At 32.5% G+C, this 57,671-nt stretch carries 46 protein-coding genes and 3 pseudogenes (1 of these 49 running past the window's edge); 33 read left to right on the plus strand and 16 right to left on the minus strand.

All coding sequences use genetic code 11. The annotated features are described in order from the left end of the window. The first annotated feature begins 482 nt into the window (after positions 1-482). The 3 genes from ACK2WN_RS03210 (at position 483) to ACK2WN_RS03220 (ending at position 2,150) form a co-directional block, all read left to right on the plus strand. Entirely contained in the window at positions 483-716 is a 234-nt protein-coding gene (locus tag ACK2WN_RS03210; protein ID WP_416154828.1) for a DUF1653 domain-containing protein, read from the plus strand. 146 nt (positions 717-862) lie between these two features. Further along, entirely contained in the window at positions 863-1,348 is a 486-nt protein-coding gene (locus ACK2WN_RS03215; protein ID WP_416154829.1) for a nucleotidyltransferase domain-containing protein, read from the plus strand. Between the two features lie 28 nt (positions 1,349-1,376). Continuing rightward, on the plus strand, positions 1,377-2,150 hold the full coding sequence (locus ACK2WN_RS03220) for a metallophosphoesterase (RefSeq protein ID WP_416154866.1): 774 nt from the start codon (positions 1,377-1,379) through the stop codon (positions 2,148-2,150). Between the two features lie 105 nt (positions 2,151-2,255). On the opposite strand, the gene dinD is transcribed toward ACK2WN_RS03220, so the two are convergent. Further along, complete coding sequence (gene dinD / locus ACK2WN_RS03225) at positions 2,256-3,092, minus strand: DNA damage-inducible protein D (RefSeq protein ID WP_416154830.1); 837 nt, start codon at positions 3,090-3,092, stop codon at positions 2,256-2,258. Positions 3,093-3,774: 682 nt separating this feature from the next. On the opposite strand from dinD, the gene ACK2WN_RS03230 reads away from it, so the two are divergent. From ACK2WN_RS03230 to ACK2WN_RS03250, 5 genes and pseudogenes are all read left to right on the plus strand, one after another. Continuing rightward, positions 3,775-4,200, plus strand: coding sequence for a hypothetical protein (locus tag ACK2WN_RS03230; RefSeq protein ID WP_416154831.1), 426 nt, complete (start codon positions 3,775-3,777; stop codon positions 4,198-4,200). Positions 4,201-4,642: 442 nt separating this feature from the next. Next, positions 4,643-6,562 (plus strand): annotated as a pseudogene (locus tag ACK2WN_RS03235) (ATP-dependent DNA helicase). A gap of 194 nt (positions 6,563-6,756) precedes the next feature. After that, entirely contained in the window at positions 6,757-8,220 is a 1,464-nt protein-coding gene (locus ACK2WN_RS03240) for a type I restriction-modification system subunit M (RefSeq protein ID WP_416154832.1), read from the plus strand. 4 nt (positions 8,221-8,224) lie between these two features. Next, a complete protein-coding gene (locus ACK2WN_RS03245; RefSeq protein WP_416154833.1) occupies positions 8,225-9,391 on the plus strand; it encodes a restriction endonuclease subunit S in 1,167 nt (388 codons plus the stop codon). A gap of 7 nt (positions 9,392-9,398) precedes the next feature. Next, complete coding sequence (locus ACK2WN_RS03250; RefSeq protein WP_416154834.1) at positions 9,399-12,740, plus strand: DEAD/DEAH box helicase family protein; 3,342 nt, start codon at positions 9,399-9,401, stop codon at positions 12,738-12,740. Between the two features lie 82 nt (positions 12,741-12,822). Here ACK2WN_RS03250 and ACK2WN_RS03255 read toward each other — a convergent pair whose 3' ends face one another. Continuing rightward, complete coding sequence (locus ACK2WN_RS03255) at positions 12,823-13,668, minus strand: DMT family transporter (RefSeq protein WP_416154835.1); 846 nt, start codon at positions 13,666-13,668, stop codon at positions 12,823-12,825. Positions 13,669-13,878: 210 nt separating this feature from the next. Here ACK2WN_RS03255 and ACK2WN_RS03260 point away from each other — a divergent pair, with 210 nt between their 5' ends. The 3 genes from ACK2WN_RS03260 (at position 13,879) to ACK2WN_RS03270 (ending at position 16,838) form a co-directional block, all read left to right on the plus strand. Then, on the plus strand, positions 13,879-14,526 hold the full coding sequence (locus ACK2WN_RS03260) for a DUF1847 domain-containing protein (protein WP_416154836.1): 648 nt from the start codon (positions 13,879-13,881) through the stop codon (positions 14,524-14,526). A gap of 15 nt (positions 14,527-14,541) precedes the next feature. Beyond that, positions 14,542-15,777 (plus strand): MFS transporter, encoded by a 1,236-nt coding sequence (locus ACK2WN_RS03265; protein WP_329999303.1) that lies wholly within the window; start codon positions 14,542-14,544, stop codon positions 15,775-15,777. Between the two features lie 131 nt (positions 15,778-15,908). After that, positions 15,909-16,838 carry a DUF4253 domain-containing protein gene (locus tag ACK2WN_RS03270; protein ID WP_416154837.1) on the plus strand — a complete coding sequence of 310 codons (930 nt, stop codon included), beginning with the start codon at positions 15,909-15,911 and terminating at the stop codon, positions 16,836-16,838. Positions 16,839-17,025: 187 nt separating this feature from the next. Here the strand turns inward: ACK2WN_RS03270 and ACK2WN_RS03275 are convergent, their stop codons facing one another. Next, positions 17,026-17,520 carry a nitroreductase family protein gene (locus ACK2WN_RS03275; protein WP_416154838.1) on the minus strand — a complete coding sequence of 165 codons (495 nt, stop codon included), beginning with the start codon at positions 17,518-17,520 and terminating at the stop codon, positions 17,026-17,028. A 262-nt stretch (positions 17,521-17,782) separates the two neighbouring features. Between ACK2WN_RS03275 and ACK2WN_RS03280 the strand changes: the two genes are divergently transcribed. The 4 genes from ACK2WN_RS03280 (at position 17,783) to ACK2WN_RS03295 (ending at position 24,288) form a co-directional block, all read left to right on the plus strand. Continuing rightward, entirely contained in the window at positions 17,783-19,045 is a 1,263-nt protein-coding gene (locus tag ACK2WN_RS03280; protein ID WP_416154839.1) for a D-alanyl-D-alanine carboxypeptidase family protein, read from the plus strand. A gap of 40 nt (positions 19,046-19,085) precedes the next feature. Continuing rightward, the gene (locus tag ACK2WN_RS03285; RefSeq protein ID WP_416154840.1) at positions 19,086-20,021 is read left to right on the plus strand and encodes a phosphoglycerate dehydrogenase; all 936 of its coding nucleotides are present in this window, start codon (positions 19,086-19,088) and stop codon (positions 20,019-20,021) included. A 701-nt stretch (positions 20,022-20,722) separates the two neighbouring features. Beyond that, positions 20,723-22,558, plus strand: a complete 1,836-nt coding sequence (locus ACK2WN_RS03290) for an NAD(P)-binding protein (RefSeq protein WP_416154841.1) — start codon at positions 20,723-20,725, stop codon at positions 22,556-22,558. Continuing rightward, positions 22,552-24,288 carry an NADH-dependent [FeFe] hydrogenase, group A6 gene (locus tag ACK2WN_RS03295; protein WP_300530194.1) on the plus strand — a complete coding sequence of 579 codons (1,737 nt, stop codon included), beginning with the start codon at positions 22,552-22,554 and terminating at the stop codon, positions 24,286-24,288. Before ACK2WN_RS03290 ends, ACK2WN_RS03295 begins: the two co-directional genes overlap by 7 nt. Before the next feature lie 518 nt (positions 24,289-24,806). On the opposite strand, the gene prdC (ACK2WN_RS03300) is transcribed toward ACK2WN_RS03295, so the two are convergent. The 3 genes from prdC (ACK2WN_RS03300) to ACK2WN_RS03310 all read right to left on the minus strand — a co-directional run bounded on the left by prdC (ACK2WN_RS03300) (position 24,807) and on the right by ACK2WN_RS03310 (position 27,827). Next, complete coding sequence (gene prdC / locus ACK2WN_RS03300) at positions 24,807-26,108, minus strand: proline reductase-associated electron transfer protein PrdC (protein ID WP_300529625.1); 1,302 nt, start codon at positions 26,106-26,108, stop codon at positions 24,807-24,809. Between the two features lie 781 nt (positions 26,109-26,889). Further along, positions 26,890-27,138, minus strand: a complete 249-nt coding sequence (locus ACK2WN_RS03305; protein WP_199647608.1) for a TIGR03905 family TSCPD domain-containing protein — start codon at positions 27,136-27,138, stop codon at positions 26,890-26,892. Between the two features lie 149 nt (positions 27,139-27,287). Beyond that, positions 27,288-27,827, minus strand: coding sequence for a DUF4364 family protein (locus ACK2WN_RS03310; RefSeq protein ID WP_329999821.1), 540 nt, complete (start codon positions 27,825-27,827; stop codon positions 27,288-27,290). A 154-nt stretch (positions 27,828-27,981) separates the two neighbouring features. Between ACK2WN_RS03310 and prdR the strand changes: the two genes are divergently transcribed. The 18 genes and pseudogenes from prdR (at position 27,982) to hpt (ending at position 49,124) form a co-directional block, all read left to right on the plus strand. Next, positions 27,982-29,733, plus strand: a complete 1,752-nt coding sequence (gene prdR / locus ACK2WN_RS03315; protein ID WP_329999823.1) for a sigma-54 dependent transcriptional regulator PrdR — start codon at positions 27,982-27,984, stop codon at positions 29,731-29,733. A gap of 415 nt (positions 29,734-30,148) precedes the next feature. Next, a complete protein-coding gene (gene prdC / locus ACK2WN_RS03320) occupies positions 30,149-31,441 on the plus strand; it encodes a proline reductase-associated electron transfer protein PrdC (protein ID WP_300529632.1) in 1,293 nt (430 codons plus the stop codon). Positions 31,442-31,491: 50 nt separating this feature from the next. Next, positions 31,492-31,911 (plus strand): annotated as a pseudogene (locus tag ACK2WN_RS03325) (sugar transporter); the annotation flags it as partial. A 173-nt stretch (positions 31,912-32,084) separates the two neighbouring features. Then, a complete protein-coding gene (gene prdA / locus ACK2WN_RS03330) occupies positions 32,085-33,992 on the plus strand; it encodes a D-proline reductase (dithiol) proprotein PrdA (RefSeq protein ID WP_416154842.1) in 1,908 nt (635 codons plus the stop codon). Between the two features lie 61 nt (positions 33,993-34,053). Then, a complete protein-coding gene (locus ACK2WN_RS03335) occupies positions 34,054-34,380 on the plus strand; it encodes a CBO2463/CBO2479 domain-containing protein (RefSeq protein ID WP_300529638.1) in 327 nt (108 codons plus the stop codon). A 74-nt stretch (positions 34,381-34,454) separates the two neighbouring features. Then, entirely contained in the window at positions 34,455-35,180 is a 726-nt protein-coding gene (gene prdB / locus ACK2WN_RS03340) for a D-proline reductase (dithiol) protein PrdB (RefSeq protein WP_300529640.1), read from the plus strand. Between the two features lie 93 nt (positions 35,181-35,273). Beyond that, positions 35,274-36,047: a proline reductase cluster protein PrdD gene (gene prdD, locus ACK2WN_RS03345; protein ID WP_300529642.1), complete on the plus strand. Its 774-nt coding sequence runs from the start codon at positions 35,274-35,276 to the stop codon at positions 36,045-36,047. An 18-nt stretch (positions 36,048-36,065) separates the two neighbouring features. Continuing rightward, on the plus strand, positions 36,066-36,536 hold the full coding sequence (locus ACK2WN_RS03350) for a glycine/sarcosine/betaine reductase component B subunit (RefSeq protein WP_300529644.1): 471 nt from the start codon (positions 36,066-36,068) through the stop codon (positions 36,534-36,536). A 383-nt stretch (positions 36,537-36,919) separates the two neighbouring features. Further along, the gene (locus tag ACK2WN_RS03355; RefSeq protein WP_300529646.1) at positions 36,920-37,927 is read left to right on the plus strand and encodes a proline racemase; all 1,008 of its coding nucleotides are present in this window, start codon (positions 36,920-36,922) and stop codon (positions 37,925-37,927) included. A gap of 176 nt (positions 37,928-38,103) precedes the next feature. Continuing rightward, positions 38,104-38,991, plus strand: a complete 888-nt coding sequence (locus ACK2WN_RS03360) for a sulfite exporter TauE/SafE family protein (RefSeq protein ID WP_416154843.1) — start codon at positions 38,104-38,106, stop codon at positions 38,989-38,991. 265 nt (positions 38,992-39,256) lie between these two features. Next, positions 39,257-40,150, plus strand: coding sequence for a sulfite exporter TauE/SafE family protein (locus ACK2WN_RS03365; RefSeq protein ID WP_300529650.1), 894 nt, complete (start codon positions 39,257-39,259; stop codon positions 40,148-40,150). A gap of 550 nt (positions 40,151-40,700) precedes the next feature. Next, a pseudogene (locus ACK2WN_RS03370) lies at positions 40,701-41,375 on the plus strand (sulfite exporter TauE/SafE family protein); the annotation flags it as partial. Between the two features lie 685 nt (positions 41,376-42,060). Then, positions 42,061-42,972, plus strand: coding sequence for a sulfite exporter TauE/SafE family protein (locus tag ACK2WN_RS03375; protein WP_416154844.1), 912 nt, complete (start codon positions 42,061-42,063; stop codon positions 42,970-42,972). A 293-nt stretch (positions 42,973-43,265) separates the two neighbouring features. Beyond that, a complete protein-coding gene (locus ACK2WN_RS03380; protein ID WP_300529654.1) occupies positions 43,266-43,835 on the plus strand; it encodes a class I SAM-dependent methyltransferase in 570 nt (189 codons plus the stop codon). A 120-nt stretch (positions 43,836-43,955) separates the two neighbouring features. After that, a complete protein-coding gene (locus tag ACK2WN_RS03385; RefSeq protein WP_158573265.1) occupies positions 43,956-44,129 on the plus strand; it encodes a hypothetical protein in 174 nt (57 codons plus the stop codon). Between the two features lie 63 nt (positions 44,130-44,192). Further along, complete coding sequence (locus ACK2WN_RS03390; protein WP_416154845.1) at positions 44,193-45,956, plus strand: sigma 54-interacting transcriptional regulator; 1,764 nt, start codon at positions 44,193-44,195, stop codon at positions 45,954-45,956. Positions 45,957-46,647: 691 nt separating this feature from the next. Next, the gene (locus ACK2WN_RS03395) at positions 46,648-47,955 is read left to right on the plus strand and encodes a serine dehydratase subunit alpha family protein (RefSeq protein ID WP_300529658.1); all 1,308 of its coding nucleotides are present in this window, start codon (positions 46,648-46,650) and stop codon (positions 47,953-47,955) included. Between the two features lie 629 nt (positions 47,956-48,584). Continuing rightward, on the plus strand, positions 48,585-49,124 hold the full coding sequence (gene hpt / locus ACK2WN_RS03400) for a hypoxanthine phosphoribosyltransferase (protein ID WP_416154846.1): 540 nt from the start codon (positions 48,585-48,587) through the stop codon (positions 49,122-49,124). Positions 49,125-49,205: 81 nt separating this feature from the next. Here the strand turns inward: hpt and yajC are convergent, their stop codons facing one another. The 10 genes from yajC to ACK2WN_RS03450 form a co-directional block, all read right to left on the minus strand. Next, entirely contained in the window at positions 49,206-49,475 is a 270-nt protein-coding gene (gene yajC, locus ACK2WN_RS03405) for a preprotein translocase subunit YajC (protein ID WP_329999837.1), read from the minus strand. A gap of 20 nt (positions 49,476-49,495) precedes the next feature. Further along, on the minus strand, positions 49,496-50,668 hold the full coding sequence (locus ACK2WN_RS03410; protein ID WP_416154847.1) for a M20 metallopeptidase family protein: 1,173 nt from the start codon (positions 50,666-50,668) through the stop codon (positions 49,496-49,498). 58 nt (positions 50,669-50,726) lie between these two features. Next, the gene (locus ACK2WN_RS03415) at positions 50,727-51,392 is read right to left on the minus strand and encodes a hypothetical protein (RefSeq protein WP_329999841.1); all 666 of its coding nucleotides are present in this window, start codon (positions 51,390-51,392) and stop codon (positions 50,727-50,729) included. Between the two features lie 12 nt (positions 51,393-51,404). Beyond that, on the minus strand, positions 51,405-52,115 hold the full coding sequence (locus tag ACK2WN_RS03420) for a DUF5058 family protein (protein ID WP_416154848.1): 711 nt from the start codon (positions 52,113-52,115) through the stop codon (positions 51,405-51,407). A 182-nt stretch (positions 52,116-52,297) separates the two neighbouring features. After that, entirely contained in the window at positions 52,298-53,047 is a 750-nt protein-coding gene (dapB, locus tag ACK2WN_RS03425) for a 4-hydroxy-tetrahydrodipicolinate reductase (protein ID WP_416154849.1), read from the minus strand. A gap of 90 nt (positions 53,048-53,137) precedes the next feature. Beyond that, complete coding sequence (locus ACK2WN_RS03430) at positions 53,138-53,935, minus strand: lysostaphin resistance A-like protein (RefSeq protein ID WP_416154850.1); 798 nt, start codon at positions 53,933-53,935, stop codon at positions 53,138-53,140. 320 nt (positions 53,936-54,255) lie between these two features. Continuing rightward, the gene (gene dapD / locus ACK2WN_RS03435) at positions 54,256-54,969 is read right to left on the minus strand and encodes a 2,3,4,5-tetrahydropyridine-2,6-dicarboxylate N-acetyltransferase (protein ID WP_300531343.1); all 714 of its coding nucleotides are present in this window, start codon (positions 54,967-54,969) and stop codon (positions 54,256-54,258) included. Positions 54,970-55,072: 103 nt separating this feature from the next. Continuing rightward, on the minus strand, positions 55,073-55,822 hold the full coding sequence (gene dapB / locus ACK2WN_RS03440; protein WP_300531345.1) for a 4-hydroxy-tetrahydrodipicolinate reductase: 750 nt from the start codon (positions 55,820-55,822) through the stop codon (positions 55,073-55,075). A 158-nt stretch (positions 55,823-55,980) separates the two neighbouring features. Beyond that, positions 55,981-56,868, minus strand: coding sequence for a 4-hydroxy-tetrahydrodipicolinate synthase (dapA, locus tag ACK2WN_RS03445; RefSeq protein ID WP_300531347.1), 888 nt, complete (start codon positions 56,866-56,868; stop codon positions 55,981-55,983). A 38-nt stretch (positions 56,869-56,906) separates the two neighbouring features. Further along, on the minus strand, positions 56,907-57,671 hold the 3' portion of the coding sequence (locus ACK2WN_RS03450) for an aspartate-semialdehyde dehydrogenase (RefSeq protein WP_178412745.1). 240 nt of this gene lie beyond the right edge of the window; only the last 765 of its 1,005 coding nucleotides appear in the window; its start codon lies beyond the right edge, outside the window — the gene reads right to left on this strand; its stop codon occupies positions 56,907-56,909.

Consider the following 57,671-nt stretch of genomic DNA (forward strand, 5'->3'; position numbering starts at 1 on the left):
ACTAAAAGAGGATTAATAAGTTGCTTAGATTATTATATGAAATTGAACCGCGGAGTGCCGAACGGCACGCTCCGTGGTGTGAGAGGGGCTACAAGTTAGCCCCTACTTAATTTTATATAAAGGCGAGGTAATGCAAAATTTTTAATGAGAGGCCTTTTTAAGCTTTAGGACATAGGTGCCTTCTTCTCCAGGCTTCGACGTGTGTGTAATTAAAAAGGTTTGTTTAAAATAAAATACACGTCTGCAGATTGTCGAGTGAAGGCATCCTATGACCCAAAGCAAAAGGCTATCTCTCATTTGAAAAATTTTGCATTAACTCGCTTCTTGTATATAAAGCTAAAAAAGGAGATGCTAGAGAAAATATGAGGCATTTCGTTTGTAAGAATTATTTCTTTGGAAGATGGGGGAGTGGGTTTGGTGTATGTTTTTTGAGAAATGGGGTATTATATAATTAGTATATATTTTTGAAAAGGAGATTTATTATGAGAGAAGTTGTGGTTAATAGGTTGTATAGACATTTTAAGGGGAATTTGTATTATGTTAAGGATATTGCTCAGCATACGGAAACTGGTGAGATGATGGTTGTGTACCAGGCTATGTACGGAGAGTATGGGACTTTTGTTAGACCAGTGGATATGTTTTTAGAGGAGATAGATCCTAAGAGAGAGGGAAATGTTACTGGGCAGAAGTATAGATTTGAGCTTTATGAGAAGTAGATGCGTATTTTTATATAAATATGCAATAATTGCGTAAAAATAAAAATAAAAGCATGTAATAATTGCGTATTATATCATATAATAATACGCAAAAGTTGCGTATTTTTATTGCGTATATTATTTTTTTGTTGTAGAATCACTGTGAGGTGATAAATTTGAAACTTAAAAATCTTCGTAAAGAGAAAAAATTAACTCAGGCTAAATGTGCTGAATATCTTGGAATTCCACTCCGAACATATCAGAACTATGAAAATGATGAGTCAAAATCGGGCTCTATTAAATATGCATTTATGTTACAAAAGTTAGAAGAATATGGGGTTATAGATGAGAGCCATGGTGTTTTAAGTATAGAGCAAATTAGAGAAATTTGTACGAGAGTATTTGAAGGTTTGGAGATAGAGTATTGTTATCTTTTTGGCTCTTATGCTAAAGGAACAGCAAATGATAATAGTGATGTAGATCTTATGGTAAAGACTGATATTTCAGGTTTAAAATTCTATGATTTGATAGAAAAATTAAGAGAAGAGTTAAATAAAAAGGTTGATTTACTTAATTTTGAGCAGTTGAATAGTAATCTAGATTTAATAAATGAAATATTAAAGGATGGGATAAAGATATACCAGAATTATTAAGGGAATTAAAGGAGAGTTTTGATTAGTGATGAGATATTATGTTGTTTCAGATGTACATGGATTTTTTAGTGAGATGAAAGCAGCTCTTGAGGAGAAGGGCTTTTTTGAGGATAAGGAGCCACATAAGTTGGTTGTTTGTGGTGATTTGTTTGATAGAGGAACTGAGGCTTTGGAGTTAGAGGAGTTTATTTTGGATTTGATTGCAAGAGATGAAGTTATTCTTATTAGAGGAAATCACGAGGATTTACTTATGGAGCTTTTACATGGTTGGAGCAATAGGAGTTATTTTCAGATGCATCATTCGTCAAATGGTACGTTAGATACAGTTTGCCAGCTTACAAATTTTACTATGGACGAGATTTATTATAATCCTGACGATGTCGCTAGAAAGCTTATCAGAAATGAGTCTATTAGAACAATTATACCGAGAATGGTAGACTATTTTGAGACTGAGAGATATGTTTTTGTTCATGGTTGGGTTCCTTGCACTCAGGTGTACGACAAGGCAAAGTTAATAGGTTATGAGATAGATGAGAATTGGAGAGATGCTAGTATCAAGTCTTGGGAAAAGGCTAGATGGATTAATGGTATGGAAGCTGCACATTATGGTGCTAAGGTTGATGGAAAGACTGTTGTCTGTGGGCATTGGCACTGTTCTTTTGGTCATAGTAAGTATGAGGGAGATGGTGGTGAGTTTGACAATAAGCCGAATTTTGATACGTATTATGCAGATGGAATTATTGCTTTAGATGCTTGTACTACGATTTCTAAGAAAGTTAACTGTATTGTTGTTGAAGATTAAAGAGGATATTTTTATTGAATGTAATTACTTTTATAAAACTAGACCATTTTCCTGACGTCAGGAAAATGGTCTAAGCATTGGAAAAGCTAGATTATAGAAAATAAACTATTTTTTTATTTTCTTTTTTTGCTTCTCTTCTTTTTCGAGTTCTTTTATGCTTTTAGTTGGAGTTGGTAAATCTTCTGGCATTGTTCCACCAAGTTCTTTGATTGTGTTCCTAACCACTTTTCCAACTTCAAAGTGGGTATTATTTGCATTTTCTTTGCCTTTGATTTCTTCTCTTCTTAGTTTATCTTCTGTTTGAGTTGCTCTGAATAGATTGGCTGCAAGCTCTGTGCTTCCCATATGGTCTAATATTTTCTGATTTTTTTCAAGTCCTTTTTTAGTATGTATTCCCTTAGCATCAAGTCCACCATATAAGCCTTTATATCCAAAATTTTGAAAGCGTGCATAATCTATGGCTGTTTTTACACCAGCATCACTAGCAGCATTCACCAAATGTTTATTGTGTTCTTTTAAATCTTTTCTTATAGCAAGTCTTTTTTGTTCCTCTGATAGGGAGTCAAAGTTCTCTTGAAGTTCTTGCTTTCTAGTTTGTATAGAGAAATATGTTTGTCCTAGAGCTACTATGGATTTTCTTGGATCTGAATTTTGAACAATTAAGTAGCAGGCATATCTTGTAAGTTTTATATCTTCAATTTTACGAGTAGCATTATTTGATAAAGTTATATTTTTATTTATGTATATAAAATGATCTATTATATTTAACCCACTATTTAAGCAAGCTTCTTTAGCTTTATCGATAACTTTTGTGAAATTACGCCACTCTCTATACTCAAATATAAGCTGTAAATCTCTTGCATACCAGAACTCTACTCCATTTTCGTCGATTTGTTTAATTTTTTCAAATACGATATCATTGTAATTTTCTATATCATTCATAAATAATTTTATATTCTCCTTTTGTTTTTATTTTGTCTAAAAAGTAGAAAGAAAAATATCAGCCAAAATATACTGAATAATAAAAGTAAATTATTTTAAATTTTAAATCGATATTATCCATAAGATTCTCCTTCCTAAGTAAAGAATAAGCAGAAAAAATTGAATATATTCATATTACAGTTGATTTGAATAATAATAGATTTTAGATTAATAATAAAAAATAAAACTATCTGAATAAAATAAAGTCTAATGTAAATGAAATTTATTGTTTTTTTGAACATTTTCCTGACGTCAGAAAAATGTTCAAGGTATTGAAAATACTAAATTTAAAGAAAAGAAATTTTTAAAATGTATGGATGTTAGATGTATAATAAAATAAAAAATAAGTAAAGTTTAATACAAGTAAATTTTTGCGTTTTTTTGAACATTTTGTTGACGTCAACAAAATGTTCAAGATATTGAAAATACTATATTGTTAGAAAAATAAAAAATGAAAAAAATAGTTTAAATGGATTATATTAAACTTAATATTATAAAGGAATATAATTAAAAAAATATAAAGCTGATAAAATCTGCTAGTATTTGTGTATGAAATGAACTATGTTCAGTAGTTATGGTTGGTGGGTATCGTTGAAAAATAAATTTATCTGCTTTAGAACAACTTAAAGCTGGAAAACTTGACTTGAATAAAGAACCAGAAGAAAATTCAGAGTCTAAACCTAAAGAAGAAACTGAAAAACCAAAAGAAACTGGAGTAGCTGTAGATAATAAGACTGTGTTCCATGGAACATTAAAATACTTATCATATAACGAGGTGTTAGAGTTACAAGGAATAGAAGATCCTAATGCTGGATATGCAGATACTAGTGAAAAATTTGCATTATTAGTATTTGATAATGAGATATATGTTACAGCAGAGAGTGGAAATGGAACAGGTTCATATACAGATAAAGCTAAAATGATAAAACTTCCTAATTTTGCCGATGTAGCAAACTACAATGGTAAAGAAGTGAAGGTTAAGATTACAAGTATGTTCTGGACTTCAGATACGAGTCTACCTTTATCACAGCCATACGCATTAGAGGGAGAATATGAGATAGTTGAATAAAATTTTGAAATTTTAGAGATAGTTTTTGCTATCTCCCTTTTTATTGTTCAAAAGAGGACTAAAAGTTAACTAATACTCATTTCTTACTAAGAAAGAATATTTCTACTTTTGTCAAGGGAGCTTTAGTTTTAAATAAGTTATTATTATAAAGGCAAATATATAATGCATATTATGTATTTGTAGTTACTAATATGAAATAGATTAAGTGTGGAGAATAATATCATGTTAAGAAAAAAGAATAATTTTTTGCAAATAATAAAAAATAAAAAGAATATATGTTCTGTTTTGTGATATAATATATAATTACAAATATATTTATATTAAAATGAAAAAGTATGGAGGAATAATGCTTTATAGTATATTTAAAGAAGAAAACAAAAAAGAAACTTTAATGTCAAAAGAAGAAATAAAAAAATTGAATAATATGATTTGGAAATTATTTATGGAGTATTTACCATTAAAAGGATTTGAGTCTAGGGTAGGACAAGAAAATATGGCTCTAGATATATGCGAGGCAATTGGAGATAATCAGCATATAATGATTGAAGGTGGTGTAGGAATAGGAAAATCATATGCATATTTGGCACCTTTAATAGTATTTAATTCTATAACGAATAAACCAGTTATAATTTCTACTTCGAGTATATTACTTCAAGAACAATTAATTAATGATATAAATAGTGTTAGTAAGATGTTATCAATATATCCAGATGTATATCTTGCGAAAGGAATGAATCATTTTAAATGTCCAAAGAGGGCAAATGAATATTTAAAACAAAAAAATAATGATGATGATTTAGCAATAAAAGAATGGATAAAAAATAGAAATTCAATTGATCGAAGAGAAGCACCTACAGAAATAAATGAAAAAATTTGGAATAAAATAAATATCAAAAGATGTGATTTTATTAATTGTGATATGCATTCAAGATGTAAGTATGCAAAATTAAGAGATGAGCTAAGATATACAAACGGTATAATACTCTGTAATCACGATTTATTAGCAGTAGACTTACAAAATAAAAATAATCATAGAAAAGAAATTTTTTCAAAAGAATGTAGATTAATAGTAATAGATGAGGCACATAATTTAGAGGAAAAAGCTAGAAATTCATTAAAAGAAGAATATTCATATGAGGAAATTATGTCAATTATAGAAAAAACTACAAGATATATAAGAAATTTTAACTATAATGAAAATGTTAAACAAAGTTTAAGAAAAATATACATAAGTATAAGGGAACAAGTAGAAAAACAAGATTTGAAAGGGGAAAATAAAGAGGAAATAGAAAAGTATTATATAAATACAGAATATATAAAAAAAGATATAGAGAAGCTGATTAATCTTTTAGAAAACTTAAACTTTAAAGTTCAAATAAAATATGAATATAAAAATAAGTATAAGTATATGCAAGAGGAAATAATATCAAAATTAGAAAGCCTAATAGAATTTTTTTCTAATATTTTAGATGAAAATAGTAATTATATATTTTGGGCTGAAAAGTTTAATAATAAAAAAATAAAAATTATGAACTGTCCTAAGAATATGAATGAAGAAATTTATAAATTATTCTTTAAACAGAAGAAATTTAGAGTTATATTAACATCAGCAACACTTACCAACACCGATATTGGTGATGAATATAAAAAATATGAATATATAACTAAATCTATAGGATTTCCAAATAAACCAGAGGGATTTTTATCTGAACCTCAGAAATCACCGTATAATTATGATGAAAATGTATTATTTTACTATAGAAATGATATGCCACACCCTAAAAATAGGGAGGAATATATAGAAAAAAGTATAGATATAATAGAAGAATTAATTTATGAGACAGACGGAAGAACTATGGTATTGTTTACAGCTAAAAGTGATATGGAGTCTGTATATGAAAAATTAAAGAATAGAAAAATTAAATATAATATTATAATGCAAAATGAGGGTTCATCACAGGAAAGTATTATAAAAGAATTTAAAAAAGATGAAAATTCAGTACTATTATGAACTGGTGCATATTGGGAAGGAGTTAGTATAGAAGGAAATTCTTTATTTAGCTTAATAATATTTAAATTACCATTTCCTGTTCCAGATCCTATAATAGATTATAAGTCTAATATTTCTTCAAATGCATTGATGGATGTACATGTACCAGAAATGATAATAAAATTGAAGCAAGGTATGGGGAGATTAATAAGATCTGCAAATGATAAGGGCATAATAACAATATTGGATTCAAGAATAAGCGATAATTCAGAGGCAAAATATAAGAATGTAGTGTTAGAATCCATACCGACAAATAAAAAAACAAATAGTATAGAGGATGTTAAAAAATTTGTAAAAGAACAAATTAAATAATATTTTAAAATAAAAAGCTCTTGTGATTGAATAAATTACAAGGGCTTTTATTATTTAAAAGAAAATAACTATTCGTTTACATAGATAAAAGAGAGAAAACATAGTAAAATATAATTATATGAAAAGAAAAACGATTTTAATTTAAAAATTGGAAACAATTAAAAAATCAAAATAAAAAAGAAAGAGGACAAAAAATGATAACAGGCGAGTTAAAAAACAAAGTCGATAAAATATGGGAAACTTTCTGGACGGGAGGAATTACAAATCCACTAGAAGTCATAGAGCAGTTCACATACCTTCTATTCATAAAAGGTCTTGATGAAACAGAAACACTAAACGAGGAAGAAGCCGAAATACTTGGTCTTGATTTTGACAGAGTATTCCCAGAGAACAAGCAGCACCTAAGATGGAGCAAGTTTTCAAATGAGGGAAATCCAGAAAAAATGTACGACATAATGGCGAACGAGGTATTCCCATTCATCAAAAATCTTCATGGTGATGAAGAATCAGCTTATGCAAAATATATGGGAGATGCTATTTTCAAAATACCTACTCCTTTAATGCTTGCGAAAATTGTCGACAGCATAAACAACCTAGAATTAGATAGAGATAAGGACACAAAAGGGGACTTATACGAATACTTACTATCAAAAGTGGCAACTGCAGGAACAAATGGGCAGTTTAGAACGCCAAGACACATAATAGATATGATAGTCAACCTTATGCAGCCAAAAGCAGAGGACATAATAGTCGATCCTGCAATGGGAAGTGCGGGATTTTTGGTGTCAGCACAGCAGTATTTAAGGGACAACAGAGCGGAAATGTTCCTAGATGCAAAACTAAAAAATCACTTCAACAACGACATGTTCTACGGATTTGACATGGATAGAACTATGCTGAGAATAGGTGCGATGAACATGATGTTACATGGGGTGGACAACCCTAACATAGAGTACAAAGACTCGCTATCAGAACAGAATACAGACAAAGAAAAATTCACTCTAGTACTTGCAAATCCACCATTCAAAGGAAGCTTGGACTATGAAGCAGTTAGTGCAGATTTATTAAAAGTCACAAAAACTAAAAAAACAGAACTCCTATTCCTAGCATTATTCTTGAGAGTGCTAAAAATGGGTGGAAGATGTGCGTCAATCGTGCCTGATGGAGTACTTTTCGGAAGCACAAAAGCACACAAAGAGATAAGAAAAGAAATAATCGAAAACCAGAAACTAGAAGCGATAATATCAATGCCGAGTGGAGTATTTAAACCTTATGCTGGGGTTTCGACAGCGATAATGATATTCACTAAAACTAATGCAGGTGGAACTGACAAGGTTTGGTTCTATGATATGAAGGCTGACGGATACTCACTTGACGACAAGAGAACGGAAATAGACGAAAACGACATACCAGACATAGTTGAAAGATTCCACAACCTTGAAAAAGAGGCGGACAGAAAAAGAACTGAGCAGAGTTTCTTTGTAGATGTAGAGGAAATCAGAGAAAATGGATATGACTTGAGTATCAATAAGTACAAGGAAATTGTGTATGAAGAGGTTGAATACGATGCACCGAGCGTGATTTTAGGAAGAGTGAAGGAGCTTGAAGGTGAGATAGCTGCTGGAATTGAAGAATTAGAAAGAATGCTAGGGGTGTAGGAGTATGGAATATATTAAACTGAAAGATATTTGTGAAACGACTCAAGGAACTCAAATACCAAAGTCTAATCAATATGAAACTTTTGGAGATGGACTAATAAGATATTTATACATTGCAGATTTTAAAGATGATAAAGATATAAAATATGTAGAAGATAAATATGACGAAAAAATTGTTTCAGAAGATGATTTAGTAATGGCTAATACAGGATCTCCAGGAGCAGTATTTAAAGGAAAATATGGAGTACTTAGTAATAATTTATTTAAAATTAGCTTTGATAGAACTAAATTAGATAAAGATTTTTTATATTACTATTTAAGCTCTAATAAATTCCAAGAAAATTTACAAATGCGTATGAAAGGTGGAGTTCAAAAGCATTTAGGTCATAAACTTATTGGAGAACAAATAATACCAATTTTAGATATAGAAACTCAAAAGAAAATCGTAGAAGTATTAGATAAAGCACAATCTTTAATTTATAAAAAGAAAGAGCAGATAGATTTATTAGATGAACTAGTAAAATCTAGATTTATTGAAATGTTTGGAGATATACGTACAAATAAAAAAAGATGGGAAGAGGAAGAACTTTCAAATTTATTGATTAATATAGATAGTGGAAAAAGTTTTGTATGTGAAGGGTATGAAAGAAAAGGTGATTATCCAGCTATTTTAAAATTAAGTGCTGTTACATATGGTGTTTACAAGCCTTTAGAAAATAAAGCTTTAATAAATGAAGAGGAATTTATAGATAATATGGAAGTAAAAGAAGGAGATTTATTGTTTACAAGAAAAAATACTCCAGAATTGGTAGGAATGAGTGCTTATGTGTATAAAACAACTCCAAATCTTATGATGCCAGATTTAATTTTTAGATTAAATACTAATGAAAATTGTAATAAAATATATTTATGGAAATTAATTAATAATGAAATGTTTAGAGAGAAAATAAAAATGATTTCTAACGGTTCAGCAAAATCAATGTCTAATATATCAAAACAAAATTTAATGAAATTAAAAATCCCAGTTCCACCAATAGAGCTACAAAATGAATTCGCAGAATTCGTAACTCAAACAGACTCAATCCGTTCAAAAATGGAAGCAAGTCTATCAGAACTAGAAGACAACTTCAACTCACTAATGCAAAAAGCATTCAAACCAGAACTATTCTAAGAGGGGGGTGAAAATTTTGAATAACTTCGACTTTCTACTAAACAACAAAAACTTTTCCGACTTCAGTAATGCATGCATCGAAGCCGAAAAAGCAATGTCGATAAGTCCTGCAAACTGTGCAATCCTATCAAGAAGAGCACTAGAACTAGCAGTAAAATGGCTATATGCAAACGATGATTATTTAAAATTACCATACCAAGACAACCTTAGCTCCCTTATACACAGCAGAAGTTTTTTAGAGCTTGTAGATTTTGAAATGCCGAACCTTCTAAAATACATTGTAAAGCTTGGAAACAACTCAGTTCACACAAATACAATGATTACCAGAGAAGAGGCGATACTTTCTCTTCACAACCTTCATCAGTTTGTAAGCTGGATAGATTATTGTTATTCAGACGAATACACAGCATCGGATTTTGATGAAAAACTTATAGATAAAGAAGAGAACAAGAGAACAAATCCTGAGGTGCTTAAAAAAATCTATGAAGAACAAGCATCAAAGGATAAAAAGCTTGAGCAGATGATCAAAGAAAATGAAGAGCTAAGAAAGCAATTAACAGAAAAAAGGGAACTAAAAAAAGAAGACTACAATTTCAATATAGACAATATTAGCGAATTTGAAACAAGAAAGAGATACATCGACATCGAGCTAAAATCTCTTGGATGGGATTTTAATAGAGATATCAGAGAAGAGCTTGAGGTCAGAGGTATGCCAAATGACACAGGTCTAGGATATGCGGATTATGTTCTATTTGGCGACAACGGAAAACCACTGGCGGTTATCGAAGCAAAGAGGACTTCAAAAGACGCAAAAGTTGGTCAGCAACAGGCAAAACTTTACGCCGATTGCATTGAGAAACAATATGGACAAAGGCCAGTTATATTTTTGAGCAACGGATATGAAAATTATATCTGGGATGATTACAACGGATATTCTGAGAGAAGAATTTACGGATTTTACAAAAAATCAGAGCTACAACTGATGATTGACAGAAGAAAGAACAAAAAGCCTTTAAACAAAATTGTTGTAAAAGATGAGATTTCTAATAGATATTATCAGAAAGAAGCAATCCAAAATATTTGTGAAGCACTTGAAAAAAGACAGAGAAAGATGCTTCTTGTTTGTGCTACGGGTACAGGAAAGACTAGAACCGCTATTTCTTTGGTGGATGTGCTTTCAAATCACAACTGGGTTAAAAATGTTCTGTTTTTAGCGGATAGAAAGGCGCTTGTGAAGCAGGCAAAGAACAATTTTTCTAAGTTGCTTCCTCATATGCCGCTTTGCAATATGCTAGATAGCAAGGATAATCCAGAAGAGGCTAGGATAGTGTTCTCAACTTATCCAACTATGATGAATTCAATAGATGATACTAAGTCTAAGGACGGGAAGTTGCTTTTTACTCCTGGATATTTTGATTTGATTATTGTCGATGAGAGTCATAGATCAATCTACAACAAGTATAAGTATATTTTTGATTATTTTGATGCTTATTTGGTTGGACTTACTGCCACACCTAAGGACGAGATAGACAAGAATACTTATAGTGTTTTTGATTTGGAAAATGGTGTGCCGACTTACGCTTATGAGTATGAAAAGGCGGTTGAGGACGGATACCTTGTAGATTACTCTACTTTAGAGTATAAGACTAGGGTTATGGAAGAGGGAATTTCTTACGATAGCTTGTCAGATGAGGAAAAGGCTCGTTATGAGGAAACTTTTGACGACGATGAAAATGTAGGCGAGTATATTGGAAATTCTGCTATTAATAAATGGCTTTTCAATGCCGATACTATAGACATGGTTATTAAAAATCTTATGGAAAAAGGTCTTAAAATTGAAGGTGGAGATAAGTTAGGTAAGACTATTGTTTTTGCAAATAACGGAAAACACGCAAGGGCAATAGTTGAGAGATTTAATACGATTCTGCCTGAATACGGATGCAATTTTGCAAAAGTTATCGACAATAAGACGAATTATGTGGATAGTTTGATAGACGATTTTTCTGATAAAGACAAGTTTCCACAGATTGCGGTGTCTGTAGATATGCTAGATACTGGGATTGATGTTCCAGAAGTTTTGAATCTTGTGTTCTTTAAAAAAGTTAGAAGTAAGACTAAGTTCTGGCAGATGATTGGTAGGGGAACTAGACTTTGTCCAGACCTTTTAGGTGTTGGTCAGGATAAGGATGGTTTCTTGATTTTGGATTTTTGCAATAATTTTGAGTTCTTTAGAGTTAATCCTAAAGGACACGAAACAGGGGCAGGTAAGAGTTTGACTCAGAGAATTTTTGATATTAAAGTCGATATTATTAGAGAACTTCAAGATTTGACTTATTCTTCAGATGAAGAGTATGCAGAACTTAGAAATACTATGGTCGAAAATATGGTTTCAGATATTAAAAGTCTGAATAGAGATGGATTTATGGTTAAGCAAAATCTGAGAGAGGTAGAAAAATACAGCGAAAAATCTTCTTGGGAAGCACTTGGAACATTGGATGTTAATGAGATTAAGGAACATATTTCACCGATAATTTCTCCTTATGAGGATGATGAGTTTGCAAAGAGATTTGATTTATTGATGTATACGATTCAATTAGCAACTCTTAACGGAAGTAATGCAAGCTCTGGAATTAAGAAAGTTATTAGTACTGCTGAGAAGCTATCAAAGCTTGGAAGTATTCCTCAGGTTATGGAGCAAAAGTATATTATCGAAAAGGTTATGACTGAGGAATTTTGGGATGATGTAGATGTTTTCACTTTGGAAGAAGTGAGAGATGCTCTTAGAGATTTGGTTAGATTCATTGAAAGAGATGTACAAAAGATATACTACACTAATTTTGAAGATGAGATAATAGCCGAGGAAAGCAACGGATCAATCTACAATGTAAATGATTTGAAGAATTATAAGAAGAAGGTTGAGCATTATCTTAAAGAGCATAGAGATGATTTGGCTATTTACAAGCTTAGAAATAATAAGAAGCTGACAGAGAAGGATTTTGAAACTTTGGAAGATGTTTTGTTTAAGCAGCTTGGGACTAAGTCTGATTATGAGAGAGAGTATCGGGATAAGCCTGTAGGAAAGATGATTAGAGAAATTGTCGGGCTGGATATTAATGCAGCTAATGAGATTTTCTCTGAGTTTTTGAATAGTCAGGATTTGAACGCCAATCAAATTCATTTTGTTAAGCTGATTGTTGATTATGTTGTGAAAAATGGTATACTTGATAAGTCTGTGCTTAGGGAAGAGCCATTTAAGAGTGCAGGTGGAATTACTCTGTTTAGAGATAGAGCGGATATTAGAGCGGAAATTCTTAAAAAGATTGATGAGATAAACGAAAACGCAATGTAATAATGGGCTGTTGCAGGTTTGCAACAGCTTATTTATTGCACAAAAAAGAACCAACTGGTAACAAAACCAATTGGTTCCTATCCTAAACAACTATACTCGCAATAATCAAAACTGCTCCAATAATTCCCTTAACTGTAAGAGTCTCACCCAAGAATAAAGCACCCAAAACAGCGACAGTAATAGGGTTTAACGCACAAAGCACACTCGCTCTCTCTGCAGTAGTCCCACTTTGGGCATAAGGTTGAAGTGTAAAGCCAAACACACTACAGATAATTGCCAGATACAACATATAAGTCCACTCAATTCCAGTCGCAGGAAGTGCAGGAGTTTCAAATATAAATGCTGCAATAAGCGAAAGAATTCCCATCGTACCTACCTGATAAATACCAACTCTTATCGGATCTGCCTTATCAGCGACTTTAGAAGTTAAGATAATTGTACCTGCATAAGTCAGAGCTGTCATCATTCCTAGCAAATCACCAAAGTTGAACTCAAATCCCTCAGGTTTGAAGTTGAGTAAAACTATACCTATTCCACACATAAAGAACATCAAAATTGTTTTCTTATCTGGAAATTTTTTAGTCATAATTGCTAAAATAATCGGAACTATTATAATTGCTGTATTTTCCTCAAATGCTATCGAAACTGAGGTAGTGTATTTAAGTCCTGTTAATTCTAAGAACATAACGACGAAAAACGATGCTCCAACCAAAAATCCATAGAATAAATCATTTTTATCGGTCTTTTTTAGTGTTTTAAATCCGATTACTACAAGCACTGCAAATGCAATCATCGACCTAATTCCTAAAAGTGTGAACTGTCCCATATTTTCCAAAAGAAGCTTTAAAAACAGAAACGACGTCGCCCTTGCGATGATAACTGAGCCAAGTAGAACTTCGGAAGATTTTCTATTAAGAGGTTTTGCCATAATTTAATTCCTTTCTAAAAAATAATCTCACAAAATATAGTATAAATGCAGATTTTCATATAGTAAATAATATTTTGTTACGAAATTTGTGATGAAGTTATTTGATTTTTGAATATAAATATAAAAATATTATTGCTTGAAATAAGAGGAATATCGATAAAAAAAGATAATATTAGAAGTAAGGTCAAATTTTTTTAAGGGGGATTTAGTATGGAAAAGAAAGAATTATCATGTATAGACTGTTTTGTCACTAATTGTAATCATCAGGATAAGGAATATCCAGATTTTTGCTTAACAACAAATATGGACGAGGATGTACTAAATGAAGCAATGGAGCTTTACAAAGAGGATGAAAACCGTCGCTCAATGATAGCAGCTGCAGAAGTTGAACACGACCACTACTGTCAATACACAAGAGTTGAGGAAATAATGGCATATGCTAGAAAAATGGGAATGAAAAAGCTTGGAATAGCTACTTGTGTTGGTCTAATCAGCGAGAGTAGAAAACTTGCTTCAATCCTAAGATACAACGGATTTGAAGTGTATGGAGTTGCTTGTAAGGTTGGTACTCAGAAGAAAGTTGACGTTGGCATACCAGAGAGATGCAACGAAATCGGTGAAAATATGTGCAACCCAATTCTTCAGGCTAAGCTTTTAAACGAAGCCGGAACTGAGCTAAATATCGTGATGGGGCTATGTGTAGGTCACGATAGCTTATTCTACAAATACTCTGATGCACTAGTCACAACAGGAGTTACAAAAGACAGAGTGACTGGACACAACCCAGTTGCTGCTATTTACGGAGCAGATTTCTACTTTAAAAAGAGATTTTTCCCACCAAAAGATGAAGAAAAATAGAACTAGGTGAATGAAATGGATAATAAAAAGAAGAAAAAGAGAATTTCTCAGGCGATGCTGTTCATAATTTTCTTTGGGATAGTGAGCTTGTTTTCTGATATGACGCACGAGGGCGCATCGAGTATTAGAGGTGCGTACTTCACGATACTTGGAGCTTCAGCGGGTGCAATAGGTTTTGTGTCTGGACTTGGAGAGCTTATAGGATATTCTATGAGGTATGTCTTTGGTAGGATTGCGGACAAGAGAAAGAACTATTGGTTCATGACGATTTTTGGATATGTTATAGACGTTTTAGCTGTGCCTGCACTAGCTTTGGTTGGCGAAAATGGATGGATTGCCGCTGCTATTTTACTCATCATACAGAGAATGGGGAAGGCAATTAAAAAACCAGCAAAGGACACAATTATGTCTTTTGCAGCATCACAAGAAGGTGTTGGAAAGAGCTTTGGAATACAGGAAATGCTAGATCAAATCGGAGCTTTTTTAGGACCAGTGCTTCTTTATTTGGTGATGCTTTTTAAAACTACAGGGACAACATTTGAGATATATTCGACTTGTTTTGCGGTGCTTGCAATACCTGGTGCTATTACGATAATCATGCTTTTAATCACTAGAAAGAAATTTCCTAATCCAGAGAATTTTGAACCAGAAGCTAAAGAATTTGTGCCATTTGAGATGAAGAAATCATTTAAGTATTACATAATGGGGATAAGTTTATTCGCTTTTGGGTTTATTGACTATTCACTTGTGATTATGCATATTTCAAGGAATTTTACGTCTATTGCTGGAGGACTTGCAGAGACTTCCTCAATTATCAACAGCGGAACAATTCCACTTCTTTACGCAGGTGCGATGCTTGTTGATGCAGTTGCCGCACTTGTTTTTGGATATATGTACGACAAAAAAGGTGTAAGAGCGCTTGTATTGTCTACAATTATATCCGCTCCGTTTTCTGCGTTTGTATTTTTAGGAAAATCTGTGCCTATGGTACTTGTTGGAGTAGTTCTTTGGGGAGTTGGAATGGGAGCACAGGAGTCTATTTTAAAGGCTGCTGTTACTACAATGGTACCAAAGAGCAGTAGAGCTACTGGATATGGGATTTTTGAGTGTTCTTTTGGTATATTCTGGTTCTTGGGAAGCTGGCTTCTTGGAGTGCTTTACGATGTGAATGTGATTGCGATGGTAGTTGTGTCTGTGGTGGCTCAGCTTGCAGCAATTCCTTTATATTTAAAATCCGCAAAATTAAGATAGATTGGTGATTATTTTGCTGAAAATACGACTTTCTTGAAAAAATAATCTATGAAGTATATACTCTTAATTAAGAGTAAAAAATGATTTTGATTGAAGATTAAAGAAAAATAAAACCTTTTTAGGAGGATTTTATGTTGATTGATAAGATAATTGAGAGAATTGAAAATGAAAAAAACTACATAGAAAATATACCAGAAAACACAGGAAAAGAAACTCCAATCGTGCAAGAAATGTCTAAGCAAGCAAAGATAATGAAGAGCTTTTTAAACTGCGACTGCAAATATTATCCAGTAAATTCTGAGGATAACGATATCATAAGTGGATATCTTGAGTCACTTCAAAGGTCAAAAGAGGGGGATTTTATCCCTATTATTGTGGATATAAGCAATAATTTACTAAATGCTGTTATTATGAATGCAGTTATAGACAGCGATGACGACTCTGAGAGCATAATGGACTTGGGGATTAGAGAGGATACAAATGTTGAAGATTTTTTCAAAAATGGAACTATCGACTTTGAAACAAGTGAGGTCATAGAGAGATATAGAAAAAATATGATTTCGAAGGATTTTTCTAATGGTAAAGAGCTGCTAGATGAGATGATTGATAATAATAGAGAGTATTTTGGTGGTTATGAGCTAGAAAGGGACGAGCTTGAGGTGGAAGATGATCCGACTGCAGATATGGACGACCTTGATTTTGAAGAACAAATAGAAAAGCAAGGGGAAATCTTAATTGCAGAAATCCCTGTAAAAAATCCTTGGGAAATATTTGCATATATACCTTTTGGTGGATGGAATGATTGCCCAGGAAATGAAGATATTATGGCTATATCAAAATATTGGTTTGAAAAATATGGAGCAATTCCTTTTGCAATAAGTCACAACACTCTTGAGTATATAGTGGAAAAACCTGTCGATGATGAGGATAAAATAAGATTTACAGAAGAATTTTACGCATTCTGTCCAGACAGTGTAGACAAGTATATGGAGAGTTTTAACATAGACAAATTAGCTAAAAAAATATACAAAAATAAGCTATGGAGTTTCCAATGGAACTAAATAAAATTTGCTAAAATTATTGATAATATGTAGCATATGAGATATAGACAAAACTCTCTCGACAATCTGCAGATGCGGGTTTTAATTACAACAGAACTATTTACTAACACGCACGTCGAAGCCTGGAGAGAAGTTTGTCTATATCTCATATGCTTCTCATAGTATCAAAATATTAGCAAATTTTTATTTATTTTACATAATGTATTCTATTTTCTTCAAATCTATCTTGTTGTTCTTTTATTTTTTCTGGGTATCCGCAAGCTACAAGAGCAAATGCACTTAGGTTTTCAGGCATGTCTAATACTTTAGCCACGTCGTCCATTCTTTCTTTGATTGGAGCTATACCAATCCACACTGCTCCAAGTCCTAGTTGGTCTATTTCAAGAAGCATGTTTTCTGTGCAAGCAGAGCAGTCTATTTCTCTGTAGTCTGCACGAAGAGAGTCGTTTCTGTAGCATACTACAAATGTAACCGCTGATTTTGCTACACTTCCTGCATACTGGCTACATTTTGATAGTTTTTCTAATACATCTTTATTTTCTACAACGTAGAATTCCCATGGTTGCTGGTTCATTGCAGATGGTGCTGCCATACCAGCTCTTAATATTTTTTCTATTTTTTCCTGTTCTACAGGCTGATTAGTGTACTTTCTTACACTAGTTCTGTGGAATATACTATTCATAAAAATCACTCCTTTTTTACAATTCAAGTTAAAAAATTGAATTTATTTAATATTAAAATTCTCTAAAATATAGGCAAATCCTTTAATTTTTTTATGTAAATATTAATTTTGTATAGAGTTATAATTTTGAAATAATAAATAGATTTTTTAAATCTAAAGATTGGTCTGTATTTCTATACAGTATACAAATTTTGTAGTAAAATAAAAAAAGATATGTGTTTTAGGTGAGATAATTAAAATTACAATTAGCAAAGGAGAGAATATGGGAAAAATACTAAAAAAACTAACTGCAATTATGTTGGCTGTACTATTTGTTATACCAGCCACTGGTTATGCAGCCGAAGCAAAGAAGAAGCCGGTTGCAGAGATATACTCTAAAAATTCAATACTAGTAGACCAAAAAACAGGAAGGGTTATAACTTCAAAAGAACCAGATAAACAGGTTCCACTTGCTAGTATTAGTAAGGTTATGACTTTCTATGTTGCTCAGGATGCGATAAAGAATGGAGAAGTTAAAAAAGACGACCTAGTGACAATAGACAAGAAGATGCTAAAAGTTAGCGGATCTACTATGCACCTTAAAGAAGGTGAAAAAGTTAAATTCAATGAGCTTTTAAAAGGGCTTATGATTGTATCTGCAAATGACGGTGCAGTTGCTATTGCATCTCATGTATGTAACGGCGATGTAGATGCATTTGTTGAAAGAATGAATGCAAAAGCTAAAGAATTAGGTATGAAAAATACTTACTTTATAAATCCAAATGGACTACCTATATACGACTGGACTAAAAAAGACGGCGATCCAAAACAGAACCACTCTACAGCTAGAGATATAGCTACTATGACAAAGAACTTACTTGACGATTATGAAGAAGAAACTATTGCTATTACAGATTGCAAGCTTGATCACGACCATTCAAGGGATTGCAATTACTACAATACAAATCCACTTCTTCACTTACATTCAAATGTAGACGGATTAAAAACAGGATATACAGATTTAGCAGGATACTGTCTAGTATTCACAGATAAGATGAATTCAGATGGAAAAAGCGACATAGACAATAGAATGATAGGCGTTGTTATGGGCAACTGGTGTAAAGAGGATAGAGTTCGGTCTGCAAACGCACTTTATAATTTAGGAGAAAACTTTGAAACTAAGCTTATGTGTAAAAAAGGCGAAAATGTTGCAACAGGAAATATAGACAATATATCAGGGTTAGATAATATAGATTTACAGCCTAAGAGAGATTGCTACGGTGTTGTTAAAAACAATGAGGATATAACTGAAAAAGTTAGATATACAAAAGTAGATGCTACACCTAATGAGGAAACTACTGTTGCGTATTTAGATTATATAGATCAGTACGGAGATGTAATACAGTCAGTGCCTCTAGTGAGCAGCGATTTAGAGCATATTTCGCTTGTTTCAAGAGCAAAATTAATGGGTAATAAGATAAAGAGATTATTTAATATCGACAAAACAGACGAGAAAAAGGAGCTACCATATACAGTAGTTGTTTAGTCTGCAGAAAAGTTATATAGGTTAAATTGAGGGTGATATTATGAAATTACTTATTACTAAAAAATTCGACGATGAAAAGATGAAGATGATAGAAGACCTTGGATATGAGATAGTTTTTATGGAGGATAGAAAGCTTCAAAATACTCCAGAGGTGAACAGCGTTGATGTTGCCTATGTTTATTACTATACTTCTAGGCTTGATTATTCTCAGATGAAGAATTTAAAATTCCTGCAGCTTGCTAGTGTAGGATTTGATCATATTCCAAAGGAAGTTTTTGTAGAAAATAATATATACCTTTCAAATAATAACGGAGGATATAGTGTTCCTATTGCAGAATTTGCGGTGATGAATGTGTTAAATATATACAAGAATTCTAAAAAGTTCTTCAAAAATCAGGACGAGTCTTTATGGAAGGTTGATATGTCCCTTTTAGAATTAGTAGGTAAGAGAGCTGGTATTTTAGGTACTGGTGGAATTGGTATGGAAACAGCTAAGAGATTAAAAGCTTTTGGAGTAGAGGTATGGGGCGTTAATACTTCTGGTAGAGATGTTGAGTATTTTGACAAATGCTTCAAAGCAGAGGATATGGATACTGTTTTTAAAGAGTGTGATATTGTAATCACAGTTATGCCTTCAACAAAGGAAACTGAGGGTATGATAAATAGAGATAAGTTTGAGATTATGAAGGACGGATCTATATTTATGAATTTAGGTAGAGGAAATCTTGTCAATTTAGATGATTTAGAAGAGTATGCGCCTAAGTTTAGAGGGATTGCGTTAGATGTTTTCGACAAGGAACCACTATCAAAAGAAAGATCTCTTTGGAATGTAGAAAATCTTATAATCACTCCACACAATTCTTGGGTATCTGATAGAAATGAAGAGAGACTTTTTGAAAATGTTTATAAAAATCTTAAAGCATTTATCGAAACAGGTAAGCCAGAAAAATATGTCGATGTAATGAGGGGATACTAAATTGGCATAAAAATTATTGAAAATTAGTGTGAAAAATTTGATTGGATTAATATTTTTTTGATATTGATTTATGAAAAATATTAAGAAAATATTATTAAAATTTGTAGATTTATAAAAAAAATCTATGTGATTTTTGAAGGATAAAAATAAAAATTGAAATAATAAATTTAAGAAATATTGCACAGCTGAGAAAAAATTTGATTTTTTGGCTGTGCATTTTTTTAAGTAAAAATAAAATTATATTTAAAAAAACTAAAAAAGAAATTGTGGTTAAATATGTTACGTTATACTTAGTATATAAAAGTAGAATTGAGGACTTTTCTGAAAATTCTTTTAAAAGTACAACGATATAGAAAAAAACTATAAAAATAAATTTTTTTAAAAGTAGTATTGAATATATAAAAAATCAATAAAAATAAATAAAAGTGTTAAAAAAATAAATTTAACAAAAAACACTTTTAAAGAAAGAAAAATAAAAATTAAGCTTAAAAATGAAAAAATAAATTGCAAAAATTTCAATTTAGAATTAGAAATTATACAGTAAAACCTTTCAAAATATCATATTATAAAACTATGCTGAGAATAATAATAATTAACAAAGTAAAAAAGAAAAGGTTTTTTATAGTAAAAAAATATGTTAAAATTATATATAGTTTTAATGAATCTTAAAAACAAATTAACTTTATATTGGAGGATATGTGATGAGCAGACTTATACTTACAACACCAAACAGTGCTCAGAAAGTAGTAGACGGTCTTTACAAAGACTTAGAAAGAAGACTAGAAGCTGGACCATCAGCACTATGTCCAGTTGATTTATCTTTATCTTTCTTAACTATGTGTCATGCCCAGTCTTGTGGAAAATGTGTTCCATGTAGAGTTGGACTTGAACAGTTAAAAGCACTATTAACAGACGTTTTAGAGGGAGAAGCAGATTTAGAAACTATAGACTTAATAGAAAAAACAGCTAAAGTTATAGTTAATTCTGCTGATTGTGCAATAGGATACGAAGCAGCTAGAATGGTTTTACAGGGAGTTCAGGGCTTCAGAGACGATTACGTTTCTCATATAGAACATGGAGTATGTTCTCAGTCATTCAAAGATCAGGCAGTTCCTTGTGTTGCTCTATGTCCAGCAGGAGTTGATATTCCAGGATATATAGCACTTGTTAGAGAAGGAAGATATCGGGATGCAATAAGATTAATAAGAAAAGACAACCCATTCCCAACTGCATGTGCTCTTGTTTGTGAACATCCATGTGAAGCAAAATGTAGAAGAAATATGATAGATGACTCTATAAATATAAAAGGTATAAAAAGATTTGCAGCTGATAATGCAGGAATTGTTCCAGCACCAGAATGTGCACCATCAACAGGTAAAAAAGTTGCAATAGTAGGTGGAGGACCAGGAGGTCTTACTGCTGCATACTTCCTATCATTAATGGGACACAAAGCAGTTGTATTTGAAAAAGAACAGAAATTAGGAGGAATGCTTCACTTTGGTATACCAGAATACCGTCTACCAGAAGCAAGACTTCATGAAGATATAGACGCTATATTATCTACAGGAGTAGAAGTTAAATACGGCGTTAATATAGGAAAAGATGTTACATTAAAAGAATTACAGGATGAGTACGATGCAATGTTCATAACAATAGGTGCTCAGCTTGACAAAAAACTTAATATGGAAGGTGAAGACAGCGAAGGAGTTGTATCTGCTGTTGAAATGCTTCACAATATAGGTTTAGGTGAAAAACCAGACTTTACAGGTAAAAAAGTAGCTGTTATCGGTGGAGGTAACGTTGCAATGGATGCTGCTAGATCTTCAGTAAGATTAGGAGCAGATGAAGTTAAGATAGTTTACAGAAGAAGAAAAGACGATATGACAGCTCTTCTTGAAGAAATAGAAGGTGCAGAAGCAGAAGGATGCGAACTTGTAACACTTCAGGCTCCAGCTAGAGTTGAAGCTGATGAAAATGGAAAAGTTGTTGCACTTTGGACTCAGCCTCAGTTAATAGGTAAAGTTGATAGAGGTAGACCAAAACCAGTTAAAGCTAATTTACCAGAAGAAAGAATAGAATGCGATATAGTAATAGTTGCTATAGGACAGAATATAGATTACAAAGATTGTGAAGACTTCGGAATACCAACTAAATGGGGTAATTTAATATCTTTAGACGATACTTCAGTAAAAGGTATGCCAGGAGTATTTACAGGTGGGGACTGTGCTACAGGACCAGCTACAGTTATAAAAGCTATAGCTGCAGGTAAAACAGCTGCTGCTAATATAGACCAGTATCTTGGATTCAACCACAAAATAGAATGTGATGTAGAAATACCACAGCCTAGATTAGAAAATAAACCAGCTTGTGGTAGAGTTAATATAACTGAAAAACCAGCATCAGAAAGAAAAACTAACTTTGAAGAAATTGAATGTGGCATGACTTGTGAAGGTGCTATGCAGGAAGCTTCAAGATGTTTAAGATGTGATAAATTCGGTTACGGAATATTCAGAGGAGGTAGAGTAGAGAGATGGTAAGACTAACAATAGACGGAATAGCAGTAGAAGTACAGGAAGGTACTAAAATACTAGACGCAGCTGCTCAGGCTGGAATAAAAATACCTACTCTTTGCTTCCTAAAAGATATAAATGAAATAGGTGCTTGTAGAGTATGTGTTGTTGAAGTTGAAGGTTGCGACCAGTTAGTTGCAGCATGTAACAATGTTGTAGAAGAAGGTATGGTTATACATACTAACAGTCCAAAAGTAAGAGAAACAAGAAGAGTAAATGTTGAGTTAATATTATCTCAGCATGATTGTAGATGTGCTACATGTGTTAGAAGTGGAAACTGTGAACTACAGACAATTTCTAATGATTTAGGAATAATAGATCTTCCATACAATCAGAAATTCAAGAAAAAACCTTGGAACAAAGATTTCCCACTTATAAGAGATTCTTCAAAATGTATAAAATGTATGAGATGTGTTCAGGTATGTGAAAATGTTCAGAACACTAGAATATGGGAAGTTGGAAATACTGGTTCAAGAACTGATGTAGTGGTTTCTTTAAATAGAAAAATAGAAGAATCTGACTGTGCACTTTGCGGTCAGTGTATAACTCACTGTCCAGTAGGGGCTTTAAGAGAAAGAGACGATGTTGATAGAGTATTTGAAGCTCTAGCAGATCCAGAAAAAATAACAGTAGTTCAGGTTGCTCCAGCAGTTAGAGCAGCTTGGGGAGAATCTTTAGGTCTTGAAAGAGAAGCGGCTACAGTTAAGAGATTAGTTGCAGCTCTTAGAAAAATGGGATTCAACTACATATTTGATACAACATTCAGTGCCGACCTTACTATAATGGAAGAAGGTAGTGAATTTGTTGAAAAACTTAAAAATAAAGAAAACAATAAATTCCCAATGTTTACATCATGCTGTCCAGGTTGGGTAAGATATATGAAATCTCATTACCCAGATATGGTAGAATTATTATCTACTTCAAAATCTCCACAGCAGATGTTTGGTGCAATAGCTAAATCATACTATGCAGAATTATTAGATGTTTCTCCAGATAAGATATACTCAATATCTATAATGCCTTGTATAGCTAAGAAACATGAATGTGATATACCAACAATCAATGATACAGAAGCTGATAAGGATGTAGATGTTGTTATAACTACTAGAGAAGTTGATAGAATGATAAGAGCAGAACATATAGATGTTGCTAATCTTGAAGAAGAAGAATTTGATATGCCACTAGGTGTTGGTACAGGTGCCGGAGTTATATTCGGAGCTACAGGTGGTGTTATGGAAGCAGCATTACGTTCAGCATACTATCTAGTAACTGGGGAAAACCCAGATCCAGATGCATTCAAAGAAGTTAGAGGAATGGATGGATGGAAAGAGTCTCAGATAGAAATAAATGGAACTGTTGTTAGAACTGCAGTTACAAGTGGACTTAAAAATACTGATAAATTAATACAGGCTATAAGAAATGGCGAAGTTGAATACGACTTTGTTGAAGTTATGGCTTGCCCTGGTGGATGTTCAGGTGGTGGAGGTCAGCCTATACATTTAGGTCAGACTTCTAACAGAGTAGATAATCTTTATAAATTAGATAAAGAAGCTAATTTAAGATTCTCTCATGAAAACCCATCAATAGTTAAAGTTTATGAAGATTATTTAGGAGCTCCAATGTCAGAAAAAGCTCATAAACTACTTCATACTGATCATGAATCTTGGGATATGCCTTTATCTCCAAAATTTGATTAATTTTATATAGGAAAAATGAGCTGCTGCAAGAAATTGTAGTGGCTCTTTTTTATTGGGAATATTTATTTTGATTTATGTTTGACTTGTTTAAAGAGGGCTGAGATATTATATTTTACTCCAGGCTTCGACGATTTCTTTGTCTTGTTCTCACTCCGTTCGAAGCCAAAGTCGAAATCGTCTGCAGATTGTCGTTACAATATAATATACTCAGCCCTTTCTAGTAAACAATTTACAAATATAAATCAAAATAAATATTTCTCCAATAAAAAAAGAGCTCACTACAATATTCTTGCATCAGCGTAGCTTTCTATATAAATATTAATCAAATTGAGATTTTGGCATATTGAATGTAGGGATAAAGAAAGAGGGCTCGGATGTAGGAAAGACATCCAAGCCCTCTTTTGTTGGTTATATTTTAAAAGGTTAATTTTGCAATCATATTAATTAATTACTAAGTATGTGACTTTTAAATCACGATTATATATTTATATTTTAAAAAGTTTAAATCTTATAGATTTTTAGTTTTTGATTTTTCTTATAAGCATCATTCCTACTGATCTTAAAGCGGCATCTGTACAGTGGAATACTGGTACTTTAAGCTGAGGAGCACAAGACATTACTGTGTTTGAACAGTCAGTACAGTTACTTATAAGTATAGCTTCTGCACCAGCTCTCTTTAAGTTCATAACTTTCTGAACCTGTCCTGGACAGTGTCCTGGGTTTTCACATTTACGAGAACCGTTTTTCATTTCTATAGCCTGTTTACAGTATTCTACACCAACTATTTCTTTGGCACCCATACTTTCAGCTAACTGTTCTAGTCTTTCTTTGTTTCCACCACAAGCACAAACTAGAAGTCCCATTTTTTCAGGAGCTTTCCAGAATGGATTAGTAACTATTATACCACCTGTAGTTTTAACAACTGGAGATTCTAATGTAGTTCTCTTTCCTGTGAAAGGTCCACCCATTATTATTTCTCCGTATTCTTCTGTAGCTAGTCCACCAGCTCTTTCTATCATTTCACCAACAGTAGTACCTATTGGAACATTTCTAAATGTTTTTATGTTTTCGCCGTTTATTAAACCAGCAACAGTCATATCTTTGTCTATTAGAGGTTTTTTGAACTCTATAGCTTCCTGAATTCTGTATAATGTTTCAAGGTTTATAACTATTGCATCAGCAGCAAGAGGAAGATCAGTTACGTTTAATAAAGTACCTAAAGCTTCTCTTATTAATGCTCTTTCTTCACCCATTGGGTACATGTTTTCAAGGCCATGTATAGTTATGTTATCGCAGTCTATAGCAGCTTCAAGCTTAGCTATTTCTTCTGTGTGTAAGCTCTTTATACCTATTATAGCTCTTTCTGCGTTAACCATATCCATTACAGTTTTAATGCTTTTTATTACGTATTCAGCATTTTCGTTTATATATCTCATATTGTGATCTAGTATTGGTTCACATTCAGCGGCATTTATAAGAAGTACGCCACCTTTTTCAAATGGTTTACCAAGTTTTACGTGAGTAGGGAATCCTGCACCACCAAGTCCAACTATACCAGCTTCTCTAACAAGGTCTATTGGTTCAGTTGAAGTTAATTCAACGAATTTGTCATCCTGTTCTTCATTAGCTTTTATAGTTATTTTTTTATCATCTATAGACTCTACAACTCCGTAGATACTAGCGTGTATATTCTGACCAAGTTTTCCATCTGGACATTTAGCTATAAGCTGTCCTCTTTTTACTTCTTCGCCAACTACAACAACTGGTTCACTAGGTGCTCCAACGCCCTGGCTAAGTAAAAAATCGTAATTTATCTGCATGTGGAATAGCCTCCTTAATATTCTTCAAATAAACCGATATACTGGAAAAACAGACACAATGATAAGTATTTGTATAATGTTAGTTGGGGATTAACACTAAATGAAAATAGTTTAATTTTAATTTACAACATACAAACTAATTAATTAATATAATTTTAATCAACACAAACCACAAAACCTAAAAAATAAATATAAAAAAGCGCGACAGAAAGGGTGATTTTTATTCCCTTTTATTATATAATATTTATAGGCTGAGATGATTTGTTTTCCAGTTATCGGAGTTATCGGCTACGAAAGTTATAAATTGAATTTTGGGAAGTCAAGTTATTTTTCGTATCTGCAAACATGAAACAAATAGTTTCAGCTTTTTTTAATTAACAGCTTGTACTTGTATTAAAATTTTAACTTATCAAATCAAAACTTACAAAAGTAAGTGTCATTTGATGTTGTCTGATTATATTTTTGTTGACACATTCAATTTAAACCATATATGTATAATAGTCAATAAGCTTGATTATTGATATTTACGGATGTATGATTTCAGAACTATCGAAAAAAATTATAACAATTTAAATTTAAATAAAAAAATGCTAAAAACGTTTGTAAAATAGCGAAAGTTATAGAATTGACAAAGGATAAAGTAAGAATTGGTTTTATGATTAAATCAATAGTTATTAAAAGATGTATAGAAAAAAAGAATAATAAAAACGGGTATATCCAAATAATTATATTGTTATTTAGAGATACCCGTTTTTTTATTTTATGTTTATATTCTTTTATTTTATAAATTTTCTTTTATTGCTTTTGAAAGCTGGTCTGGACATGATGTAGGTCTGTTTCCACAAGTGTTTCCTTCTAATAAGTCAGCTACGTGCTGAGCATCCATACCTTCTATTAGTTTAGCTATACCTTTAAGGTTTCCGTTGCATCCAGCTGTGAAAACAACATTGTGTAGTTTGTTGTTGTCGTCTATTTCAAATTCCATCATTTTGCAACATACACCACTTGGTGCAAAAGTAACTTTTTTCATTATATCAATCTCCTTTTAAAGTAAAATATTCAATAAAATAAGGGACTAGGTCCCTTTTTCATTTTAAGATTATAACACATCTAAAGTTGAATGGTAAACATTATATATAAAAAGAAATGTTAAATTAAAGAATAACTATAAAATTAACTTTAAATATCTCTTTTTTCTATTAATAGAGAGATTATCTCTGTGTACATTTCAGATGCATTTTTTTTCCAATTATTACATATGCTGTTTGCCTGCTTTTCAGAAGATACATTTAGGTTTAAATCTATAAGGTTTGACTGCTCCTCAACAACTCTTAGATTTACTATGTATTCGTTTTCGCTCTGTTTAACAAAGCTAGATTTAATCTGAGTATCGGCAAGAAGATTGCCTTTATTTGCATTTATATATTTGTCTACTTTTTCGACAACAGTTTCAGGAATTCTAGAAGAGAAGTAATCGTGCGAGTCCTCTCCATTTAATGTAAGAGTGTAGTATTCCCTACCAGATTCTTTATATGTCGCAATTAGTTTGCTGTCTGTAAGCTCAGAAAGCAGCGATTGAAGAGAAAAGTAGTTCATCATCTCTGTATCCAATACTACCTGAGTTATCTGTGAATTTGTTAAAGGCATTTCCGCTTTTTTTAATATATGTAAAATCAAAAGTTTATGATATACAATTTCTTCTGACGAGTTTTCAAACATTTCATCACTCCCTCTCAATGATTGTATAATAATATATTAAACTAAAATCGTCTAAATTTAAAGAGAATTTACTTATTTTTAAACGCTATCTTACATAAGCTAGTCATCTGTTATGGTATAATGAAAATATAAAATAGATTTGGATGGTGATGCGATGTTTTCTATACCGGAAATGAAAAATGTTGAAGACGTTATGGATATAAATTTTAATACGATAAATGAAAATGAGTCGGTAAAGAATGCAGTGAGTGAGATTATAAAGGCGAATAAAAAGACTTTGGTTGCACTCAATGACGATGGTGATATGAGTGGAATAATTTCTATAACGGATATTCATAATGTAGGCCTTAAAAATGAAGGAATTGAAGACGTAAAAATAAAGGATATAATGAAGAAAAATGTTGTAAGCGTAAAGAAAGGTATGCCTATAGATGAGTGTAGGAATCTTATGATAAAGGAAAATATAGGTATTCTCCCAGTTGTAGACAATTTTGGGAAGATACTTGGTATTTTAAGACAGGAGCATATAAGAGATTACCTTTATATGCAGCTTGAAGAATACGGGATTACGCTTAAATATATAATAGGACATATTAAGGAAGGAATTTGTGCTGTAAATGATGAAGGAGTTGTTATTTTATGGAACAGCTTCATGGAAGAAAGATACGGTATAAAATCAGAAGAGATTGTAGGTAGACCTATAAGCGATTTTCTTGAAGATACTATTTGTGAGAGAGTTCTTAGAAGAAGAATTGGGATAAGTGACGTTTATTCTACATATAAGAAGCAAGATATGTACGGACTTGTACACGCAAATCCAATTTTCTTTGGTGGAGAGTTTGTAGGAGTTGTATGTACGGAGCTAGATGTTACAGAGGCTAGAAATTTATCTTTTGAGCTAGAAAAAACTAATGAAAAGCTTAAATATCTTCAGGATGAGGTAAAGAATTTATCTAATGGTGTTTTTGAAGGTATTTTAGGAAAGAGCGATAAGATAGAAAAGGCTAAGGCTATTGCTAAACAGGTTGCAAAGACTAGCAGTAGTATATTTATTTGGGGAGAGAGTGGTACTGGTAAAGAGGTGTTCTCTAGAGCTATACATGAGCAGAGTGGTAGAAAAGGGGCTTTTGTTCCAGTTAACTGTAGTGCTATCCCAGCTGAATTATTTGAAAGTGAGTTCTTTGGATATGAGTCTGGAGCGTTCACTGGAGCTAATAAAAAAGGTAAGAGTGGTATTTTTGAACTTGCAAAAGATGGGACTGTGTTCTTAGATGAGATTGCAGATCTTCCTTTAAATATGCAGGCTAAGCTTCTGAGGGTTCTTCAGGAGAAGGAAGTCAGAAGGGTTGGGGGAGAAAAAACTATAAAGATAAATCCTAGAATTATCTCTGCAACAAATAAAGATCTTGAAAAGATGGTAAAAGAAGAGAAGTTTAGAGAGGATTTATACTATAGATTAAATGTCGTTGAGATAAAAATTCCTCCATTAAGAGAGAGAAAAGAGGATATTGCTATTCTATTACATCATTTTTTAGATGAGATGTGTAGGGAGAATGGCAAGCCACGTCTTACATTGAGTAAAGAAGCGTATAAGATTTTGGAAAACTATAGATGGAAGGGTAATATAAGGGAATTAAAAAATACTGTAGAAAATATGGTTGTATTATCGGACTCTTCTATAATAGAAAAAGACGATATACCTAATTATATAGTAGAAAGTGCAAAAAATTCTACTGACGATGAAGATTATCCTCTTGATTTAACTTCTGCTATAGAAAAATTAGAAATAAAAAATATTACAAAAGCTTTAGAGATGTCAAATGGCAATAAGGCTAAAGCAGCAAAAATATTAAATATTCCAAGAACTACGCTGTATTATAAATTAGATTTATATGGAATTAAATAGATTTATAAATTAATTTAATTATAGATGCAAATTTAAAAAATAATTTTTTAACTATAAAAAAAAGCTATAAAAGAGATATTTTATAAAAATTGGCTAAAAAACGTCTAAAAATCGACGAAACGTCTAAAAATCGACGGAAGTTATATAATTATCTAACGAATAGCTAAAAATAAACAAAAGGTGTTAGTTTATTTAAAGTTTTAGACTGATAAAACGTTAAACTGTCGAAAATCTGACATAAATAACTGTGAAAACGCTTGTATTTATCACTTTAACTTGGTATAATTAATTTAAAGATATGACTAAATATCGAGCAATTTCAATGTTATTATAGAAAAAAACATTAGTTGTGAACTTTGGCATAGAAATTGCTTATAATTAATAGTGCGACAGATTAATATGGGGGTGATTTAATATGGTACTTAGATTAGAACTAAGACAGCATGTTGGTGCTCCTTGCCGGCCTATAGTAAGTGTTGGGGAACATGTAAAAAAAGGTCAGCTAATAGCAGAACCAACAGGTCTAGGTGCTAACATCCACTCTTCAGTATACGGTACAGTTAAAGAAATAACTGAAACAGCTATACTTATAGAAGCGGATGAAGAACAGCCTGAAGAATTCGTTAAGATAAAAGATACAGAATCTAATCTTGACGCAATAATAGAAGCAGGTGTAGTTGGAGCAGGTGGGGCAGGATTCCCAGCTGGTATAAAATTCAAAGGTGATATAGAAGGTGGTTACGTAATCGTAAACGCAGCTGAATGTGAACCTATACTAGCTCACAACATGGCTTACATAGAAGACCATGCAGAAGAATTAGTAAGAGGACTTAAATATTTATTAGAAATAACTAAAGCTGCTAAAGGTTATATAGCTATAAAACCTCATCACACAAAACAGCTTATAGCTCTAGGAAAAGCAACTAAAAATGAAGATAATATAGAAATAAAATATCTTCCAAATATGTATCCAGCAGGAGATGAAAGAGTTATAGTTAGAGAATTACTAGGAGTTGAACTTGAACCAGGTCAGCTTCCAAGTGTAGCAAAAGCTATAATATCAAATGTTGAAACAGTTAAAAATGTAGTTGCAGCTATAGAAGAAAGAAGACCAGTTATAACCAAAGATTTAACAGTAGCTGGTAGAGTTAAAGATGCAGATGCTCAGACTGGTAGAGTATTCTTAAACGTTCCAATAGGAATGCCTGTAAGTTACTTCATAGACCAGTGTGGTGGAATATTAGAACCATATGGTGAAATAGTTCTTGGTGGACCTTTCACAGGTAAACATGGAGAATTAGATTCACCTGTAACAAAAACATTAGGTGGTATAATCGTATCTATGCCGCTAATGCAGGAAAAAAGAAAATTAGGAATCATCTGCTGTGAATGTGGAGCTCAGGAAGCAAGACTACACGAAATAGCTTCTCTTATGGGTGCAGAAGTAGTTGCAGAAGAAAGATGTAAGAGAATGACAGATGATGGTAGAGGAAGATACAGATGTTCACTTCCTGGTATATGTCCAGGACAGGCAGAAACAGTTCTAAAACTTAAGAGTCACGGTGCTGAAGCGTTACTAATAAGTAACTGCGAAGACTGAACAAACACAGTTATGCAAGTGGCACCTAGGTTAGGATTGCCTGTATATCACAGTACAGATCATTCATTAAGAGCAAGCGGACATAGATTATACAGAAGAAAAAAATAAAACAGATCTTATAATCTAATAAGATAGTAAACAACAGGGGGTTTATTATTATGTCTATAACAATCGAAACAGCAAAAGCTCATGCAAATGATCCAGCAGTTACATGCTGCAGATTTGAAGAAGGAACAGTAGTTGAACCAGCAAATCTTGAAGATCCAGCTATATTCCCAGATTTAGTTGAATCAGGATTACTAGTTCTTCCAGAAAATACATTAACAATAGGACAGATTTTAGGAGCTAAATTAACTAAAACTTGTGATGCTTTAACAGCTCTTACTCCAGAAAATGCTGAAGGATTCTCAGCAGGAGAAGAAGCAGATGATGAAGAAGTTGAAGTTGTAGAAAGCGAAATAGTAGAATCTAATCCAGTTGCTCCAGCAGCAACAACAGTAAGTGTAAGTTCTGGATACTTAAAACTTCACATTGGGGAAGGAAAAGATATAGACTTACAGATTCCATTAGGTGTAGCAGCCGCTATGGAATTATAATAACCAAGTGAATTATTAAAATTCAAATATATACAACATAGTAATCTACCGGTGCTCTAAAATAGAGCACCGGATAATCAAAGTCAAGTTGCTTATAATAATGAGTGCTTGAACTCAGATTAGATAAAAAAATAAATTTTAGGAGGTATTTTGCTATGTCAATAACTGTAGAAACAGCTCAGGCCCACGCTAATGACCCAGCAGTAACATGCTGCAGATTCGAAGCAGGGACAGTGGTAGAACCATCTAATTTAGAAGATCCAGCTATATTCCCAGATTTAGTTGAATCAGGATTATTAGTTTTACCAGAAAACACATTAACAATAGGACAGGTTTTAGGTGCTAAATTAACTAAAACTTGTGATGCTTTAACAGCTCTTACTCCAGAAAATGTTGAAGGATTCTCAGCAGGAGCAGTAGAAGAAGAAGCTGAAGAAGAAGTAGTTGAAGAAGCTCCAGTAGTTGAAGCAGCTCCAGCTCCAGTAGCTCCAGCAGCAGGTGGAGTATTTAAACTTCACATAGGAGAAGGTAAAGATATAAACTTAGAAATACCTTTAGGTGTAATGGGTGGTGCAGCAGCTCCAGTAGCAGCAGCTCCAGTAGCAGAAGCAGCAGTTCCAGCTGTTGAAGAAGCTAAAAAAGAAGAAACAAAATTAATAAGAAGCTTAACTAAAAAACATTTCAAAATAGACAAAGTTGTATTTGGTGAAGAAACTAAAATAGAAGGAACAACTTTAACTATAAGAAATCCTGAAGAATTATGCAAAGAAGCAGTAGAAACTCAGGAATTAGTATATGACATGAAGTTAGATATAATAACTCCAGACAGATACAACGAATATTCAGAAGCTATACTTGACATACAGCCAATAGCTACTAAAGAAGAAGGTAGTGAACTTGGTGAAGGTGTTACAAGAACTATAGATGGTGCTATAATGGTATTATCTGGAACAGATGCTAACGGAGTTCAGATAGGTGAATTCGGTTCTTCTGAAGGTGAAATGTCTACTACAATGATGTGGGGTAGACCAGGTGCAGCTGATAAAGGTGAAATATTTATAAAAGGTCAGGTTACTATAAAAGAAGGTACTAACATGGAAAGACCAGGACCTATAGCAGCTCACAAAGCATTTGACCACATAACTCAGGAAATAAGAGAAGCATTAAAGAAAGCTGATGAATCTCTAGTAGTTGATACTGAAACTATAGATCAGTACAGAAGAGAAGGTAAAAAGAAAATAGTTATAGTTAAAGAAATAATGGGACAGGGTGCTATGCACGATAACTTAATATTACCATCTGAACCAGTTGGTACATTAGGTGCTAGACCAAACGTTGACTTAGGTAACGTTCCAGTTGTTTTATCTCCATTAGAAGTATTAGACGGTGGTATACATGCATTAACTTGTATAGGACCTGCTTCAAAAGAAATGTCTAGACATTACTGGAGAGAACCATTAGTATTAAGAGCTATGGAAGATGAAGAAGTAGACTTAGTAGGTGTTGTATTCGTAGGATCTCCACAGGCTAACTCTGAAAAATTCTATGTATCTAAGAGATTAGGTATGTTAGTTGAAGCTATGGAAGTTGACGGTGCTGTAGTTACTACAGAAGGATTCGGTAACAACCATATAGACTTCGCTTCTCATATAGAACAGATAGGTATGAGAGGAATACCAGTAGTAGGTGTATCTTTCTGTGCAGTACAGGGTGCACTAGTTGTTGGTAACAAATACATGACTCACATGGTAGATAACAACAAATCTAGACAGGGTATAGAAAACGAAATACTTGGAAACAACACATTAGCTCCAGAAGAAGCTATAAGAATAATGTGCATGCTTAAAAATGCTATGGCTGGTGTTGAAGTTAAAGCTCCAGAAAGAAAATGGAACCCTAACGTTAAATTAAACAACATAGAAGCTATAGAAAAAGAATTAGGAATAAAAATAGAATTAGAAGACAACGAAACTGTACTTCCAACATCTAAGAAGAGAAGAGAAATCTACGAAAAAGATGATATAGAAGCAGGAATAGTTGAAGTTAAAGAAATAGAAAAATAAGAATTCTATTATAAACTTCTAAAATGATAATAAATTGAACTAACAAGAAAGAGGTATCTAAATGGAAAAATTAAGATATGTCTCTTCAGAATCATACTTCGAAGGTGTTATAGTTGAAATACACGATGGTGCATTTACTATAGATCTTAAAGGTAGACTTGGACAGTTCAAAATACCTAGCAGAATGCTTATAACTGACTACGAACCAAAGATAGGACAAGAAGTTGGATTTATGCTAAGTTATCCTGAGGTATTAAGTCCAGAACCCAATCCAGAGTATGTAGCCAACATTCTGAGAGAAGAAAAGAAAAAAGCCGAAATACAGGCTAGAACTAGAGAAAATCTTAAAAAGCAACTTCTAAAAGAAATTGAAGAAGAAAGCAAATAAGAAATCTAAAATTGTAAACAACATAAACTTAAAAATATAAAATTAAGTTTTATTTTGAAGGGAGAGATAATACAATGAGTCTTACAACAGTAAAAGGACTTCAGTCTGAAATATTCGTTCCAATAACACCTCCTCCAGTTTGGACTCCTGTAACTAAAGAATTAAAAGATATGGTTATAGCGTTAGCTTCAGCTGCAGGTGTACATATGAAAACTGACAAAAGATTTAACCTAGCTGGTGATACATCTTTCAGAATGGTACCAGATACAGCTACTCCAGCTGATTTAATGGTATCTCATGGTGGATATGACAACTCTGACGTTAACAGAGACGTTAACTGCATGTTCCCAATAGAAAGATTACATGAATTAGCAGCAGAAGGATTCATAAAAGGTGTTGCACCAATGCACTACACATTCATGGGTGGTGGTGGTAACCAGCACGTATTCAAAGAAGAAACTGGTCCAGCTATAGCAGCTAGATTAAAAGAAGAAAATGTTGACGGTGTTGTTATGACAGCTGGTTGAGGTACTTGCCATAGAACTGCCGTGATCGTGCAGAGAGCAATAGAAGAAGCTGGTATACCAACAATAATAATAGCAGCTTTACCTCCAGTAGTTAGACAGAACGGATCTCCAAGAGCAGTTGCTCCAATGGTTCCAATGGGTGCTAATGCTGGTGAACCTCACAACGTTGAAATGCAGACAGGTATATTAAAAGCTACTTTACAGCAGTTAGTAGAAATACCATCAGCTGGTAAAATAGTTCCATTACCATTCGAATACCACGCTGCTATATAATTAGTGAGCTTAAATAGTGGGTTTATCCATTAAATAAAAATACCCCCTTTCCAGAATTCTGGGAAGGGGGTTTAAAAAAAGGTGGTCAATATTATGGAAGAGATAGTAATGAGAAGATTAGCTATTAAATCTTTCCACATAGAAGATGTGGAACTTGGATCTACTGTAGCTTTAAAAGGAAAAAAACTTCTATTAAATAAAAATAGAGTTCAGGAGCTTATAGATGCTGATGATTTAATAACTGATATTAAACTAGAAGTAATTGAACCTAAAGCTAAAAACCCTGGTGCTTATGACAGGGATATTAACACAATAATGGATATTATACCAATATCTACTAAAGTTCTAGGAACTCTTGGTGAAGGTCTTACACACACTTTAACAGGTGTTTATGTAATGCTTACAGGAGTTGATGAAGATGGAAGACAGATGCATGAATTTGGATCATCAGAAGGTAGACTTGCTGAACAGATGATACTAGGTAAATGTGGTACTCCATCAGAAAATGACTACATAATACACATGGATGTTACTATCAAAGGTGGACTTCCATACGATAGACATCTGCCAAATGCCTGCTTCAAAGCATGTGATGATTTTATCCAGGATATAAGAGCTATATTAAAGAGAGAAGATGGACGTCATGCTTCAGAATCTCATGAATTCTTCGATAAAGTTAGACCTGGTGCAAAAAAAGTTGTAATAGTTAAACAGATTGCTGGTCAGGGAGCAATGTATGACAATCAGCTATTCTCTGATGAGCCGAGTGGATTTGAAGGAGGAACATCTATTATAGATATGTGCAATATGCCAATGATACTTTCTCCTAATGAATATAGAGACGGTGCTCTTAGAGCGCTAGTATAAGGAAGGGGTTGGAAAATTATGGGTATAGGTCCTTCAACTAAAGAAACATCTTTACATCATTTCAGAGATCCTATTTTAGAAATATGCTCAGAAGATACTGACATAGATTTATTAGGTGTAGTAGTAGTAGGTACTCCTCAGGATAATAAATATAAAAATCTTGTTGGACAGAGAACAGCTCAGTGGTTAGAAGGTATGAGAGCTGATGGAGTAATACTATCTGCAGATGGATGGGGAAACTCACATGTTGACTATGCAAACACATTTGAAGAAATAGGTAAAAGAGGAATCCCAACAGTAGGGGTAACTTTTAATGGTACAAATGCAAAATTTGTAGTTACAAATGAATATATGGATACAATAGTAGATATAAACAAATCAGAATCTGGAACAGAAACAGAGATAGTAGGCGAAAATAACGTCGATAAAACTGATGCAAGAAAAGCACTTGCATTCCTTAAACTAAAAATGAGAAAACGGGGTAAATAGTTTTTTATATAACTATATTATCGAACTATAAAATGTCAGAATATAAATAATATACAAACTCAAATCTCAATAAAAGAATATATAGATAACATCTATAATAATTAAAAAAAATTATAATAAAATATTGATAAATAGATGACAAAATTATAATTTTATTATATAATAGAGATGTAAGGAAAAAGGTTTCAAATTAATAAAAGAAAAAGAAATTATACAATATATAATTGAAAATGAATAATATTAAGAAACTTAATTTAAAACTTTTTTATTATAACAGATAGTTTATTTTATAATTAACGTGTCTGTAATTAAATTCGCAAATAAGTCTTAACAAAGACTTAAAATATAATTGCCACAGGCAATAAACTAAGGGGGAAATTGTTATGAAATTTAGCAGAACAATTCAGGCTATAGACTCTCATACAGCTGGAGAAGCAACTAGAATAGTTGTAGGTGGAATACCAAATATAAAAGGTAATACAATGCCAGAAAAGAAACAGTACTTAGAAGATCACTTAGATCATATAAGAACAGCTATAATGTTAGAACCAAGAGGACACAATGATATGTTCGGTTCAGTTATGACTCAGCCATGTGATCCAGATGCTGACTTCGGTATAATATTCATGGACGGTGGCGGATACCTTAACATGTGTGGTCACGGTTCAATAGGTGCAATGACAGTTGCAGTTGAAACTGGTGTAGTTCCAATGGAAGAACCTATAACAAAAGTTGTTATGGAAGCTCCTGCAGGAATAATAAAAGGTGATGTTAAAGTAGAAAACGGAAAAGTTCAGTCTGTTTCTATATTCAACGTACCAGCATTCCTATACAAAAAAGATCAGGAAGTTGAATTACCAGGTGTAGGTAAAGTTAAATTCGATATATCATTCGGTGGATCTTTCTTCGCTATAGTACATGCTAGCCAGTTCGGATTAAAAATCGAACCTAAAAATGCAGCTAAATTAACTGATATGGCAATGGAATTAAGAGACATAATAAATAGAGAAATCGAAATACAGCACCCAACTCTAAAACATATAAAAACTGTAGACCTAGTTGAAATATGGGATGAACCAACTAATCCAGCAGCAACTTATAAAAACGTTGTTATATTCGGACAGGGACAGGTTGACAGATCTCCATGTGGAACAGGTACAAGTGCTAAATTAGCTACTTTACATGCTAGAGGAGAATTAAAAGAAGGCGAAAAATTCGTATATGAAAGTATATTAGGAACATTATTCGAAGGTGAAATAGTAGGAACTACTAAAGTTGGAGAATTCGATGCAGTATTACCAAAAATAACTGGTTCTGCTTACATGACAGGATTCAATAACTTCTTAATAGACGAAGATGACCCAGTTAAATATGGTTTCATATTAAAATAATATTGAGTTAAGAGTTCACATTTTATAAATAGTATTGAGTACGGTATATACGTATACCACATAACAAACTTAGTTAAATAGTTTTTATCTAGGAATGGTAATCTTACCATTCCTAGTTAAAACTTTTAAATTTTCAGAAAATAGAAAAAATATTAAAAAAGTGGGAGGTAGAGTAAATGGTCAATTTAGTCAGAATAGTATTAGGCGTTTTAACTGCTATATACGCAGTAATGTTTGGTAAAGATTATGTAGCATCTTCTAAAAATGGATTACTAGAAGCCGAAGAAGAAAAAAGTTGGATTAAACCAGGAATTATAGGACTTATAGCTAACTTCGGTGACACATTAGGAATAGGATCATTCGCACCAATAGTTGCAATGTCTAAATTCTCTAAAATGAAAGTTCACGACAAACAGATACCAGGTATGTTAAACGTATCATGTTGTATACCAGTCGTAACAGAAGCACTTTTAATGACAACTGCTATAGCAGTTGAACCGATAACATTAGTATCAATGCTTGCAGCAGCAGGTGCTGGTTCATATATAGGAGCAGGTATCATATCTAAAATGGATGAAAAGAAAATACAGTTAGTAATGGGTATCGCATTATTAGCTACAGCAATATTAATGTTCTTAGGATTACCTTGGGTTAACTTAATGCCAGGTGGAGGAAATGAAATAGGATTATCTGGTGTTAAATTAGTAATAGGTATAGTAGGTAACTTTATACTAGGAGCACTTATGACAGCTGGTATAGGTCTATATGCACCATGTATGGCACTAGTTTACTTCTTAGGAATGTCTCCAAAAGTTGCATTCCCAATAATGATGGGTTCTTGTGCAGTATTAATGCCAATAGCATCAGCTAAATTCATAAAAGAAGGACAGTTCCCAAGAAAAGCATCTTTAGCTATAACTATAGGTGGGGTTATAGGTGTATTCATAGCATTCTACCTAGTTAAATCTCTTCCAATGGATATACTAAAAGTATTAGTTATAATAGTTATACTTTATACTTCATTCACAATGTTAAAACCAGTATTAAGCAAAAAACAAGCTTAATTAAAAAATATAGAATCTACAAAATAAAAATCAACCGTTATGGAGAATTTCTCCATAACGGTTTTTTATTTGCTTATTTCTAGAATTATAAAAATAAATTGTCATAAACGATTTCCAATATATACAGAAATATGCAATTGTAGTATAATTAATACCGTCGCTTTCTTTGGGATTAACTGTGGAAATATGTTGATATCTTGAGGAAAAGTGGATAACTACAAAGGTATACCGGCAGCTATGTGCGCTGAATATATAGGAGGACAAAATGATAAATTTAATAAGAATTATACTACTATCATTTACCGGAATTCAGGGATTTTTAATGATTAGCGATTATTCTAAAGCCAAAAGAGAAAATCGACTAGAAGATGAAAGTTGTGTAAAAGCCGGAATAGCAGGAATGGTAGGGAACTTTTTTGACACATTGGGGGTAAGTTCCTTTGCTGTCATAATAGCTATGGGAAAAGCTATGAAGATGAAATTTAAGGATAAAGAGCTACCAGCGATGTTAAACGTATCTTGTGCGATACCAAATATAACGGAAGCACTTATATTTTTAACTGCAATAGAAGTAGATCCGACAACACTTGTATCTATGTTGATAGCTGCAGGAATGGGATCTTACATTGGAGCAGGAATTGTAGAAAAACTAGACGAAAAGAAAATACAATTAGCTATGGGAATAGCGCTGTTTATAACAGCGAGTGTGATATTTATGGGGCTTCCATGGGTAAATCTTCTTCCAGTTGGAGGAGAAAGCATAGGACTTTATGGCTCTAAACTGTTTATTGGAGTAACATTAAACTTCATATACGGAGCTTTAATGACTGCAGGAATAGGTCTATATGCACCATGTATGGCAACTACATACATACTTGGTATGTCGCCAAAATGTGCATTTCCAATAATGATGGGATCTTGCGCTGTACTTATGCCAATAGCGAGCACTAGATTTATAAAAGACGGGCACTATCCAAGAAAAACTTCACTATGGATAACAATAGGCGGTGTTGTAGGAGTATTTGCTGCAGCATATGTATTTAACTCAATGCCTATGAATATGGTAAAAGTATTATGTGTATTTGTAATATACTACACATCTTACGGAATGTTAAAGAAAGCATTAAAAAGAGAAAAAAGAGAATTAGCAGAAGTTTAATATAGAGATAAATTTATAAAACTTAAAAAAGATATTTTATATAGAAAAAAGATGTTTCGTATAGAAGCATCTTTTTTTATTGGATGTAGTTTTGAATTGTAATATATTAAATAACATATTACTTAAAAAATATTTTAAAATTGAAATATATGTGAAGTGTAAAAAGATAGTAAAAGTAAATTAAAAATAATTATAAATTAAAATAATAAAGAAATAAAAAGATAAAATTAAAATAGTAAAAAATAGAAAAATTGATTTTTGAGATAGAAACGGAATATATTAGCGATTAAAAAAGTGAAAAATATAAATAAAAATCTTGAAATTTTTTTGAAGTTTAAATAAATTAAAATACTTTAAATATGCTAAAGAAACGATTTTCTTGGTGATGAAACTAGTAGTTTTGATTATAATTAATTTGGATTATATTAAAAGTAAAGAGCTTAATAAATAAATGTAATTATTGTGATTTTAAAATAATTTATTGGCGATAAAAATCTATTGACACTTTAAAAAAAATAGTTAAAATAATAAGTTGTGGAGATAAAAGGATATAAATATAGGATGCTGTATTCCTGTAATGACAGAGGCATTTATATTCACAACTACAATAAAAGTAGATTCGACTACTCTTGTAGTAATGCTTGTATCTGCAGGTCTTGGCTCGTACATAGGGGCTGGAATTATATCAAAAATGGACGATAAAAAAGTTCAGTTAATAATGGGAATAGCATTATTTGTAACATCTGTGTTAATGTTCCTTGGATTACCTTGGGTAAATATGCTACCAGGTGGAGGAAATGAAATAGGATTAACAGGAACAAAACTAATAATAGGTGCGCTTGGAAACTTTATACTTGGTTCGCTTATGACAGCGGGAATTGGATTATATGCGCCATGTATGGCTCTTGTATACTTCCTAGGAATGTCTGCAAAAGTATCCTTCCCAATAATGATGGGATCTTGTGCAGTACTTATGCCAGTAGCTAGTATAAGATTCATAAAAGAAGGGAATTACCCAAGAAAAGCAACTTTAGGAATAACAATTTTTGGTATTTTTGGAGTGCTTATAGCAGCGTTATTAGTAAAAAATCTTCCTATGGACATGATGAAAGTGTTGGTTGTAATAGTAGTACTTTACACTTCTTATAGCATGTTAGCTCCACTTGCTAAAGCTAGAAAAGCTAAATTAGCAAAAGAAAATATAACAAGAGTAGTAAAAGAATAGGTATAAATAATAACTAAAAAAATACCTATAAAAAGTCCTAATAAAATAATAAACTTTAAATTAAAGATGTGTCGTGTACTTTCACTAAATATAGAAAGTATGCGGCACATTTTTATTTTGTTTGGAAAAGTTAGAAAAATATTTTTCAAATTCATTTCATTAAAAAATATATATAATTAAAAAAATCATCTAAAAATAATTTCTAAAAAAATTTTTAAAAGCATCAAAATACTTCAAAAAACGATTTTCTAGACAAAAAACAATAATATAAACTTATGAATAAAATATTGCAAGAATAAAAAGCTTGTTTACTAAATAACTCTAATTTATAGATACATAAATATTACTTATGTTAAAAAAGTGAAGATAAAATGAAATTATTCAGAAAAATTAAAATAATATAAAAAATAATTAAAAATATTACAAATAAATGGTGATTATATTAAGATAATAAATAAAAATTGTCTGGAAAAGAAATAAAATATTGCAAAAGATAAGAAGGCTTGTTATAATAATAACTTGTAAAGGGAAAACAATATCTATAGGTCTAAATAATTGATAACAAAAAAATATCAAACCTGTAGAAAAGTAAAATTTGCTTGAGTAAATTAAATTTATATTAGTAAAAAAAGAGAAAAAAACCGAGAACGAAAAAAAACTAAAAAATTAAAAAAGGAGAATTAAAATGGCAACTCTAATAAGAATAATGTTAATCGGATTTACATCTATGTTCGCTGTAGTTTTTGGTAAAGATTTTAAAAAGACTAAAGACGCAAATCAGCTAGAAAACGAAAGTTTCAAAAAATCAGGAGCAATAGGATTTGTAGCTAACTTTGCAGATACTCTAGGGATAGGTTCTTTCGCAATAGTTGTAGCTATGTCAAAAGCATTAAAATTAAATGTAAAAGACAAACACATACCAGGAATGCTTAACGTATCATGTACAATACCAGCAGTTTTAGAAGCACTTATATTCATAACATCAGTAAAAGTTAATCCAATAACACTTTTATCACTTCTAATAGCAGCTGCAGCAGGTTCTGTAATAGGAGCTAAAATAATATCAAAACTTGACGAATCAATAGTTCAGATAGTTATGGGTGTAGCTTTATTCATAACAGGTGTAGTAATGTTCTGTGGATTACCATGGATAAACTTAATGCCAGGTGGTGGAACTGCATTAGGATTAAACGGAACAAAATTAGTAATAGGTATAGTTGGTAACTTCATACTTGGAGCACTTATGACAGCAGGAATCGGACTATATGCACCATGTATGGCAATGCTTTACCTTTTAGGAATGTCAGAAAGAGCTGCATACCCAATAATGATGGGATCTTGTGCAATGTTACTTCCATTCTCAGGTATGGAATTCATAAAAGAAGGACAGTACCCAAGAAAATCTTCACTAGGAATAACTATAGGTGGTATATTTGGTGTGTTCATAGCAGCATTCATAGTTAAGAGCTTACCAATAAACATACTAAAAGTTTTAGTAATATGTGTAATATTCTACACAGCAACAACAATGTTAAAAGCAGGTTTAACAAAACTAAAAGAAAACAGAGTTGAAAGTATGGACTTAAATGTAGACTAGTATAAAAATTAATATATATTTATTGTGGAAAAGAGGGCTTTTGCGTTAATGCAAAGGTCCTTTTTTGAATTTAAAAAATACTGAAAAATCAAGCAATATCTTTTTATTTTTAAATCAAAAAAAGTATTGAATAGTTGAGGATTTGGGACTATAATCTATCATATGGAAGAAAATTAAATTAGGTTATTACATTTTATGTCCTTTATGATAAGGGATAGCTATTTTTGAGGTCCTTATTATATAAGGGCTATTTATTATTAATATTTTAAAAAAGGGTTAAAGAGGTGAATGTTGTGAAAAAAGTATTATTTCATTTAGCTGATGAAGATGAAAAGCTTAGCGGCAATGGAATTGATTTTCTTTTAAACCATCTTGACTACAGTATAGGTGAAAAAGTACTACTTGTAGGAGATATCGGACGTTTAGGAAAAGAGCTAAGATTAAGTGGTTTAAACGTAACAATACTTGAAGATTCAGATTATGAAGATATGTGCTATTCTCTAGTGCATAATGAAAACTGCGATTTTGTAAAAGGAAAATTAGAATATCTTCCTTTTGAAGACAATTATTTCAATAAGGTTATTGTTCTTGAACAGTTTAACCACACAAGCAATTACGAAAAGGCGTCTTCAGAAATAAGTAGGGTTCTAAAAAATAATGGGGAGCTTATACTTGAAGATCTTAATATGGACAATATAAAAAATAAGATGAAATATTTAAAGAGAAGAATATGTGGTCTTTGTGCAAATCACTGTAATCCAAGTGATATAAAGAGAATATTCTCTAATTTAAGATTTGATGGGGTAATGGAAGATTTCGAAAGCAAGAAATATGTTTATGTAGCTAGAAAGAGAATGTTATAATTCTTATAGCGATAAATATAAAAAGCAACATTAACAGAATGTAAAAAATATAATAGAATGATATAATTAATAGGTCTGGCAGATTATGCCAGACCTATTTTAGAATAGGGAGATGATTTTTTGATAAACTACGAGATAGTATTTGTTGTTCTTCTGTTTATGGTTCTTGTGTCAATTCAGTTTACATTGAACAAAATTTACGTGGAATTGAAGGATATAAAGAGAATGATGAAGAACAAGGAATTAGAAGAAATAACAGAAAAGGAAAAAAAGTTTGACTCATTTAGATTTTAAAAGAATAGATATGAAGATGTTTGAATGTACGACTCACAATTTTAGAAAGGATAGGTAATTGTTATGAAGATTGAGCTAGGTTATATAAAAAACGATATACAAAATATAGCAGATGCAATAGAAACTGTATTAAAAATAGATGTAACAATAGTAGACGAAAATCTTATCAGAATTGCGGGTACTGGGAAATATATAAGCAAGATTGGCGAGAAAATAGACGGATATGCGTTTAAGAAGTCGCTACAGGACAGCGAGGTTATAGTTATAGATAATCCAAAAGTTAGCCCTATTTGCAAGGAGTGTTGTAGAGCGGGAAATTGTAATGAATTCGGGGAAATATGTTGTCCTATAGTGTGCGATGGAAAATCTTATGGTGTGATAGGGCTTATAGCGTTCTCTGAGGAGCAGAGAAAGATAATTGAAACTAACAGCAATGGAATGGTAAATTTCCTCACTAGAATGGCAGATTTATTGTCTGGGAAATTAAAAGCAGCTATAAAATCTTACGAACTCGATATTGAAAAGAAGAAGCTTGAGACTTTGGTAGACGGTATGGACAAGGCTGTTGTGTCTATAGATGTCGACGGCAGAATTGATAAATACAATCTGAAGTTTAAGAAGATGTTCAATATCAAGGACGATATTACAGGGAAAATTATTTTTGATATTTTTAAATTTATCAAAATTCCAGATAAATATAGAAAAGGTCACTCTTTTAGTGCGAGCTTTAACTACAAGGGTGGAGGAAAGTCTATCAAAGGTATTTATAATATGAGTAGGATTGAGCTTAATGGCGAGATTAAGGGGTATGTTATAGACTTTACCGATAAAAAAGAAGCTATTAAAAACTACAACAAGATGAATAAAGATAGAAGTATAATGATCGATAATATAATAGGTGAAAGTGAAGCTATTAAAAAGGTCAAGAAAGAGACGATTATGGCAGCTCAGTCTGTGTCTACTGTGCTTATAACTGGTGAGAGTGGGACAGGTAAGGAGCTGTTTGCCAGGGCGATACACAACCATAGTAAGAGAGCTGAACATCCATTTATCGCAGTAAACTGTGCAGCTATTCCAGATAATTTGCTAGAAAGTGAGCTATTTGGATACGAAGAAGGTGCGTTTACTGGTGCTAGAAAAGGTGGAAAGCTTGGTATGTTTGAAATTGCCCACAAGGGAAGCTTGTTTTTAGATGAGATTGGAGATATGAGCTTGCATCTTCAGTCAAAGCTTCTTAGAGTGCTTCAGGAGAAAGAAGTGAATAAAATTGGTGCGAAGTCTAATATCGAGATAGATGTTAGGATAATTGCAGCTACTAATAAGGAGCTTGAGAGTATGGTTAAAGAAGGGACTTTTAGGGAAGATTTATACTATAGGTTGAATGTTATCCCTATAAAGCTACCTAGTCTTTCTCAGAGAAAGGGAGATATACCGCTTTTGATAGATTATATGATTAGAGAGTATTCTGTGAAGCTTGAGAAAAATGTCGAGGGAATTGACGAGGTTGCGTTGGATAGGATGCAAAAATACGGGTGGCCAGGAAATGTTAGAGAGCTTCAAAATAGTATTGAGTATAGTGTAAATATGGCTCAGGGGAGCGAGATTACAGTCGATGTTCTTCCAAAGTCTATTCTGGAGTATGAGGAGAAGTTTGAGGAAGATGAGATTTCTGCTATAGAGACGTTGGAGGATCTTGAAAAGAGAGAAATACAGAAGGCGTTGAAAAGATATGGAGTATATAAAAAAGACAAAGAATTGGCGGCAAAAGCATTAGGAATATCGAGGGCAACATTATATCGTAAAATTGAAAAATATAATATCAAGTAAGAGATGATTCGTATAATAAGCTACTCTCCAGATTCAGTCATCACAGGGGTATCTCATCAGAGATGAAATACCGCAGTGATGACTTCGTATTGTCGAGTGAGCTTATTATACGTCATCATCTCTATACTGTGATATTATACTTTTTCAATTTTAGATAATAATCTTGCTTACGTGAGAGCAGAAAAAGAGGAAAGTTTTCGAATTTATTGAGAGAGCTAATTATAATGAACCCTTTTTCTACGGTAATTCTATAAGTTTTCAATTTTTGATATAAAGAATTTGCCTCTGGGAATGAGATGAGGTTGGATAAGTTTGTTTTTAGGTTAGTAGGAGAGTGTTTTGTAGGAGTGTGTGTATAGTTATTATAGTTGTGTGTATTCTCATTTTGAGATTATTTCTCAAAATGAGATTTTTTTATGCCTAAAATGAGAAAAAAATATTTTTTGAAAAGTTGATAATAGATATTTTTGAGATGATAATATAAAAAAATAATAGGCTTAAAGCTAGTTATATAGCCAAATATAAGGTTTTATGAAAATAATTTTAGAAGTTTGGCACGAGATATGCTTATTATATATGGCGTGGAAAGGGTTATCAGATAATCCCAATGTATGAACAGAAATTTATTTAGAACTATTTAGAAATTTGCTATTGAAATACGAGAGATATTAGATTATATGGAGGGTGTAAGATGAGAGATATAAGAAATGAATTAGTTGAAATGTTAAGAAATGAAGTTAAGCCAGCAGTTGGTTGTACAGAACCAGTTGCTTTAGCATTAGCTTGTGCAAAAGCTAAGGAACTTTTAGGTGAAGAAGTTGTAGATAACAAGATGTTAGTAAGTAATAACATATTCAAAAACGGAATGGGTGTTGGTATACCAGGAAGTAAGATATTAGGACTAAAAGTTGCTGCTTGCATGGGTATAGTTGGTGGAAAATCTGCAGACGGATTAAGCGTTCTTGAAGGTTTAACTGAAGAAGAAGTTAGAGAATCAGAAAAATACTTAGAAGAACATACTATATCAGTAGAGCCAACAGATTCAGCTGATAAGATATACTTAGAAGTTATGTTAAAAGGTGCTAATCATGAAGTATTAGTTAAGATAAGAGGAAGACACGATAACTTTACATATCTTGCAAAAGATGGAGAAGTTATATTAGATAATGAACCAAAAGAAGTAAGTGCAACAGAAAATACAAAAGAAGAAAGAAAAGAAACTTTAATGGACAATGCTACAGTTGCTGAAATAGTTGATAATGTAGAAAAAATGGACTTTGAAGATATAAAATTCCTTCTTGATGGTATAACAATGAACAGAGCTATGGCAGAAGTTGGTTTAAGAGAAAAAACTGGTGTTGGTACAGGTTTCGGAATTAAGGAAGCTATAAAAGCTGGAGAATTAGGAGATGACCTTGTAAACTACGCAATGATGTTAACTTCAGCAGCTTCAGATGCGAGAATGTCAGGTGTTAAGATGCCAGTTATGAGTTCAAACGGAAGTGGTAACCACGGTTTAACAGCAATACTTCCAATAGCTGCATACAACGAAAGAAATCCTCAGAGCGATGAAAGAGTTGCTAGAGCTTTAGCAATATCTCATTTAATAACTGCATACATCAAAAACTTCACAGGTAGATTATCTCCAATGTGTGGATGTGGTGTTGCAGCTGCAATAGGATGTACAGCAGGTCTTTCTTGGTTAATGGACGCTGAACAGTCTCAGATAGAAGGAGCTATGGAAAATATGATAGCTAACTTAAGTGGTATGATATGTGACGGTGCAAAACCAGGATGTGCTTGTAAATTAGCTACTGCATCTTCTGCAGCAGTTCAGAACGCTATACTTGCTAAGAGAGGATGTATAGTTCCAGGACTTAATGGTATAGTTGGTAGATCTGTTGATGAAAGTGTTAGAGCATTAGGATGCGTTGGAGATGAAGGAATGTCTGTAACTGACAACGTAATACTTGATGTTATGAATGAAATGAATAAATAAGCCTTTAAATAATCTTAAAATATAATTTTTCAAAAATGCCGTATCGATTTTCGATGCGGTATTTTTATTTGGTGAGGTGTGCGATAGAAACAACCTTCTCTCCAGACTCAGTCATCACAGGGGTATCTCATCAGAGATGAAATACTGCAGTGCTGCCTTCGTATTGTCGAGTGAGGTTGTTTTCTATCGCACACTTTTGGTAAAAATAGCAATCGAAAATCGATACTGGATGCTTTTGGAATTATATTTGTAAGAATTATTTAGAGGATTATTTTGCGTGGTGAGGTGTATGACAAAAAAGTAAAAAACCACCAGACTATTGGACGTAGTGGTGGTTTTACTATTGCTTTAAAACTTAGTTTAAAAAAAGAAAAATAACCAAGTTATCTTTTAAAAGTTATTCTTATCTCTTTTTATATTATACCACATTAAAAAAATAGAGATACCTTTTGAAAGATTTTTAACTTTAAAATATTATTAACTAGAGAATATTTGTGAAATTAAGGAAAAAAATTAAATAAGTAGATTTATCTAAGTTATTATAGATAGCATTTTTCTATTAAACTATTGAAAATACTCAATAATTCGTATAAAATAATCTGTATAATAAAAAAATCGGAGGCCAGAAAATGGACATAACTAAAAAGAAATGGGAAACAATGTACACAGAAGAGGACATTGCAAAAAGAGTAAAAGAACTTGGAGCACAGATAACAGAAGACTATAAAGATAAAAAATTAATGGTAGTTGCACTACTTAGAGGAAGCTTTATATTCTGCGCAGACTTAGTTAGATGCATAGATTTACCACTTAGAGTAAACTTTATGACAACATCTAGCTACGGAAACTCAGAAGAAACTAGCGGAACAGTTAAAGTATCTTCAGATGTAACTGTAGATTTAGAAGGATACGATGTGCTTGTAGTTGATGATATAACTGACAGTGCAGTGACTATGGATTTTGTGCTTAAACATTTAAAAGCTAAAAATCCTGCGAGCATAAAAAGCTGCGTTTTACTAGACAAACCTTCAAGAAGAAAAGTTGACCTAGTGCCAGACTACTGTGGATATGAAGTAGAGGACAAATTCGTTGTTGGATACGGATTTGACTGTGGAGACTACTTCAGAAACGTACCATACATATTCAATGTAACAGACGAAGATAGATAATAAATAAAAGCCCCTGTCATAATGACAGGGGCTATATATTTGTTTGGGTTGAAAAAACTAAATTGTCATAAATAAGTTTTATTAACTTTCTTTACGAATAGATTGAACAGCATAAACTAAAATTCTCATATTTGCATGTTCGTCAATTTTAAGGAGTATTTCATCGTCATTTCTTTCTAAAACAACGCCGATAATACCTCCAATTGTTATTATTTCATCGCCGACTTTTATAGAGTCATGCATCATACGCATTTTCTTATTTTTCTTTTTGCCTGGAACTACTATAAATAGATACATTAAAACAAATATACCTAATGCATATACCAGAACAATAGTAGTTGGATTATTCATCTAATTCCTCCAAACTTATTTTATAAAAACTCTTCTGCAAGAGCTACAAATATTTCACTACCTTTATAAAGAACATCTTCATCGATGTCAAATTTAGGGTTATGATGTGGAATGTCTGTATGTTTTTCTGGATTTGCAGAACTTAAGAACATGAATGCACCAGGAACTTTTTCTAAGTAGTAAGCGAAATCTTCACCACCCATATTTGGTGCAGGCATGCTAGTTATAACTTCATCTTCTCCGAAAATTCTTTTTGCTGTATTAGCAGCAAATTCAGCCATATCAGAATTATTTATTACTGGAGGTGCACCCCAATCAATTTCAACATCGCAACTTCCGCGGAATGTATTGGCTACACTTGTAGAAATTTCTTCTATACGTTTAGCAATATACTGACGCACATTCGGATCAAGAGTACGTACAGTACCTTCTATAACAACTTCATTTGGAATAGCATTGTATGAGCAACCACCAGCTATTTTTCCTAAAGTTAATACACCAGCCTGTAAAGCTGAAATTTCACGAGCAATTACTGTCTGTAGAGATATAACAATATTTGAAGCTATAGTAATAGGGTCGATACCTTTTTCTGGAGTAGAACCATGGCAACCAACACCTTTAATATTAAGTACAAATCTGTCAACAGATGCCATACAACATCCAGGAACGACGATTAATTTACCTGAAGGAATCTTAGGATCTAGTATAGAACCTATATGAGTTCCGAAGACAGCATCAACACCGTCAACTGCACCTTCAGCAATAGAAATAGGAGCACCTTTGATTTGTTCTTCAGATGTCTGGAATACAAATCTTACATTTCCGTTTAATTCTTCACGATTTTCCTGAAGAACACGAAGAGCACCTAATAGCATAGCAGTATGTGCATCATGTCCACATGCATGCATACAACCTTCATTTTTAGAACAGTATGGAAGTCCTGTGTTTTCCTGAATTGGAAGTGCGTCTATATCAGCACGTAAAAGGATTGTTTTTCCAGATTTACCGCCTTTTATTTCACCTATGATACCACTATCACCATGATTTTTCTTATAAGAAATACCAAGTGAATCTAATTCTTTTGCAATGTATGCCTGTGTATCTGGAAGATTCTTTCCTATCTCAGGAATCTGATGAAGATCACGGCGTAAAGAAACTATATAATCTTGAATATTTTTACATTTTTCCCACATAATAACAAATCCTCCTAATATATGTTGTTTTTATATAAAATAAAATTATTTTTTTAAATTATGCATTTGCTTTTTTATTCTTTGAACTATAAAGTATACGAGAGAATAATAAAGTACCAAATACAGCAAATAGAATAAGAACCCAAGCAGGTGGATTTAAAACTAATTTAATAGCTACAGATCCTATAAGTGCAAAAGCAGCTGCCTGAGGATACTTAATAGTAAAGTTACCAAAAGTAGCACCGAATATTGCGGCACTAGCATATTTAGTCAATGCATTGACAACTAGTTCTGGTAAAAGAGCAACGACTGCTGTACCAACTAATGCTGCTAAAATAGTGAAGAATAAATTTGTAAATATAGAACCACAAATAGCTAATGTAGAAACAATTTCAGCTTTTAAAGTTCCTGGTTCACTTTCAGTTGCATCTAAAGCTAATGCAGCAACTGGTAAACGCATATTACCTATATTTCCTGATAAAAATCCTAAATATGTACCTGTCATACCTAACGCAGCATAATAAGAAACAGGCTCTACTATATATAATGCACCAAATGAAACGGCAACTAATCCCCAACCAGTAAGAACTGTACCTACATCTGGCCAACAATTATATTTACTACAAAGCCAAATAACTGGTAAAAAAGATGCAGCAGCGGCTAAAAGATTCGTAGGAGCACCTAAACGAATACTATTTTTTTTCCATTGATTCATGTAATCCATATTTAAACCTCCTTAAATGAAAAAGACATCATAAAGTAATGAACAACAAATACCTATAACCATAGCTATACCAAGACTGTACTCCATAAGTTTTGGAAACTTAGGAACGACAAACTTGATGAGAAGTACCATACTTATGGCTCCAGTAACGGATGCTATAGCATTTCCGACACCTTTTACAATTTCATTTACATTAAGATAAGCAAATACACCAAGTGAACAAGCTCCAGATAATACTGCTAACCAAGCAGCATCTCCGCCACTCATTTTATCACGTAATTTTTCTAATCCAGGTGTAAATACTCCAGAAACAACAAGCCAACCACAACCATTTAAAGCCATAACAAACCAACATACAGCCATAACAGTAAGTGTGAATCCTTCCCCACCTAATTCAACACCGGCAGCCTGTGCACCTAAATTCGCAGCTGTAAGTTCTGTTGCAGCCGCACCTATTATGGAAAGTCTACTCCATGCCATAGGTCCACCGATAGAAGGCATTAAACCAACCATTACTATAAATACACCCATAGCAGGTCCTATAGCAGAAATCAGACCTATACGAAAAGCTTTACTAGTTACTTCGCTAGGTAATTCGATTTCTTTAGCAGTTTTCTTTGCCATACGCATGAAAAGAGCTGCTTGAATCAATGAAATTGACACTACTATAGAACATAGTACCCATACAGTAGGCGAATTAGCAATTTTTAAAATTTTCTCCATAATACACACTCCATTCTAAAACAATATTTTAAGTAAAAAGAAACGTTTGCTTAATATAATTAAATATTACCACTTTTCAGAAAACTTGTAAAATATAGAAAAATAAAAATTAAATGAATATAGATAAAAAATAAAGGTTATTCAAATTTATAACTTGAATAACCTTTGTTTTTTACAAAAATTTATAATATATCCTTCATATCATATAATCCATTTTCTTTGTCTAGTATCTTTTTAGCTGCGAATATTGCACCTTCAGCAAATATTGCATTAGATTGTGCATGATGGGCAAGTGTTACAACTTCACTATCACCGCAGAATAGCACATCGTGGTCAGAAACTATATTTCCACCTCTTACAGAACTAACTCCAATATCTCCTGGCTGTCTTTTACAACTTCTGCCAGATCTGCCAAATACACCTTTAACATCAGGAAGAACTTCCTGTATTGCAGAGATAAGCATCTTAGATGTACCACTTGGAGCATCTTCTTTTCTATTGTGATGTTTTTCAACTATTTCTATATCAAAATCAAGAAGCTTAGCAGCCTGTTTAACTAGCTCGATAAGAACATTTACACCAACTGAAGTATTGTGAGAAAGAAGCACAGGAACTTCCTTAGAAACGTCCTCAATAGCTGCATCCTGTTCTGCAGTAAATCCAGTTGTAGCGATAACAACAGGAGTTTTAGTTTTTAGAACGTACTTTAACATAGAGTCAAGATTATCAGGATGAGAGAAGTCTATTATCGCATCAGCTTCAACATCGCAATCATCAAAACTCTTGAATAACTTAACATTTCCGCCGCAAGTACCTGTCTCAAGAGAACGGCTAACACCAGCCACTAACTCACACTCGCTGTCCTTAGCAACACACTCTCTTAAAATCTTACCAACGCCGCCACTATAGCCGCATATAATAACTCTTAACATACTTATTACCCCCAAAATTAAAAATTCAGAAAAATTAATTTCCATGACTTAATTTTAACATTTTAAAGAGAAATATAGTAGGGGTAAAAATTAATATTTATTTTTTAAGATAGATTTTTTCAATAAATAATAGAATAAAACAATAAAAGTTATATTTACAATTAAAACGACTATACTACCTTCGATTTTACAAACTCCACCAGTTAAAAGTTCGTTTCCATGGTATGCAAGTCTAAATATAGAAGGATAGTCATCAGCTAATGAAACCCCACCTAAAATTATTCCACCTACAAAATTCCAAACAAAATGAATGATTATTGGAGAGATAATACTTTGAGTGTATTCTAAGACTAAAGTCATAAAAATGCTCATTGTTATAATATTTAAAATAGGTATAATTCCTGCTTCAATAGCTCCACCATGACAGAATAAGAAGAGAGCAGTAGTCACTATTGTAGAGACGAATATACTATAATTTCTTTTTAATAATTGATAAATATATCCTCTAACCAACAATTCTTGCATAATAACGTTTAAAAAGCATGAAATAGCCCAAATAGATAAATAACTTATTGAATTTTTGCTTAAAAAGGAAATAGTATTTGTAGCATATAGAGTTAAAACAACTACACTAAGCCACAAACTACCTGCCAAAATTCCCAAAATAATACTTTTAAAAGGACGTTGCACAGGAACAATAGTTATATTTTTTCTTTCTATAAAGTAAAAAACAACTGACATTAAAATAACTGATAACAGAGGGATTAACTCTGCATAAAAACGCCATAAAACAGGATTGTTGGATGGAATAGAAACAAAACCAACTAAAACAGCCCAACAGATAAAAAATCCAAAAGACTTAACAAAACTATCTAAAAACTTTTTCATAAAACCAACTCCTCTAAAATATAAATCATAACTATATATTAGAACTGAAAAATAAAAAAATTCTTAAGATAAAATAAAAAATACTAAAAAATAAATAAGACTCAGTGAAAAACCCACCAAACAAAATCACAATCTGTTTCAGAAAGAACCTTATGCAAAGACAGGATAGAATAATAATGGAAATAAAAATAGGATAAGGAATTACCGACGCAGCGACAATGGAGGACGCGTATTTTACTAGCACAAAAGCAAATAACTGCAACACGCGTCCGACCTTGGAGCAAGTGGTAATCCTTATCCTATTTTTCTATTTCCTAGTATTACAACTGTCTTAAATCATCCATAAGTTTTGTTTTTTCAGTAGTTTTTTCATCTTTCATCTTCACTACTTTAGCTGGAGACCCAGCAACAACAGCGCCTGCAGGAACGTCTTTAGTGACAACAGAACCTGCTGCAACAACAGCACCTTCTCCTATTCTCACACCTTCAAGAATAACTGCATTAGCACCTATCATAACATTGTCCTCAACTATAACTGGATCTGCTGAAGGTGGCTCAAGAACACCAGCGACAACAGCACCTGCACCTAGATGAACATTTTTTCCAAGAGTACCTCTAGCGCCGACAACTGCATTCATATCTACCATTGTTCCTTCACCGATAACAGCACCTATATTAACAACAGCACCCATCATAACTACTGCATTCTTTTCAATAGTAACCATATCTCTGATAATTGAGCCTGGTTCTATTCTTGCTGACTCGTGAAGAGTATTTTTTAGAGGAATAGCAGAATTTCTTCTATCGTATTCTACATGAATATCTCTTATACAGTCCTCTCTCTGATTAAGAGCAGCCATTATAGCATCGTAGTCCCCGATAAATATATGAAAAGAATCTGTTCCAAAAACTTTGTATTCATCAGTAGACTCAAAGTTGTATGGATCAGTATTTACATAAACTTTAACAGGAGTCTTTTTCTCAACTTCCTTTATATATCTTGCTATTTCATAAGCATCGTTTAAATTTACCATTAGGCAACACCCCTTTAAAAAAATTTAGTTTAATAACTTTAACTAATAACTTTATTCCCCATTTGAAACATATACTAACATATAATCCCCAAAATATTAAAAACTATTTTAACATATCGTCCATGTTGTAGAATCCAGATTCTTTATCAGCTATAAATTTAGCTGCAGCTAATGCACCATTGGCAAATATCTGTCTTGACTGAGCCTGATGACTTATAGTTACAACTTCACTATCTCCACAGAATAAAGCGTCGTGTTCACCAACTATTGTTCCACCTCTAACAGCACTTATACCTATATCGCCAGGCTGTCTTTTGCAACTTCTACCAGATCTTCCGTTAACAACATTAGACTCTGGAAGAACTTCTTTAACACCATTTGCTATCATTATAGCTGTACCACTTGGAGCATCTACTTTTCTGTTGTGGTGTTTTTCAACTATTTCTATATCAAATCCATTAAGAAGTTTTGCAGCTTCTTTAACTAATTTAACCATTATATTTACACCAAGTGACATATTGTATGAGAAGAATACAGGTATTTCTTCAGCAGCTTTGTGTATTCTTTCTATTTCTTCATCGTTAAAACCAGTAGTTGCTATAACTATTGGAGTTTTAGTTCTTAAAGCGTATCCAAGTACATTGTCTAAGTTTGCGTGGTTAGAGAAGTCTATGATAACATCACCTTTTTCATCGCAATCAGCTAATTTTTCGTATATTGTTATGTCCTGTACACATTTACTTTTATCGTAAGCCTGAACAAAAGCAAGTTCGCAGTTTTCATCTGCTCTTACTGTTTCAGCAACTATTCTTCCCATTTTTCCGTCGTATCCTGTAGATATTACTCTTAACATAATTTCCTCCTAATTAAAAACTTATATCAAGTATAATAATTAAAAACTCGATTTAAGTTTATATTTTATTTCAATTATTTTATATCATAAATTTAAAATTGGATTGCAAAATATCAGATATAAATCCAACCTTCTGCAATCCAATGATTTACAAATTACTAAGCCTGAACTTTAAGTCCTGCATTTACTAATTCTTTTTTAAGAACTTCAAGATTAGCAGGGTCCATATTATCAAGTGGAAGTCTTAAATCTCCAACTTCAAATCCAAGTAAATTCATAGCAGTTTTAACTGGTATAGGATTTACTTCTATGAATAATGCAGCAATTAATGCGTCTAAATCTAACTGTATTTTTCTTGAACCTTCAACATCTCCGTTAAGATATTTTTCAACTAAATCGTGAGTTTCTCTAGGGCATACGTTAGCAAGAACAGATATAACCCCATGTCCTCCTAATGATAATAGAGGAACTATTGAATCGTCGTTTCCAGAGTATATAGCGAAATCTTCTGGAACTAAGCTTGCTATTTCAGCAACCTGTCCTAAATCTCCACTAGCTTCTTTAACAGCAACTATATTAGGAACCTGAGCAAGTTCAGCTATTAAAGCAGGAGATATGTTCATACAAGTTCTTCCAGGAACGTTGTATAAGATTATTGGTATATTAACGCTTTCTGCTATTGTTACGAAATGTTTTTTAAGACCAGATTTGTTAGCTTTGTTGTAGTATGGAGTTATTATTAATAATCCGTCAACACCAAGAGCTTCAGCTTTCTGGCTTAATTCAACAGAATGCATAGTATTGTTTGATCCTGTTCCAGCTATAACTGGTATTCTTCCGTTTACTTTTTTAACTGTAAATTCTAAAACAGAAAGTATTTCCTCATCTGACATTGTAGTAGCTTCACCAGTAGTACCACAAGAAACTATAGCGTCAGTTTTATTTTCTATATGATATTCGATAAGTTCAGCTAATTTATCGAAGTTTACCTTATTATCTTTTGTGAATGGTGTTACAAGAGCAACTGCAGAACCTTTAAATAACATTTGAGATCGACCCCTTTTCTTAAAAAATATAATTTATTTTAAACTAATTCCATTTCTATAGCTTTTTCAGCTATCTGAACTGCATTAGTAGCAGCACCTTTTCTTATGTTGTCAGCTACAACCCATAGGTTAACACCGCTATCAACACTGAAGTCTCTTCTTATTCTACCAACGAATACTTCATCTCTATCAGAGAATTCAGCTGCAGTAGGGTATAAGTTTTCTGCTGGGTTATCAACAACAACAACATTTTCCATAGCAGCTAAAGTAGCTACAAGTTCGTCTAAATCGAAATCTTTTTCGAATTCAAGGTTTATAGACTCACTGTGTCCGTTTTTAACTGGTACTCTTACAGTAGTAGCAGTTATTCTTATAGAATCATCGCAAAGGATTTTTCTAGTTTCGTTGACCATTTTCATTTCTTCTTTAGTGTATCCATTGTCTAAGAATGAATCTATGTGAGGAAGACAGTTGAAAGCTATTGGATGTGGGTAGAATCCTGTTGGATTTCCTTTTGATCCTTCTTCTAAGTCTTCAACACCTTTAACACCAGAACCAGAAACAGCCTGATATGTAGAATATACTATTCTTTTTATAGTGTATTTATCATGTAATGCTTTTAATGGTAACATAGCCTGAATTGTAGAACAGTTAGGGTTAGCTATTATTCCTTTTTTGTGTTCTTTTATTGCTTCTGGATTTACTTCAGGAACAACTAGTGGAACTTCTGGGTCCATTCTCCAGAAACTAGAGTTGTCTACAACTAGAGCGCCATTTGCTGCAGCTATTGGAGCGAATTTTCC

Source organism: Peptacetobacter sp. AB800 (genome assembly GCF_047807365.1).
GTDB lineage: Bacteria > Bacillota > Clostridia > Peptostreptococcales > Peptostreptococcaceae > Peptacetobacter.

Coding starts and splice junctions, on each gene's coding strand:
- ACK2WN_RS03210 (WP_416154828.1), top strand. CDS start 483: ATGAGAGAAGTTGTGGTTAATAGGTTGTATAGACATTTTAAGGGGAAT.
- ACK2WN_RS03220 (WP_416154866.1), top strand. CDS start 1,377: ATGAGATATTATGTTGTTTCAGATGTACATGGATTTTTTAGTGAGATG.
- dinD (WP_416154830.1), bottom strand. CDS start 3,092: ATGAATGATATAGAAAATTACAATGATATCGTATTTGAAAAAATTAAA.
- ACK2WN_RS03240 (WP_416154832.1), top strand. CDS start 6,757: ATGATAACAGGCGAGTTAAAAAACAAAGTCGATAAAATATGGGAAACT.
- ACK2WN_RS03245 (WP_416154833.1), top strand. CDS start 8,225: ATGGAATATATTAAACTGAAAGATATTTGTGAAACGACTCAAGGAACT.
- ACK2WN_RS03255 (WP_416154835.1), bottom strand. CDS start 13,668: ATGGCAAAACCTCTTAATAGAAAATCTTCCGAAGTTCTACTTGGCTCA.
- ACK2WN_RS03260 (WP_416154836.1), top strand. CDS start 13,879: ATGGAAAAGAAAGAATTATCATGTATAGACTGTTTTGTCACTAATTGT.
- ACK2WN_RS03265 (WP_329999303.1), top strand. CDS start 14,542: ATGGATAATAAAAAGAAGAAAAAGAGAATTTCTCAGGCGATGCTGTTC.
- ACK2WN_RS03270 (WP_416154837.1), top strand. CDS start 15,909: ATGTTGATTGATAAGATAATTGAGAGAATTGAAAATGAAAAAAACTAC.
- ACK2WN_RS03275 (WP_416154838.1), bottom strand. CDS start 17,520: ATGAATAGTATATTCCACAGAACTAGTGTAAGAAAGTACACTAATCAG.
- ACK2WN_RS03280 (WP_416154839.1), top strand. CDS start 17,783: ATGGGAAAAATACTAAAAAAACTAACTGCAATTATGTTGGCTGTACTA.
- ACK2WN_RS03285 (WP_416154840.1), top strand. CDS start 19,086: ATGAAATTACTTATTACTAAAAAATTCGACGATGAAAAGATGAAGATG.
- ACK2WN_RS03290 (WP_416154841.1), top strand. CDS start 20,723: ATGAGCAGACTTATACTTACAACACCAAACAGTGCTCAGAAAGTAGTA.
- ACK2WN_RS03295 (WP_300530194.1), top strand. CDS start 22,552: ATGGTAAGACTAACAATAGACGGAATAGCAGTAGAAGTACAGGAAGGT.
- prdC (WP_300529625.1), bottom strand. CDS start 26,108: ATGCAGATAAATTACGATTTTTTACTTAGCCAGGGCGTTGGAGCACCT.
- ACK2WN_RS03305 (WP_199647608.1), bottom strand. CDS start 27,138: ATGAAAAAAGTTACTTTTGCACCAAGTGGTGTATGTTGCAAAATGATG.
- ACK2WN_RS03310 (WP_329999821.1), bottom strand. CDS start 27,827: ATGTTTGAAAACTCGTCAGAAGAAATTGTATATCATAAACTTTTGATT.
- prdR (WP_329999823.1), top strand. CDS start 27,982: ATGTTTTCTATACCGGAAATGAAAAATGTTGAAGACGTTATGGATATA.
- prdA (WP_416154842.1), top strand. CDS start 32,085: ATGTCAATAACTGTAGAAACAGCTCAGGCCCACGCTAATGACCCAGCA.
- ACK2WN_RS03335 (WP_300529638.1), top strand. CDS start 34,054: ATGGAAAAATTAAGATATGTCTCTTCAGAATCATACTTCGAAGGTGTT.
- prdD (WP_300529642.1), top strand. CDS start 35,274: ATGGAAGAGATAGTAATGAGAAGATTAGCTATTAAATCTTTCCACATA.
- ACK2WN_RS03350 (WP_300529644.1), top strand. CDS start 36,066: ATGGGTATAGGTCCTTCAACTAAAGAAACATCTTTACATCATTTCAGA.
- ACK2WN_RS03355 (WP_300529646.1), top strand. CDS start 36,920: ATGAAATTTAGCAGAACAATTCAGGCTATAGACTCTCATACAGCTGGA.
- ACK2WN_RS03360 (WP_416154843.1), top strand. CDS start 38,104: ATGGTCAATTTAGTCAGAATAGTATTAGGCGTTTTAACTGCTATATAC.
- ACK2WN_RS03365 (WP_300529650.1), top strand. CDS start 39,257: ATGATAAATTTAATAAGAATTATACTACTATCATTTACCGGAATTCAG.
- ACK2WN_RS03375 (WP_416154844.1), top strand. CDS start 42,061: ATGGCAACTCTAATAAGAATAATGTTAATCGGATTTACATCTATGTTC.
- ACK2WN_RS03390 (WP_416154845.1), top strand. CDS start 44,193: ATGAAGATTGAGCTAGGTTATATAAAAAACGATATACAAAATATAGCA.
- ACK2WN_RS03395 (WP_300529658.1), top strand. CDS start 46,648: ATGAGAGATATAAGAAATGAATTAGTTGAAATGTTAAGAAATGAAGTT.
- hpt (WP_416154846.1), top strand. CDS start 48,585: ATGGACATAACTAAAAAGAAATGGGAAACAATGTACACAGAAGAGGAC.
- yajC (WP_329999837.1), bottom strand. CDS start 49,475: ATGAATAATCCAACTACTATTGTTCTGGTATATGCATTAGGTATATTT.
- ACK2WN_RS03410 (WP_416154847.1), bottom strand. CDS start 50,668: ATGTGGGAAAAATGTAAAAATATTCAAGATTATATAGTTTCTTTACGC.
- ACK2WN_RS03415 (WP_329999841.1), bottom strand. CDS start 51,392: ATGGATTACATGAATCAATGGAAAAAAAATAGTATTCGTTTAGGTGCT.
- ACK2WN_RS03420 (WP_416154848.1), bottom strand. CDS start 52,115: ATGGAGAAAATTTTAAAAATTGCTAATTCGCCTACTGTATGGGTACTA.
- dapB (WP_416154849.1), bottom strand. CDS start 53,047: ATGTTAAGAGTTATTATATGCGGCTATAGTGGCGGCGTTGGTAAGATT.
- ACK2WN_RS03430 (WP_416154850.1), bottom strand. CDS start 53,935: ATGAAAAAGTTTTTAGATAGTTTTGTTAAGTCTTTTGGATTTTTTATC.
- dapD (WP_300531343.1), bottom strand. CDS start 54,969: ATGGTAAATTTAAACGATGCTTATGAAATAGCAAGATATATAAAGGAA.
- dapB (WP_300531345.1), bottom strand. CDS start 55,822: ATGTTAAGAGTAATATCTACAGGATACGACGGAAAAATGGGAAGAATA.
- dapA (WP_300531347.1), bottom strand. CDS start 56,868: ATGTTATTTAAAGGTTCTGCAGTTGCTCTTGTAACACCATTCACAAAA.